This window comes from Flavobacterium sp. XN-5, assembly GCF_008033395.2.
GTDB classification, from domain to species: domain Bacteria; phylum Bacteroidota; class Bacteroidia; order Flavobacteriales; family Flavobacteriaceae; genus Flavobacterium; species Flavobacterium hiemivividum.
On record NZ_VOGZ02000007.1, the window covers coordinates 1 to 57,671 of the forward strand.

Consider the following 57,671-nt stretch of genomic DNA (forward strand, 5'->3'; position numbering starts at 1 on the left):
AAGCTTTATTTTGATTTATTTTAGAAATAATTCCTAAGCCTAAACCCCTTTATAACCTGTCAATATTCTTATGAACTTATTCGCTGTTGCGGGTGCAAAAGTAGTTCCTTTATAGCCTTAAACAATACTTTTTATTGACTATTTTTTTATGTTTTCTTAACGCATGACTTAACTCGCTGGAAATAGGAATCTTGAAGTGGAAAGTTTTTTTCCTCTCCCCAGCCCTCTCCCAAGGAGAGGGAGACTTTATGGACGTGGTTTGCCCTGTTTCGTTGTAAATACAGCATTTTTTATTGACTCCGTAGTAGTGTCAAATAGCATAACTAGCCTTGATTCCCGAATAATTTAGTGCTCTTGCTTTATATACTATTATATATAAGCGTTGTTTTTTGGAGATTTTATTACTAATATTTAAATCTCACTTCTAAAAGCGACTCACCTAGCCCCAATAGCAGTGGAAATCCTATCAAGCCAGTCCCTTCTCGTCTTTTCGCGCGAGAAGGGATGGCGAAGTAGATTGTAGCGCCCCAAAGTGTCGGGGGCGGGAAATAGCCTCTAAAGAAAAGTGGTTACTCCTTATATATAGGTATAGTCTATTTTTTATGTAATGGGGAACTCCCAGACACTATATTAATCAAACAGACATTATTCTGTTAGTTTATAAAACGTGAGTTCAGGTTTACCTTCTACACCGGCCTCTTTCATTAATTTCATCTTTTCTGCTGAAGCAATACTTGCTTTTGCCTTCTTCATGTCTGAAACTGCAAATAATAATGCAACGAAATTGGGGTCATCAATACTTCTTGCCATTCCCCTATCTATTAAGCCCTCTTCCATTCTTTTAGTCATTCCTTCATTGTCATACACTTTTAACCATGTATCAAAATCTTTTACACGGTGAATAACCATCAGCCTGTCTCGCAAATTAATTCTGGCATCATCATTTCGTATTACATCATAATAAGAAAACATAGCTGGACCTTTAACTCCTGCCTTTTTCATTTTTTCTTTTAAATCGGGAAGCATACTAAACTCCTTTGCTTTATTGACATCACTGATTTTATCAATAACAATTATCATATTATCATTATCCATTTCTCGACCAATAACAAAATGAGAAATTCCGTGTACCCGTCTAATGGAATCGTGAGCATCATATTCAGACCTCCACTTATTATAATCAGCTACTTCATGTTTAATAACAATTACTTTAAATGGCTCAAAAGCAACACTTACGGAATCGTTTTCCGTCATCGCCGGATCTTCTTTCTCAGCTTTATCGTTTTTACAAGATAAAAACACAACAGCAATAAATACTATTAAAACTGGTCTCAAAAAATGTTTACTATTTTTCATACCCTAATCATTTTAAGTTAATTAACAATGTAAATTTAACTCAAAAACATTGATTATCAACAGTTTAAATGTTTTTTTTTTTTATACTATGACAATACTATTTTAAAGTATTTAGTCATAAAGTTCCTGTTCCTAAATCAAAAAAAAGCCGTTTTGTTGAATTCAACAAAACGGCTTTTTAAAAATATTAAATTATATACTACAAGATATAATCAGTTGTTATAAAGTTAGACTCATCACTATTTAATAAACTTTGCAAGATTTGATTGTTGTAGTCATTATCTTTGGACGCAACAAAAGTTCTTATTGAGAAAGAACGCAAAGCATCATGGATACTTAATGTTCCAACCGCTGAATCTTTACGTCCAGTAAAAGGATAAATATCCGGTCCTCTTTGACAGGAACTGTTTAAGTTGACGCGACAAACTAGATTTACAAGCGTATCAATAAGCGGGGCAATTGTCTTTATGTCTTTGCCGAATAAACTTACTTGCTGCCCATAATTAGACTCGGCCATATCGTTTAGAGGTTCTTGAATATCTTTGAATGAAAGAATAGGCACAACTGGTCCAAATTGCTCTTCATTATATACCCTCATTTCCTTATTTATTGGATATAAAACCGCAGGGAAAATATAATTAGGACTGTGTTCTCCTCCTTTTTCATTAATAACTTTAGCTCCTTTACTTACTGCGTCATCAATTAATTCTTGAATGTAAGCTGGTTTTTCCTTCTCTGGTAATGGAGTAAGTGAAACTCCTTTTTCCCATGGGTTTCCAAAAACTAACTCATCTACTTTTGCTGCATATCTTTTATTAAATTCTTCAACTAAATCTTCGTGAACATATAAAATCTTCAATGCGGTACAGCGTTGACCATTAAAAGATAGTGTTCCTGAAATACATTCTTGGATTGCTAGATCTAAATCAGCATCAGCTAATATAATCGCAGGATTTTTAGCCTCAAGTCCTAGAATTAAACGCAGTCTGTTTTTGTTAGGGTGCTGATCTTGTAATGCGATCGCAGATTTACTATTTCCTATTAATGCAAGAACCGCCACTTTTCCAGATTTCATTATTGGCGAAGCCACTTCTCTACCTCTACCATAGACTATATTTATTACTCCAGCTGGGAAGCTATTTCTAAATGCTTCTAATAAAGGTGAAATTAAAAGAACTCCATGTTTAGCAGGTTTAAAAACTACGGTATTCCCCATAATTAGAGCAGGAATAAGCAAAGCAAAAGTTTCGTTCAATGGGTAATTGTATGGCCCTAGGCACAAAACCACTCCTAAAGGTCCTCTACGGACCATCGCATTTACTCCTTGGCTTTTTATAAATTTAGCGCTATCACGATCTAGCTTCTTGTAATCTTCAATGGTATCATAGATATACTCAACGGTTCTGTCAAATTCTTTTTGTGAATCACCGAGTGATTTCCCAATTTCCCACATTAGGTATTTAACAACCTCCTCTCTTGTAGTTTCCATTTGTCTAACAAAACTACTCATGCACTTGATACGATCTTTGACTCTCATTGTAGGCCAAAGCCCTTGACCGTTATTGTAAGCTAAATCAGCAGCTTCCACTGCTTCCAAGCCTTCTTTCTCACCCATAAATGGGATAGATCCTAATATTGTTGGCGCGTATTCTTCAGTAGATGAAATAGTTGAAAAAACGGCTGATGTTTGCCCTTCCCATTTTTTCAATTCACCGTTTACTAAATAAGTATCTTGGTTTAATAAATCTTTTATTTGAAATTCTTCTGGTATTCTAGTCATTGTGGTTGCTTTTGACATTCTGTTTTTTTTTAGGTATAGAAAATATTTATATTATCTTTTAATTATCAAGGAGATACGATCTCTCCATTCCATGCTAAAATCCCGCCTGTTAAATTAAAGGCGTTTTCAATACCTAATTCATTCATTACTTCGCATGCTTTGGCACTTCTAACTCCAGAACGACAATAAACATAGTAGTTTTTATTCTTGTCTAAGGCTTCAATTTCTGAAATAAAAAATTGTCCTTGATGGATATCGATATTTACCGCGTTCGGAATGATTCCGTCATTAAATTCGTCCTCCGTTCTCACATCCAGGATCACTGCATTGGTATCTGCTTCAAGATTAGAAGCCCAATCTTCTTGTGTTAAATTCATAATCGTGTTTTTTGTAAAATTACAATACTTTTCGATAACAATAAAACCGTGACTTTAGAATTAAATAATATATCGTAAAAAACGTTTTCGCGACCATTTAATAATCAGTTAATTATCTTTTTTACTACTAATTGCGAAATATAGTCCAGTAAATCGATAGACAAATTGAAGATACTGTAAAGTCCATCGCAAAAATAATAGCACGACCAAGTACGCATTCCGTTTCCTAAACTTATTCAATTTTTAATGTACTTTTACACTAACGCGCACTAAATTAAAATCAAATAAGAACTCAAAATGCAAGATTCTCTAAAAAAAACTTTCCCTACTTTTTCCAATGAATTGATCCAAGAAATTCAAGAGCATGCATCAATTCAATCTTTTAAAGCGGGTGATGTCATGATGCGAACTGGTCAATATATCAATAATACAATGTTAGTTACTAAAGGTCAGCTTAAGGTTTTTAGAGAAGGAGAAAATGGCGGTGAATTTCTAATGTATTTTTTGCAACCTGGACAAGCTTGTGCCGTTTCTATGATTTGTGCTACTAAAAGTCAAACTAGTCAAATCACAGCTGTTGCAGTTGATGATGTAGAGTTAATAATCGTTCCGCTTTCTTTAATGGAGAAATGGATGATGGAACACCGCAGTTGGAATGAATTTGTAATCTATACTTATCGTATTCGATTTGAGGAATTGCTAGAAGTAGTAGACAACATCGCCTTCAGGGCAATGGACGAACGCTTAGAGTTTTACTTAAAACGTCATTCAGATGCATGCGGATGTAAAGATGTAAAATTATCCCATCAAGAGATTGCAAGAGATTTAAATACCTCAAGAGAAGTCATTTCTCGATTACTCAAAAAAATGGAACAACGGGGTTTAGTGCAATTGCATCGCAATCACATTGAGCTTTTGAACTAAAAAAAAGGTCTATGTGACAATTGTTACTGTATGAGAAATAAATACGACCAACCTTTGTAAGAAAAATTTATAGATGGAATATTTTGGTTATTTAGCTTCAATTATAATAGGTCTTACTTTAGGTCTTATAGGTGGCGGAGGATCTATTCTTGCTGTTCCAATTTTAGTTTATCTTTTTAAAGTAAACCCAGAACAAGCGACAAGTTACTCTTTATTTATCGTTGGAATTACTTCCATGGTAGGATCTTACAGTCAATATGTGTTAGGAAATCTAAAAATAAAGTCGGCCATATATTTTGGCGTGCCTTCGATTATTTCTTTACTATTTATTCGAAAAATTTTATTACCTATAATTCCTGATTCCATTTTTTACATTAGGACATTTGAAATAACAAAGAATCTTCTCATCATGCTTGTTTTTGCTGTTCTAATGATCGCAACATCAGTTTCGATGGTAAGAAAATCAAAGCCACAACAAGAAGATATTCATGTAAATTTTGTGAAATTATCTTTTATAGGTCTAGTTGTGGGATTAGTAACTGGTTTTCTAGGTGCTGGAGGAGGTTTTCTAATTATCCCTGCGCTTTTATTTTTTGCTAATTTACCAATGAAAAAAGCAGTAGGAACTTCACTCTTCATCATTTTTGTAAATTCCATTATTGGATTTAGCGGCGATATTATTGGCGGAGTTAAACTTAATTACGAATTACTTTTAACCCTTTCATTCCTGGCGATAATTGGTTTATTTATTGGAACGCAATTATCAAGAAAAATTGACGGCGCAAAATTGAAACCTGCTTTTGGCTGGTTCGTATTAGTAATGGGATTGTATATTATCACTAAAGAAATCTTCTTTAAATAAATGTTAAGTAACAATAGTCACTGATAAATCGCTTTACAAGATTTATCTTTGTTTAGAATAAAAATAAAAAAACAGAATCATGCAAATAGAACAAATATATACAGGATGTTTAGCACAAGGTGCTTATTACATAACTTCAAATGGCGAAGCGGCAATTATAGATCCCCTTCGTGAAGTACAGCCTTACCTTGACCGATTAGAACGCGATAATGTAAGACTAAAATACATTTTTGAGACCCATTTCCATGCTGATTTTGTTTCGGGACATCTTGATTTAAGCAAAGCTACGGGAGCACCAATTGTGTACGGTAAAAATGCAAATCCTGAATTTGAAGCAATAATTGCAACTGATAGTCAAGAATTTGTTCTTGGAGATATCAAAATAAAAGCTTTGCATACTCCTGGACATACTATGGAAAGCACAACTTATTTATTGATTGATAAAGACGGTAAAGAGCATGCTATTTTCTCTGGGGACACCTTGTTTATTGGCGATGTCGGAAGACCTGATCTAGCACAAAAAGCAGCTGCTATGACTCAGGAACAATTAGCAGGAATATTATTTCATTCTTTAAGAGATAAAATAATGACGTTGCCAGATGATGTAATTGTATATCCAGCTCATGGTGCGGGAAGTGCTTGTGGAAAAAATATGAGTAAAGAAACAGTTTCGACTATTGGTAATCAAAAAGAAACTAACTATGCTTTGAGAGCAAATATGACCGAGGAGGAATTCATCAAAGAAGTAACGGAAGGCCTATTGCCTCCGCCAGCTTATTTTGGAATGAATGTCGCTATGAATAAAAAAGGATACGAAAGCTTTGAGACTGTTTTAAACAACGGTATGAGAGCAGTAAATCCAACTGATTTTGAAGCGGTAGTCGAAGATACTGGAGCTTTAATCTTGGACACCCGAAAAAATGGAGATTTTGCTAAAGGATTTATTCCACAATCTATAAACATCGGAATTGAAGGTGATTTTGCTCCTTGGGTAGGTGCATTAATTGCTGATGTAAAACAACCAATTATTCTCGTTACAGAAATTGGCCAGGAAGAAGAGTCAGTCACTCGTTTAAGTCGTGTAGGATTTGATAACTTAGTAGGACATCTTGAAGGCGGATTTCAAGGTTGGGAAAAAGCAGGTAAAGAAACGGATACAATTAATAGGATCACGGCCGAAGAGTTTGCAAAGACAGTGAAAATTGGAGAAAGTAAAGTGATCGATATCCGTAAAGACACGGAGTATGCTGCAGAACATGTGGAAGATGCTTATAGTAAACCTTTAGCAAGTATCAATAATTGGATCAAAGACATAAACCCTAAAGAGCCCTTTTTTCTTCATTGTGCCGGTGGATATCGCAGTATGATCGCTGCATCGATATTGCAAGCGCGAGGATTCAGAAACTTCTCAGAAGTTGAGGGAGGATTTAATGCTATCGCAAAAACTACGACACCAAAAACTGATTTTGTGTGTCAAAGTAAAGTTTTATAAAATACAGTTAAATGACAATAGGCTGTTAAAGGACTTGGTTATTAGCTATATATGCCGTACTTTCATAGGAACATATTAAGAATTTTAATTTTTATTAAAAATCAAAATTATGAAAAAGAACTTAGGTACAACTGACAAATTGATAAGAGCAACTATAGCAGCTATTATTGCCATAATGTATTTCGTAAACATCATAAGTGGCACAACGGCTATAGTTTTAGGTAGTATTGCCCTCATCTTGTTTATTACAAGTTTGATAGGCTACTGTCCCGCGTATAGTATATTTGGACATAGTAGTCGAAGAAACAAAACCAACATTTAATCTATGAAAGACACAGTCAATAAGGACTTGATCTTAAGAGAACAGCTCGCCTTGCAGCGAACCACATTAGCAAATCAAACCACAATTTTAGCTTTTGTACGCACAGCAATGTATTTTTTTGTAGCAGGTTTAAGCACTAGAAATCTATTGCAGATTGAAAACGGTCTTTTCATTGAAATTACGTTTTACACAATTGCATTTGTCATTCTAATTTTAGGCCTTTTTAATTATTTTAAACATAGAAAAATGATTACTAAAAATGAAAAACATATTGGAGATTATAAATTAGATTATTATGAATAACGAATCATGTTGTGTGGTATCCTGCGAAAAGCCATTAGACCAAGAATATTGGGATGCACAGTACAAAGCAAACGCCACTGGCTGGGATTTAGGCTTGGTCTCTCCCCCAATCAAAACTTATATAGATACTTTAAAAGATAAAGATATCGCTATTTTAATTCCAGGATGTGGCAACAGCTATGAAGCTGCATATCTACTGGATCAAGGATTTACAAATGTTACAGTAATAGATATTGCGCCTACATTAGTAAAAATTATTGCAGAAAAATTTATCACTAATACTCATATACAAGTATTATTAGGTGATTTTTTCAGTCATAAAGGGGAATACGATTTGATTATCGAACAAACATTTTTCTGTGCTTTGCCCCCGGTAATGCGTCAAAAGTACGTTTGGAAAATGCACGAGCTTTTAGCAAAATACGGAAAAATTTCTGGTTTGCTTTTTAATCGAATATTTGAGGTAAGCCCTCCTTTTGGTGGAAGCCAAGACGAATACGAACTTCTTTTTAAAGACGCATTTGACTTTATTACTTTAGAAAAAAGTGCTAATTCTATTGCACCCAGAAGTAATTCGGAATTGTTTTTCGAATTTAAAAAAAATAGTACTGCTGTGGTCAACCTTTATGAATTTGAAGGAATCACTTGCAGTGGGTGCATGGACACCGTTACTAAAAAGTTTGCGGCAATTAAGGAGGTACTCAATGTAAGTATGAGCAGCAATTTTGCCGAAATACTTATTGTGAGTACTATAGAAATTCCATTAGAAGAACTACAAAAAACAGTTTCTTATGATGAGAAGTACAAAATTAAGAAGATAACGTAATGAAACAATTACTAATAACAAACTGGCATAGCATGCGCTGGATTCGGCTTGTAATTGGACTGTTTTTAATACAACAAGCGGTACAATATCAAGAATGGTTATTTGGTTTCATGGCAGCATTTTTTCTATTCCAATCGATTTTTAATACTGGATGCAGCCTTAATGGATGCGCAGTACCACCTTTAAAGAAAAATAAAAATGAATAATAGTTTTGACAATCTTATAAATTCAGAAAAACCGATATTGATTGATTTTCATGCTACCTGGTGCGGACCATGTAAAGTTCTTGGTCCCATTTTAAAAGAAGTGAAAGATAATTTAGGTGATCGAATTTCGATTATAAAAATAGATATTGATAAAAATCAACCACTTGCTTCTAAATACCAAGTGCGTGGTGTACCTACGATGATTCTTTTCCAGAATGGAAAACAATTATGGCGTCAATCAGGAGTTATGGAAAAGAAAGCCATAATCGACGTCATACTAGAAAAAAGTAATAAATGATAAAAAACGTAATAGTGCTTTTGCGCAATTTAGGAATAGAGGTTGGAGTTATTGCAAGATATAAGCGCTAGTAAACAGTTTGTGTAAGTGGCGCTTTTAAAATCAAATAGGACCGTCCGTAACTTGTACCAAAGCTATAAAATTAGCCACAGATTAAATTGATTTTCACAGATTCCTTTAATAAATTGTATAAACACTGTGTGAATCCGTGAAATTCCTGGCGAGAAAAAAAGACTTAGTACAAGATGCGGACAGTCATGAATTCAAATTAAAAACGTTCATCTCTTATTTGTATCGAATGCAGATAGCCGGTTTGCTATTTAATATGTTTGTAAAAAAAGAAATAAAGTAACTCTAGTTGCTTTTTTTTCTACCTTTGTTAACCAAACGGTTAAACCGAAAAGTTAAACTCAATGAATACGGAAGAAAAAATATTTTATGCCGCTAGAACCGTGTTCCAAAAAAAGGGATTCGCGGGAGCACGCATGCAAGAAATTGCAGACGAAGCCGGTATAAACAAAGCCATGTTGCATTATTGTTTTAAAAACAAACAATTACTATTTGAAGCTGTGTTTATGAACGCCTTCAGCCAATTAGCTCCACAGATCAACGAAATTTTTAATTCGGAAGCTTCTATTTTTGAAAAAATAAAAAACTTCACACACAATTATATTTCATTCGTAATCGACAATCCCTATCTGCCACCATTTGTAATTCAGGAAATGAACAACAACCCTGAATTTGTCATGCAGTTTTTAAAGAATGAAAGCAGACCCAATCCCAGCCTCCTATTAGCACAAATCGACAAAGAAATCGAAGCTGGAATAATAAAACCAATAAATCCCAAACAACTTTTAATGGACATTTTCTCGCTGACCGTGTTTCCTTTTGCCGCACAAATGTTAGTGAAGGGGTTAATACAAATTTCTGAATCAGAATTTAACACGATGATGCAAGAACGAAAAACCAGTATCGCTACACAAATTATTAATTCGATAAAAACATGAGACAATTAAACATCCTATTGCTACTGCTCTCGCCTTTATTGTCTATCGGTCAGCAAACGCTGTCTTTGGAAGAATGCTATGTTTTATCGAATAAAAATTACCCTATTGCCAAACAAACTGTTTTACTGCAACAAAAATCAGCATTGGAAATTGAAGCTTTGAACCGCTCAAAACTTCCAAAAATTGACCTTAATGCACAAGCAACCTATCAGTCAGATGTAACACAACTACCAATAAGTCTACCAAATTTCACCGTCAATCCGCCCAACAAAGATCAATACCGCGCTACACTCGATATCAACCAATTAATTTATAACGGCGGATTAATTGATGCCAATGCGAAAATAAAACAAGCACAAACTAAAACGCTACAACAGCAAACTGAAGTCAACTTATACCAACTCAAATCCAGAATTAACCAGCTGTATTTCTCGACCTTTCTCTTGCAAGAACGTAATGCTATTTTGGTTTCGAAACAAGAGCAATTGAATTCTAAAATAAAAGAAATAAAATCGGCAATAAAATTTGGTGCTATCCTTCCTGCATCCGAAAAAGTTCTTGAGGCAGAAAACCTAAAAATAAAACAACAACTCATAGAAATTAAATTCGACCGGAAAAGAACATTAGAAAGCCTTTCGCTTCTAACGGCCTCTCCCATAAATGAGAATGTCACTTTGCTTAAACCTGTAATTGATGGGGAAATAAACACCGTAAATAAACGCCCAGAATTACAATTATTTGATTTACAAAAGGAACAAATTGAACTATCTAGAAACACGGTTTCAAAAAACAATTTACCAAGAGTAAATGCTTTTGGTCAGGCAGGTTACGGGAATCCCGGTCTTAATATGTTAGATAATTCATTTCAAACTTTTTACATGCTTGGCTTGAAAGCAAATTGGAATGTATTTGATTGGAATAAATCCAAAAAAGAAAAAGACGCTTTAGTCATTTCTGAGGCCATCGTGACTACCGACAAAGACGTCTTTTTACTAAATAATAATCTTCAGTTGCAGGAAATGCAAAATGAAGTCTATAAATTGCAAGAAGTCCTCAGCACAGATCTAGCGATTATTTCCTTAAGGGAATATGTCGTAAAATCAGCCGATGCACAGTTGCGCAATGGAGTAATCACTTCTTCTGACTATTTGGTCGAATTGACAAATTTGTACGAAGCCAAAACGAATCAGAAATTACATGAAATTCAATTGCTTTTGGCGAAAGCCAATTACCACGTTATAAATGGAAATTAGAGAAATAGTTCGACTTACAAAGCGGACAACAATAAACAAACAAGTATGAAAAATATAATTATTGCTCTAATGATAGTAAGTCTTAGCTCTTGCGGCAAAAATAGCGACCTTGCAGATGGATATGGTAACTTTGAAGCTACTGAAATTACTATTTCGGCAGAAGCCAATGGTAAAATAGAATTTTTAAATTTAGAGGAAGGAGCCGTTCTTGAGGCTAATGCTTCGATTGGATTAATAGACACCACTCAATTGTACTTAAATAAACAACAGTTACTCGCTTCTAAAACTACCATTTTTTCGAAATCAAAAAATGTCGTTTCCCAAGCTAATGTCTTGCAAGCCCAACTCAAAGCAACGATTATTGAGCAAAAACGAACACAGAATATGTATGCTGAAAATGCGGCTACGAAACGCCAAGTTGACGAAATCGAAGGCAAAGTGAATGTATTGAAAGAACAAATCAATAGCGTGGGAACTCAAGATGAGCCTATTTTAAATGAAGCCAAATCTATTGATGTTCAAATAGAAAAAATCAACGATCAAATCGATAAAAGTAAAATTATCAATCCCGTAAAAGGAACGGTTTTATCGAAATATGCAGAACCAAATGAAATTACATCTTTCGGAAAACCATTATACAAAATTGCCGATTTATCTGAAATGACTTTACGCGTATATTTTAGCGAAACACAATTGCCTAATATAAAAATTGGACAAGAAGTTACCGTTTCAATTGATAATGACAATGGTACAAAATCTTATAAAGGAAAAATTTCCTGGATAGCATCGGCGGCAGAATTTACGCCTAAAATTATCCAAACAAAAGAGGAAAGAGTCAATTTAGTTTATGCTGTAAAAGTAACCGTTAAAAACGATGGCAGTTTAAAAATAGGAATGCCAGCCGAAGTAAAACTATAACCACAACAACAATTTAAAACCTTTAATACTCATCTAAAATGAATTTAAAAGACTTACATCCCGACAATAAAACCGTTCAAACTAGCATATTATTCGACCCAACAGAAAAAGTGATTTCTTTGCAAATTGCAAAAGGCAAACAGCTAAAAGAACATCTCACAAAAACACCAGCCTTATTAGTTTGTGTTTCAGGAAAATCAATTTTTAACGACGAAAACGAGCAGAAAATCAATTTACAATCAGGTGATTATGTAAAAATAGAACCTAATATGAAACATTGGGTAGATGCTATTGAAGATACTAACTTTCTATTAATTAAGTAATCAGCTGGTAAAAAAAATTGAAATTGATAATGCAATTTAAATTTAAAATATGAGTATTTCAGTCCAGAACATATCCAAATCCTACAAAAACATCAAAGCTATTGATGCGGCGTCCTTTGAAGTAAATTCGGGAGAATTATTTGGATTAATAGGACCCGATGGCGCTGGGAAGACAACTATTTTTAGAATTTTGACGACACTCTTACTAGCAGATGAAGGTAAAGCGACGGTAGCCGGTTTTGACGTAATTACGGATTATAAAGCGATCAGAAATTCCGTTGGTTATATGCCTGGAAAGTTTTCGTTATACCAAGATTTGACGGTGGAAGAAAACTTGAGTTTTTTTGCCACGATTTTCGGAACTACGATTGAAGAAAACTATGAATTAATTGAAGATATATACGTTCAAATCGAACCATTTAAAAAACGTAGAGCCGGAGCATTATCTGGTGGAATGAAACAAAAATTAGCATTGTGTTGTGCCTTAATCCACGCTCCAAAAGTTTTGTTTCTAGACGAGCCAACAACTGGAGTTGACCCAGTCTCTCGAAAAGAATTTTGGCAAATGCTAAAACGTATACAGCAAAAGGGAATCACGATTTTAGTATCGACACCCTATATGGATGAAGCTTCCTTATGTGATAGAATTGCTTTAATACAAAAAGGAAAAGTATTAAAAATCGATTCACCACAAGCAATTACCGCCAAGTATGAAAAAGTAATTTACGATGTTCAATCTACAAATACTCATGGTTTAATTCAGGATTTAAAAAATTACCCCAGTCAATATAGTGTTTATGCTTTTGGCGAATTCATTCACTATATTGATAAAGACCCAAATTTTAATCCAAATGAAATAAAAATCTATTTAGAAAATAAAAATCATTCTGACATCATTATAAAAAAAGCAGCACCAACGATCGAAGACGTTTTTATGGACCTTTAAATAATTATGAGATGAAGTATGAGCTAGAAACTGAATCATTCTGTAGAATCAAAAGCAATTAAATTCAGTGAAAATTAAAATTAGTGAAATAAATTAAAGCCCTACAATTCCAGCTAATTCGTGTAAAAAAAATGAAGCATCAAGAAAATCCATTACTATCAAGACTTAGCTCTCCTCCTTCGGAGGGGTTGGGGGAGGATAAAATCATACAAGTCACAAACCTCTCCAAAAAATTTGGCAGCTTCATAGCGGTCAAAGGCATTACGTTTGACGTTTACAAAGGCGAGATTTTCGGATTTTTAGGAGCAAATGGAGCTGGGAAAACTACGGCTATAAAAATGCTCATTGGAATTTCAAAACCAACTTGTGGAAGCGCCATCATAGCCGGTTTTGATGTCGCCACACAAGCCGATATAGTTAAGAAAAACATTGGTTACATGAGCCAGAAGTTCTCTTTGTATGATGATTTGACGATTAAAGAAAACATTACTTTTTTTGGCGGAATTTATGGTTTGTCGCGCAAGAAAATCAAAGAAAAAACAGCGCAACTTATCCTAGAATTAGAAATGCAACACGTAGCTGATCATTTAGTGAGTTCCTTGCCATTAGGTTGGAAGCAGAAATTATCGTTTTCAGTTGCCCTATTACACGAACCAAAAATAGTTTTTCTAGACGAACCAACAGGAGGCGTAGATCCAATTACAAGAAGACAATTTTGGGAAATGATTTACGCCCAAGCCCACAAAGGCACCACCCTATTTGTAACTACACATTACATGGATGAAGCCGAATATTGCGATCGAGTTTCCATTATGGTTGATGGAGTTATTGAAGCACTAGACACCCCAAAAAAACTCAAAAAACAGTTCAATGTAGATTCAATGAATGATGTGTTTTTAAAATTGGCGAGAAATATAGAATAGAAAATAGAATAAAGAGGAAAGAGAAAAGACAAAAAAATATTTCTTAAAACTCTCGAAACTGTGTTCCAAAAAATATTTGCGCACATTGCGGATAAATAAAACAAAAAATGAAAAGATTTATGGGTTTTGTAAAGAAAGAGTTTTATCACATTTTTCGTGACAGACGCTCTATGTTTATCCTTTTCGGAATGCCTATTGCTCAAATTATGTTATTCGGTTTTGCCATTACAAATGAAATCAATAATGTCAACATTGGTATTCTAGATAAATCAAAAGACAGTGAAACCCAAAAAATAATTAATAAAATCGATGTATCAAAGTATTTTCACATCGAACAGAAACTAACAAATGAATCCCAAATTGAATCCCTATTCAAGAAAGGAAAAGTAAAAGCTGTATTAGTTTTCGAAGATTATTTTATAAAAAATCTGCAAACCCAAAAACAAGCCAAAGTACAAGTTATTACGGATGCGACGGATCCAAATATTGCCAACACAGTGACAAATTTCATCAATGCTATTCTGCAAAATCACACCAAAGAAATCAACAACACTAGCCAAAATTCGTATCAGGTTCAGACACAAACTCAATTGTATTACAATCCAGAACTCAAAAGCGTATTTACTTTTGTTCCAGGAGTGATGACGGTTATTTTAATGCTGGTTTCAGCAATGATGACCTCGATTTCTATCACTCGAGAAAAGGAATTAGGTACTATGGAAGTGCTTTTAGTTTCTCCATTAAAACCGTTTCAAGTTATCATTGGCAAAGTTTTTCCGTACATCTTTTTGTCTGTAATAAACGCTACTATTATTGTTCTTTTAGGTTATTTTGTTTTCGAAATGCCCATCGAAGGAAGTCTATTTCTATTAGCCATAGAAAGTATTTTGTTTATAGTATGTGCATTAGCATTAGGAATATTAATTTCCACCTTGTCAGATACACAACAAACAGCGATGATGATTTCACTTTTCGGTCTCATGTTACCCGTAATTTTGCTGTCAGGATTTATTTTCCCTATTTCGAGTATGCCACTTCCATTGCAAGTCATCAGTACTATTATTCCCGCCAAATGGTTCATCATTATCATCAAAGCCATCATGCTCAAAGGCGCTATTTTTTCATTAATTTGGAAAGAAACTTTAATTTTAATTGGAATGACATTGTTCTTCATAGTGTTAAGTATCAAAAAATATAAAATACGATTAGAGTAATCAATGGCAATTGTAATTGTAATTGTAATTGTAATTTATGATAGAAAAACTATGGCAGTTGTGTTTTAATAAAAAAATTTATGTCTTCGTGACAAAAAACGAAAAATGAAAACAATCTTATTCATAATCCAAAAAGAGTTCAAGCAAATTTTTAGAAATAAAAGTATGCTACCTATTATATTTATTTTGCCTTTATTACAACTTGTTATTCTTTCTAACGCCGCTAGTTTTGAAGTTAAAAACATTAAATTTTCCTTTATCGATCATGATCATTCGACAGCTTCACGTGAATTGATCAGAAAATTTCAAGCATCTGACTATTTCAATATAATTTCGGAATTTTCATCTAAAAAACAAGCTAATCTACAAATGCAAAAAGGCGAAGTAGATGTTATTCTCGAAATCCCCATTTACTTTGAACGTGATTTAATAAAACAACAAAACACTAATCTTTCGGTTAGTATAAATGCAATAGATGGCGCTGCGGCTGGAATTACTAATGTTTACATAACCCAAATTATTTTGGGCTTCAATCAAGCCATACAAACGAAACTACAAACTTATAGTCCAGGAAACGTCGAGCAACTACAAAATATTGTCACAATTCCATCCTTCTGGTACAACAAAACTCTAAATTATAAAACGTTTATGGTTCCCGGCATTTTAGTTTTATTGGTTACCATGCTATCCTTATTCTTATCTTCAATGAATATTGTAAGAGAAAAAGAAGTGGGTACCTTAGAGCAAATTAATGTGACACCTATTAAAAAACACCAATTCATCATCGGGAAATTATTTCCATTTTGGGTTTTAGGATTGGTGATTTTATCCGTTGGCTTAATTATCTCAAAAGTTATTTTTAACGTGCCTATTTTAGGAAATATTTTCTTGATTTATGGTTTTACATCTATTTATCTCATTCTAATTTTAGGTATTGGACTTTTTATATCCAATCATACCGAAACCCAACAACAAGCCATGTTTATTGCTTGGTTTTTTACTGTGATATTTATCTTAATGAGCGGGCTTTTTACACCAATTGAAAGTATGCCCACTTGGGCGCAAAACCTAACTTATTTCAACCCAATTCGTTATTTTGTAGAAGTTATTAGAATGGTAATGCTAAAAGGTGCAGGCTTTAATGACATAAAAATCCAAATAGGTATAATTGCATTTTATGCTTTTGTAATCAATGGCTTTGCCGTTTGGAGTTATAAAAAAACGAATTAATAATACGAATCAAGAATTAAAATTAGATTTTAAACCCTTGTTCGTATTAGTAAAAAACTTAAGAAATAGAACTCATACTGATCGCTACTTATCAGCATAAATCTTTGCAAAAATTCACCTTATTTATGAAGCCATTTCAGTAACATTTGTTCTAAATCACCTTCAATAATTGGTTTTGACAAATAATCATCTAAACCTGACTCCAGACATTTTTCTTTATCACCAGTCATTATACCAGCGGTTATCGCGATGATTGGAGTGTTTAAACCTCCTTCTAAAAGTCGTATTTCGTAAGTCGCCTCGTATCCATTTTTATTTGGCATTTGAATATCCATTAGAATAATATCCGGTCTTTCTTTTTCATATTGTTCCACAGCTTCATTTCCATCCCTAGCTTCGTAGATTCTGCAATTAGAAATTAATTTTTTAACCAATGTTTTTGCTAAAAGCATGTTGATTCTATTATCCTCAACAATTAAAACCTTTTTATCACTAAAGCTTTCAATTACTAATTTTTCAGGTGTAGTACTGTTTTCAGGAGCTCGTTTCTTTCTGGCTTTGGGTTTTTCGAATTTAATTTCGAAGAAAAAATCACTTCCGTCTCCATACTTACTCACCAGCTGTAATTTACTGTCCATTAAGTCCAATAGTTGATTTGAAATAGCCAATCCTAGACCGGTTCCTCCAAACTTTCGATTAGTAGAATTATCCTCTTGTACAAAGGAGCTAAATATTTTTTCCTTGTTGTCTTCCTTAATTCCAATACCGGTATCTTTTACAGAAAATTGTAAAGTTGTAATTTTGCCATTTACAACTTCGATTTCAGAAACATCAAGACGTATTTCTCCAAAACTTGTGAATTTTACTGCATTACTCAATAAATTCACCAAAACTTGTTTTAATCTAACAGAGTCCGCTAGTACATATTTTGGCACATTCCCATTGAGATTTAATACTAAATCAATATTCTTTTGGGTTGCCTGATAGCTGAATAAGTCAATAACCTGACGCGTCAATTCATACAAATTTACTTCTTCAATATGCAATTCTAATTTCCCGGATTCAATTTTAGAAAAATCCAGAACATCGTTTACAATTTGCATTAAAGAAGTCGCAGAATCATTGATGGTGGACATGTATTCTGACTGATTTTTTTCCAGTCCTGACTTCATTAGCAAATGGGTAAACCCAATGATTCCATTCAAGGGAGTTCTAATTTCATGACTCATATTAGCCAGAAAATCAGTTTTGGCTTTGTTCGCTGCTTCAGATTGTTCTTTTGACTGCAACAATTCAATTTCCATTAATTTTCGCTGCGTAATATCAATAAAACTAATTACAATTTCAGTAATTTCATCTTTAGTGTCTAAAACTGGAAAGCCATTTACTAAAACCCATACTATCTTTTCAGTATTAGGATGATTAATTCCTAATGTAAAATTTTTGACCGCTTCTTTTGTTGTAAGAATAAGGCTTATTGGGTGTTTTTCAATATCTATAATCGAATTATCTTCATTTAAATATTTCCAAATTGGATCTATCGCCTTTTTGCCTAAAATTTGTTCGGTGATTAAACCCAATAATTCCGAAGCTTTGTTATTGCTCATAATGACGGAAGTATCTGCTGCATGAACGACGATACCTGCATCCAAATTATCTAACAATCCGCGATACCTTTCTTCACTTTTCGCAAGTGATTCATCAACAAGTTTGACTTTTGTAATATCACGCGAAAGGCATATAAAATGAATTTCATGTTCTTCCGTTTCCTTCATTGGTGCGATCGACAACTCATACCAACGTATTTCATTTTTCTTTTCCAAGGTGTATTGTCTCCCGGTCGAAAACCCATTTTCAGCAGCTTCACGAATGGCCGAAAAAGCTAAATTAGCGGCCTCAGCAGGCAATATTTCTGATATTTTCTTGCCAATAAATCGATCTGCAGATTCCGTAAATAAATCTTTACGATGGGAATGATAGTTGTAGATAGTTCCATCTAAACCTACTTCTATCATTAGATCTGGGATGGCATCGATGATTGCCTCCATCTTTTTATTTGCCTTCTTGAATTCTTCTTCCGCTTTTTTAAGGTCTGTAACATCTAACATCGATCCTATAAAACGAGTGGGCTTGCCTTGATCATCTCTTATAATTAAAGCACGTTCATAAAAGTTCCCATAAGTACCATCTGCTCTTAAAAAACGAAAATCCTCTGCCCAAGAGTTTGAGGTTCCAGCGTAACATGCTTCAATTTTTTTAATAATTCGATCTCTATCGTCAGGATGTAGGTTAGATCTCCACAATAATTTATTCTCCTCGGTTGATAAATTTTCATCATACGAATTTAAATTATTGTACGATACTTTATTATGCCAGCTTTTGCCGGTACTAAAATCCAATTCAAATACAGCATCATTTGTTGTTGACGAAATTAATTCGAAGCGTTCATTAGCGCTTTTAATTATTTCTTCTGCTTTTTTTCTCTCCGTTAAGTCTAATGCCATCGCTAGAAGGCATCTTTTTCCTTCATATTCTATAGCTGTTCCACTAATATAATAGGGTACTCTATTATTTGTTTTTGAATAAATATCAACTTCAATACTAGCGTATCCTTCTTCTAATACGGTCATGATTTTTGAATTGACCTCTTCATGCTCCTCTTCATGAAAAAAATCCAAAGGAGTCATTTGACTAATTTCAGAACCACTGTATTCTGTAACATGTTCAAAATTTTTGTTCCATTTTAAAGATTTGCCAAATTGATCACAGAGATAAAACAAACCGGGTAGATCATTTATTATCGTCTCGGAAAGTAGTTTTTCTTTAAAAATTATATCTTCAGCGATTTTACGTTTTGTAATATCAGTAACGGTACCAATGTAGCCCACAATCTCGTTTTCTATATTTCGATCAGGAATAGCTTGCCCCATCACCCACACAATTGTACCATCAGCTCTTTCAAAACGATACTCAGATATTGATTCTTGATTTGTTACGGTGGCATCATTCCATCCTTTAATAATTACTTTTCGATCGTCCTTATGAACAGCACTAAGCCAACCATCACCCAAAGCTTCTTGAACTGACAGTCCTGACATCGTACACCAACTTGGATTAACATAAGTAGTAGACCCAGCTACATCAGTACGGAATATCCCCACTGGAGAAGCTTCTGTAAGTGCATGGTACCTTTTTTCACTTTGAAAAACAGCTTCTTCCGCTTTTTTATTTTGAATTTCTTTTTCAAAAACATCAAGTGCAAAAGATACATCATCAGTCGCCTTATCTAATAATGCAATTTCTTCTGCATCAAAAAAGTTTTTTTCAGTAGAATAGAGACATAGAACTCCAATAATTTTTCGACTTTTTTTAATAGGTAATACCATTACAGAATTATACCCTCGACTTAGCGCTTCTTCTTTCCAAGGCGTCATTAGAGTACAGTTTTCTATGTCATTACAAATAACATACTTTTCATTCCTTATTGCTGTGCCTGCAGGCCCTATTCCTTCTAGTATTTCATTAATAGAAATTGCCTTAATTGCGCAGAGATACCCTCTATCTTCTCCTATAACCACTGCAGGTACTAATTCATTGTTAACTTCATCTATTAACCCAATCCAGGCCATTTTAAATTTACCCGTTTCAACAGCAATAGTACAGGTCTCTCTAAAGAGTGTTTCTTCATCAGCAGTACGAACAATCATTTGATTAATTTGACTGATAAAATGATACAATCTATTGGCTTTTATAATTTTTTGCTCCGCTTCTATTCTTTCAGTGATATCTGTAATAATACCATGACAAATTACGGTTCCTGCGGGCTCTACAACAGGCAATGAATTCACTTCATGCCAAACTAATCCCTTTGTAGGATGTAAATAGCGATAGGTCCCTTTTAATGGAACTAATTCTGTTTTAGTTTTGTTGATTTTCTCAATAACCATCGCTAAATCATCTGGATGGATTCGTTTAAAAATACTATTGGAATCTTTTTCGACCTCCTCAAATTCAAGTCCGTAAATATCCTTTATCGCATGACTTGCATAAGGATAACTCAATGAGCCGTCTTTGTTTTTACGCATCGAATAAATCAAGCCCGGAGCTGTCGTTGCTATTTTAAAGAATTTATCTCTTTCATTTTCTAATAACTCGATTGCTTCTTTTCTTTCAGTGACATCATTTAAGTTAGCTATAACTCCTAAAACACCTTTTTGATTAATCAAATTTGTCAGAATCCCTTCTAGCCATATATACCTCCCGTTTTTATGTTTAACCTTAAACAAAACTGGATTTGGAGTATCTGGATAATCCAAAGTTTTTTGGATTTGCAGTTTCATATACTCTAAATAATCGGGGTGAAAATAGTCTTTGTCAGCCAATTCCTTAAATTCTTGACTGCTGTAGCCTGTAATACGAGTGGAAGAAGGGCTGCGAAATATTGTCTTTAAGTTTTTGTCTAATACAGCAATAATACTTTCATTATTTTCGACCAAGGCACGAAAATATCTTTCGTTTTCTATGACTTTTAACTCCGATTTTTTTTGCTCCGTAATATCTCTAAAATTTGTAATAATCCCATTTATACTAGGATCAGCAAGCTTATTATTCAACACTCCTTCTAACCATATGTACCTCCCGTCTCTATGTTTAACCTGAAACAAAAGAGCAATAGGAATATTAGGATTCTCAATAGACTCCTTAATCTTAGTGTGTACATACTCTAAATAATCCGGATGGTAATAGACTTCATCTGTAATTGCATCAAATTCTTCATTTGTGTATCCAGTAACACGGGCCGATGAAATACTCCTATAAACAACTTTTAATTCTTCATCAATAACAGTAATTATTCCTTGATTATTTTCTACTAAAGCTCTAAAGCGGTCTTCGTTTTTTCTAATAATTTCATCAGCCCTTTTCTTTTCAGATATATCTCTAAAAAAAATAGAGAGACCATCAGCCGAAGGGTAAATATGGTTTTCAAACCACAAACCTGAGTAACAATCAAACTCTTCAACAAAAATATATTTTTGGTCCGCTAACGATTCCTGGCACGCTTTAAAAAAAGATTGATTTATAGCTTTAGGATATTCTGTCCAAATGCTCTTACCAATCAAATCCTCACGATTTCGATTATAAATCTCCCCCGCTTTTTTATTCAAATAGGTATAACGCCAATTATTATCTAGAGCCACGAAAGCATCACTGATCCGTTCGAATGTATTATTCAGTAGCTCAGCTGCGGCTTTACTTTGGGTGATATCTTTTACAAACGCAAGAAATGAATTTGCCGAGAGTTTAACGGCATCAACTAACACAGTAACGACTGCTCCATTTTTGTGAGTAATTGTAAGCTCTCCTTTCAATCTACCAGTTACCAGTAAATCTTTGAATTGCTTCCTGGAGTTATCAACAGTCTCTGGAGACGATAACTCGCCAAATTTCATAGCTAGTAGCTCTTCTTTTGAGAATCCAGTTATTGAAGATGCAGCTGCGTTAACTTCTAAATAATTTCCTTTATTATCAACTACAAAAACGCCATCAGGGGCGTTATCTATATAATTTCTGAATTTAGCGTTACTTTTCTCTTTAATTAACTTAGCAATAAGAGCAATTTCATTTTGCTCCTTGACTTTTAAGGTTTCTTCTAATTCTTTTTTCGAAGAAATATCTTGTGTATTCCCTCTAAGTGCAATTACATCTCCATTTTTATCTGTTACTGGAACGACAACTACATTAAGCCATTTTATTCTATTATTAGAAAAATGCGCCGCCGCCTCTATTTCAAAAGGTTCCTTGTCAATCATACATTGATTGATTTTATCTTGAAATAATATACGATTTTCTTTTGAAAAGCACTTTAAGTAGGACTGAAACAACTCCTCATTCGGTTTCTTTTCGGCTTCATAAATGGAATACAATTCTTCCGACCAAATCATTTTATTAGTGATCATATCGAATTCCCAACTTCCAATCTTAGCTATTTTTTGGGCGTAATTTAAGAGTCGCTCGCTGGTAATTAAATTCTGTTGGGCTTCTCTTATTTGGGTTAAATCCCTTCCTATTCCGTAAATAAGTTTTCTTCCGTAATCGACATTAGTTGTCCAATGAATATATACAACGGCACCGTTTTTTTTAATATATCTATTTTCGAAACTAATAGAAGTATGATCAATCGACAATCTTTGTATTTCACGATTTGTTCTTTCAACATCTTCTGGGTGAATAAACGAAGTGAAACTAGTACTTATCAAATCCTTTTCAGTATATCCTAACTTTTTTAAGAAAGATGGATTAACCTCTTTAAAGCCCCCATCCATTCCTGCAATGCACAATAGATCCAGATCCTCGGATTCTTTAATATTTAATTCAAAATTGCCTAACTCTAACGGTTCTTTCCTAAGTTTCTTTATTACTTCCTCTTGATTTATTATAACCTTGAGTAAATCTTCATAGCTTGGCTTGGCTTCATTCATACTCATAAACGCAGATAATTATCAATTACTCTTTCACTTGTAAAGGCTAAATATAGCAATATATGATTAGATACAAGATAAGAGTCCCCTATTTAAAAAAGAAATTAACAATTGTTGTATTGCGACACTTCTTCTGCTACAAGTGTACAATCGTTTCAATTTTTCCTTCTAATCTAAGAAAGAAAATTAAAGCGAACCTATCGAAATCAGAACTTATAATTCGTAAAACAGAAAGACAAAACAGGATCAATAAGTAAAAAAAGTTACAGCAGAATTATTTAATTTTTCAAATGAGATTAGTTCTGCAGCTGTTGAAAAAAAAAAAAACAGAATATATCCTAATTACTCCTACCTCCAGCAAACACAGATTGCAACTGATTTGCAATGAACAGCAAAGTATAAGGTTGCAACATTCAAATAATCATCTCGCGATTACACAAATACAAAATATTCGTTAAATAGACTATCGAAAAGTTAATAATACTTACATTTGCATCGTACGCGATATTAATGACTGCGATATAAATTAAATAGATGACACAAAAGCTAGAAACAACATTGACACAAGATATTTTCAGAATACTATTAGCCCTATTCATGATTTATGCTGGATTTAGTCACTTGACTTTTAATAGAGCTGACTTTCAGGCACAAGTACCAGATTGGGTTCCGCTAAATAAAGATCTAGTAGTACTATTATCAGGCATAGTAGAAATGGCGCTAGGTTTAGGATTAGCGATTTGGAAAAAGGAAAAAGCGAGGTTCGGTTGGGCACTTGCCTTATTTTTCGTTTTAATTTTCCCTGGAAATATCGCTCAATATTTAGGCGGCAAAGATGCTTTTGGAGTTTTAAATTCAGATAAAGCGCGTTTTATACGTCTGTTCTTTCAACCTGTACTTATAGTTTGGGCTTTGTGGTCAGCTGGATCTTTTAAGGCTTGGAAAAACAATAAAAAAGAAAACTAATGGAAGACGTTCAATTAAAATTAAGCAGCCAAGTATGCTTCCCAATCTATTCTGCTTCTCGTCTTATCACTAAAGCATATCGCCCTTATCTAGAGGAAATGGGGATTACTTATCCGCAGTATTTGGTACTAATGGTACTGTGGGAAAACGATGGCCTTACGGTAAATCAAATTACTGAAAAACTACTTCTTAACACTAATACGCTATCGCCTTTACTCAAACGCATGGAGAAAATGGAGCTATTGCAGCGCAATCGTTCCTCTGAAGATGAAAGAAGTGTTATTGTACACTTGACAGAAAAAGGAAAAAATCTAAAAGCCCAAGCTAGACCTATACCCGAAAACCTCATCAAAATATTACTTACTGAAAACATTAATTTATCTGATGTCATTCAGTTAAAAGACATGTTAAATGAGTGGATCAGAATGCTAACAGAGAATGACAAAAATTTAAAATAAATACAATTAATAAATATAGACAAAATGGAATTATTAGATAAATTAAATTGGAGATACGCTGCAAAAGCAATGAATGGTGATAAAGTATCACAAGAAAAAATAGACCGTATAATCGAAGCTGTATCTCTTGCACCAACCTCAAGTGGACTTCAACCGTTTGAACTAATTGTAATTACAAATCAAGAAATAAAAGAGAAAATTAGACCTATTTCTTGGAATCAATCTGTAGTCACAGATTGTTCTCACTTGCTTGTATTTGCAGCTTGGGATACTTACACAGCTGACCGTATCAACAAAATGTTTGATTTGACAAACACCGTTCGTGGATTTAAAAATGAAGGCTGGGAAAATTACCGTCAAATGCTTTTAAATAGCTACCCACAAAAGGACGCCGAAGAAAACTTTAACCATGCCGCTAAGCAAGCCTACATTGCTTTTTCTCAAGCCATTGCTGCTGCTGCATTTGAAGGAGTTGACAGTACGCCTTTAGAAGGTTTTGATGCTAATGCACTAGACGAAATATTAGGATTAAGAGCCAAAGGACTTAGAAGTTGCGTTATGCTACCTTTGGGTTACAGAGATACTGAAAATGACTGGTTAGTTAATCTTACTAAAGTGAGAAAACGCAAAGAAGATTTAGTTACATTAATTGATTAATAACTAATATTATACATGTTAAAAGCGGTTTGGGCCATAACTCAAACCGCTTTTTTTGTCCTGTATTCTCGACAATCTAACTAAAACACGGCAGAAAAACTTTCAAGCGTAAACCTACATCTAGCTCAGGTTTCTCTTTCGTCGAAAGCAAAAGTTTTTAGATAGATAAAATACTGTTGCCAAAAATCAATATTTTAATTATACCCGTTTATTTCATAAATTCGTTCCACACAAAACGCAATAATATGAATTTCAAATCTTTTCCGGAAATAAAATCAGAACGTCTAATACTAAGAAAAATTGAAGAATCTGATGCTGCCGTTATCCTCTATTTACGCTCTGACGAAACAATCAATCAATTTATAGAAAGACCAGAACACCGAAAAACAAAGACTGTCGCTCAGGCGATCCAATTTATTAGTGAAATAACAGAAAACTTCCGAAACAGTAAATCTCTGACTTGGGGTATCCTGTATAAAAACGAACCGCAACTGATTGGTTCGATTTGTTTATGGAATTTTTCTGAGAACAATACAATTGCCGAAGTGGGTTACGACCTAAATCCCGCATTCCAAAACAAAGGGATTATGACTGAAGCGCTAAAATGCGTTGTTAAATTTGGATTCAACGAATTAGAACTAGACAAGATAGAGGCGTTCACACATCATAAAAATGAGAGTTCTAAAAAATTATTAGAAAAAAATGGCTTTCACTTTATGGAAAACCGAAAAGATCAAAACAATGATTCTAATTCTATCTATGAACTTGTAAATAGTCAGCGCTAACTTATTGCAAGATTCTCCACTAAAAAAAGGGCATTATGACGAATAACACCAAAAAAGAGTTGACGCCCCAACAAAATAAAGAACTATTTGGCATACTAAAAACCCGTTTTGAGAAAAACAAAAACCGCCATGAAAATCTGGATTGGACAACGATCCAAGCAAAGCTGGAAGCCAATCCTGAAAAACTGTGGTCACTCTATAAGATGGAAAGTACGGGTGGCGAACCAGATATTGTAGCTTATGATACAAAAAAGGACTAATTTCTGTTTTATGATTGTGCTGCCGAAAGTCCACTAGGTCGAAGAAGTTATTGTTATGACCGAGAAGCATTAGAATAAAGAAAAAAATTCAAACCAGAAAACAATGCTCTTGATGTGGCAACTGCTATGGGAATTTCCCTTTTAACAGAAGAAGAATATCGCGAATTACAGCAACTTGGAAATTTCGATACCAAAACATCAAGTTGGATACAAACACCAGCAGAAATTAGAACTTTAGGAGGTGCACTATTTTGTGATTTTAGATACAATACCGTATTTGTGTATCACAATGGTGCCGATTCCTATTATGCAACCAGAGGATTCCGTGGTGTACTGCGAGTTTAAATTGTATGGGTACTATCTTGCAAATAAAATTTGGATAGAAAAGAAAAAACTGAATTATAAAGCCAATAGTTACTATCATAATCAGCTATAAACAAAAGCTAGTCTTATTTAAAACAATATAATACTGCTATAAGTAATCAGAAAAAACAATACAACACACTGATTTTAAATTAATTAAAAGCACAAACACCTAACTATTTCGAACTAACTAATTTAATTTTAACAAAAAAATAATATTATACTTGTATATACAAATATAAAAAGTGTTACATTTGTACCAACAAACAAACGAACGCTGGTATGAAAATTGAAGACATTATAAAAACTACTGCTGTTTTGAGTAATTCAAATCGAATTATACTAAATATAATGTATGCTCAAAATGTAGTCAATGAGAAGTTCAATGAAGTTTTGAAACCATATGACTTGTCAGGAGAACAATATAATGTGTTGCGCATATTAAGAGGTCAAAAAGGAAATCCCGCTAATATGAGTGTAATTCAAGAGCGCATGATTGCCAAAACGAGTAACACAACCAGATTAGTAGACAAGTTATTATTAAAAGAATTAGTTACCCGAAAGGTTTGTCCAGAAAACAGAAGAAAAATCGAAGTCTTGATTACTCAAAAAGGATTGGATGTTTTACACGAATTAGATCCTAAAGTAATTGAACATGGAAATTATTTTTCGAAGAATTTAAATGAGGAAGAATTAGAGCAATTAAACACATTATTAGAAAAATACAGAAATCAATATATATAAGTTATGAGTACTTTCTTAGAACATCAGAATTGGAGATACGCAACAAAGAAATTTGATGCTAGCAAAATAATAAATACAGAAGATTTAAATACTTTAAAAGAGGCGATTCGTTTAAGTTCTTCTTCTTATGGATTACAGCCATACAAAGTTATTATTGTTGAAAATCCAGAATTAAGAGCTAAAATTCAGCCTGCCGCATGGGGGCAATCACAAATAGTTGAAGCTTCACATCTTATCATTTTTGCAAATGAAACTAAAATAGAAGAGCAATCTATTGATAATTTTGTAGAAAACATAAGTGCAACTAGGAACATCCCTCTCGATTCATTAAGCGGATACTCCGACTTCATGAAGTCAAAAATAGTAACCCTTGACAATGACTCAAAAAATATTTGGTCGTCAAAACAAACTTATTTAGCAATGGGTAACTTATTGAATGCAGCTGCTGAACTAAAAATTGACGTTACTCCTATGGAAGGTTTTGTACCTGAGCTAGTAAACGAAATATTAGGCTTAGAGAAACTAGGGCTTAACGCTTCTTTAATAGCAACTTTGGGATACAGACATGATGAAGATGCTACTCAATATTACAAAAAAGTTAGAAAATCAAACGAGGATTTATTTATTACACTATAATTATTATTTCAAATCAAATTAAACAAATTAAACAAATTAAGCACATGAAAAATTTAAAAGCAATTGCATTAGCATTAACAGTAGTATTTTCTACACTATCAGTATCTGCACAAACGAAAAAAGTAGATGTTTCAAAAAGTACAATCAACTGGGTTGGGAAAAAAGTAACAGGACAGCATAGTGGTACTGTAAACATAAAAGCGGGAACTTTAATCTTCAAAGGAGATAAATTAGCTGGTGGAACTTTCACTGTTGATATGACTTCATTAAATGCAACTGATATTTCTGGTGAATCCCAAGGAAAATTAAACGGTCACTTGAAATCAGAAGATTTTTTTGGAACTGAAAAATTCCCAACTGCTACTTTAGTTTTCAAAACTGTTGCAGCTAAGGCTAAAAATGTATATGCTATAACTGCAGACTTAACTATCAAAGGCACAAAAAATTTAGTAGCATTTGATATTACTGTAAAAGGAAATACTGCTACAACAACTTTCAATGTTGACAGAACTAAATATGACATTAAATATGGCTCAGGAAGTTTCTTTGACAACTTAGGAGACAAAGCGATCTCAGATGAATTTGAATTGGCTGTAGCCTTAAAATTCTAATATTTTTCAAATAAGCATATCAGCCCCATCAAGCAATTGTTGGGGTTTTTTGTTGCCTTCTGTAAAGTAATCTAACAAAAAAGACTGAAATTTTAGTTTTTTTTTATTCCTTTCCAATTGAATAACCAAATTACATTTATATATTTGTAATATGAAAATAACAATGAACAATACTTGGTGGTGGAACAATTTACGTCAAACGTCGTGAACTAAGCTCCTATGGTATTATTTACTATAAATATAAAAGGCTTGTCATCACGACAAGCCTTTTTTTTTGTGCTAATTTATTTTTAACATCACTTAAGACTTTAAACCTTAAAAAAACTTACAAATTGAGACCATTTATATTTAATACAAATTACAAACAAATACTCGCTGACACCATTACTCCCGTTAGTGTGTACCTAAAAATACGCGATAAATTCCCAAACAGTCTACTTCTAGAGAGTAGTGATTATCACGGGAGTGACAACAGTTTTTCATACATCTGTTGCAATCCAATCGCTTCTATCAAAATAGAAAACGAAGCGATTTTTAAAACCTTTCCCGATGGCACTTCCGAAAAGATAATTATTGATGCTAATACGAATATTCCTGAACTAATTCAAGAATTCTCGGGACAATTTAAGTCAGAGAAAAACGACTTTAAATTCATCAATAATGGTTTGTTTGGATACATTTCCTATGATGCCGTTCGTTATTTTGAAAAAGTAAGCATTGCCAAAAAAGACAATAGTATTTCAATTCCAGATGTATATTATGCGGTGTACCAAAACATCATCGCAATCAATCATTTTAAAAATGAAGCATATATCTTTTGCCATAGTGTAGACGGAAAAAACAACATCTCTGAAATCGAACAATTGTTGCAATCTAGAAATATTGCTTCCTATAAATTTTCGAAAGAAGGTAACGGTTTTTCAAATTTGACTGACGAAGAGTTCAAACATAATGTGGCTTTGGCCAAAAAACATTGTTTCCGCGGTGACGTATTCCAGTTAGTATTATCTCGAAGGTTTACCCAAGGTTTTAAAGGAGACGAGTTTAATGTTTACAGAGCATTGAGAAGCATTAATCCTTCCCCCTATCTGTTCTTTTTTGATTATGGCGATTTTAAAATATTTGGTTCTTCACCCGAAGCCCAAATTATTGTCAAAGATCGAAAGGCTGAAATTCATCCAATCGCTGGTACTTTTAAGCGAACAGGTGATGATGAAAAAGACGCGATATTAGCGAAACAATTATCAGAAGATAAAAAAGAAAACAGCGAACACGTGATGCTTGTAGATTTGGCTCGAAATGATTTAAGTCGCAACGGTCATAACGTGAATGTAGAAAAATACAGAGAAGTACAGTTTTTCTCGCATGTGATCCATTTGGTATCTAAAGTGACTGGCCATTTACATGAAAAAGCGACCACTATGCAAGTAGTCGCCGATACTTTTCCAGCAGGAACTTTAAGCGGAGCGCCAAAACACAGAGCGATGCAACTCATCGAAGAGTACGAAAAAACAAATCGTAATTTTTACGGTGGTGCAATAGGTTTTATGGATTTTGAAGGAAACTTCAATCATGCTATTATGATTAGAACGTTTCTGAGTAAAAATCATCAGTTACATTCCCAGGCGGGAGCAGGAATCGTTGCCAGTTCAGATGAAGAAAGCGAAATGCAAGAAGTCTACAACAAACTCCTTGCACTAAATAAAGCATTGGATCTAGCAGAAACTATTTAAAATACGAATTTAAAGATTTAATAATATAAGAATTTAAAGGTTGTCAAAACGCATAATTTTTCAATCTTTTAATCATTCAATTTTTCAATAATGAAAACAAAAAAAGTATTAGTTATAGATAATTACGATAGTTTCACTTACAATCTAGTCCATTATCTGGAAGATTTAGAATGCGAAGTGACAGTGTATAGAAACGACGAATTTGAAATCGACGAGATTGCAGAATTCGATAAAATTCTACTTTCACCTGGTCCAGGAGTTCCTGATGAAGCTGGATTGTTGAAAGAAGTAATTCGGAAATATGGTTCTACCAAAAGTATTCTTGGCGTTTGCCTAGGACAGCAAGCAATCGGTGAAGTATTTGGAGGAACACTTTCAAATTTAGATAAAGTGTATCACGGGGTTGCCACAATTGTAACGCAATCTGTAAATGACGAACATTTATTTGATGGTTTAGAAGAAGAATTTGAAGTGGGACGCTACCACTCTTGGGTTGTAGATACTACCTTACCCGAAGCGCTGGAAGCTACTTCCTTTGATGAAAATGGGCAAGTTATGTCCTTACGTCATAGAACATTTGATGTTCGCGGCGTACAATTTCACCCAGAAAGCGTCTTGACTCCAAATGGGAAAAAGATATTAGAAAACTGGATAAATAGTTAAACCCTCCTCCCGCCCCCTCCGAAGGAGGGAGAGCCAAAATGGATATAGATAATTGATAAATATTTACTGTCATCGTTTACAGAAAAAAAATGCACACAAAATTTACAGACAAAATTTAATCACCCGGTCACCCCCTCCTTCAGAGGGGGCCGGGGGGAGGAAAAAACACAATAACTTATAAAAATGAAAAATATATTAAACAGATTGATTAATCACGAAATGCTTACCGCAGCGGAAGCAAAAGAGGTCTTGGTCAATATATCCAACGGCAGTTATAATCCGAGTCAGATTTCTTCTTTTTTAACGGTCTATATGATGCGTAGCATTAGTATTGAGGAACTTTCTGGTTTTAGAGAAGCTTTACTGGATTTGTGTATCCGTGTGGATTTATCAGATTATAACACCATCGATTTATGTGGAACTGGTGGCGACGGAAAAGACACTTTTAATATTTCTACGCTAGCCTCTTTTATAGCTGCAGGAGCAGGAATAAAAGTCGCTAAACACGGTAACTACGGCGTTTCGTCTATTTCTGGCTCCAGTAATGTGATGGAAAAACTTGGAATCAAATTCAGTAATGATGCTGACTTCCTAGAACGAAGTATTGACAAAGCGGGTATTTCTGTTTTACACGCCCCTTTATTTCACCCTGCGATGAAAAACGTAGGGCCTATTCGAAAAGAACTGGCGGTAAAAACCTTTTTTAATATGTTAGGGCCGATAGTTAATCCATCTTTTCCAAAGAATCAATTAGTTGGGGTTTTTAATCTAGAACTGGCCAGAATTTATTCTTATTTGTATCAAAATACAGATGTGAATGTTACCATTCTACATTCATTAGATGGCTATGATGAAGTTTCATTGACTGGACCAACTAAGATTATTACCAGTTCGATGGAAGGAGTTTTAAACCCAGAAGATTTTGGCGTTAGTCTCTTAGCACAAAGTGATATCGAAGGTGGAAAAACAATTGAAGAATCAGCTCAAATGTTTACTGATATCATTTCAGGAAAAGGAACCGAAGCGCAAAACAATGTGGTTTGTGCCAATGCTGGAATGGCCATCGCAACAGTAACAAAATGCACACCGCTTGAAGGATTTCAACTAGCTAAAGAAAGTTTATTATCCGGAAAAGGATTGAAAGCTTTGAATACATTACAAGAATTGAGTAGATAAAAATGTTTAATGTTTAATGTTTAATGTTTAAAGTAGTTTGCTATTTGCTCAACTTTAAGCCTTAAACAAAGAAAACTCTAAATTAAAACAAATGAATATCCTAGATAAAATTATAGTTGATAAAAGAAGAGAAGTCATTCTCAAAAAATCAATCATTCCGTTTTCCCAATTAGAGGCTTCTGTTTTTTTCGATAAAAAGACTATTTCATTAAGTGAAAGCTTAAGAAATAGCGCTACAGGAATTATTGCCGAGCACAAGCGACGTTCACCTTCAAGATCAGTAATCAATCACAGTTTTACGGTGGAAGAAGTGGTGAAAGGATATGAACATGCAGGAGCCTGCGGAATTTCGGTACTAACGGATGGGAAATATTTTGGTGGCTCATTAGACGATTTACTTTTGGCAAGAGCCTCTGTAAATGTTCCTTTACTTCGAAAAGAATTTATTGTAGACGAATACCAAATCCTCGAAGCCAAAGCCTATGGAGCTGATTTAATTTTGCTAATCGCGGCAGTTTTAACACGAGAGGAGATAAAATTATTATCGGAATTTGCCAAAGGATTAGGGCTGGAAGTATTATTGGAAGTACACAATCAAGAAGAACTGGAAAAATCAATTATGCCTACTTTGGATATGATTGGAGTGAACAATAGAAACCTAAAAACTTTTGAAGTAAGTTTAGATTTCAGTAAGCAATTAGCTTCACAAATACCGGATGAATTTGTAAAAGTTTCAGAGAGCGGAATCTCATCAATCGAAGCGATAACCGAATTAAAGCCCTTTGGCTATAAAGGTTTTCTTATAGGCGAAAACTTCATGAAAACGGATGATGCTGGGAAAGCGGCAACCGAATTTATTAGGAAACTAACCCACTAGATCCCGAAGAGAGAACTATCCTTTTATGGGAAAGATGACAAGAGTAAAGAAAAAAGCAACGATTAATTAAAGCGTTCCAATTTTGGCCAGAAAATCAGAACGCTAAATCTAAATACAATGAAAAACCCAATCAAAGATAACACAAGGTCTCCCTCCCCTTCGGGGAGGGCTGGGGTGGGGATCAAAATCTGCGGCATGAAATACCCCGATAATATTCTCGAAGTAACTGCACTGCTACCTGATTATATGGGTTTTATCTTTTGGAAAAAATCAGCTAGATATTTTGACGGTGTGATTCCAAAGTTACCAAAATCCATAAAAAAAGTTGGCGTTTTTGTCAATGAAACAGCAGCGATTATTGCCGAGAAAGTTTTGAAACACGATTTACAGGCTGTTCAATTACATGGCCAGGAATCAGTTGCTTATTGTGAAGCATTGCGCAACCAGCTGTCACAAGACATCGAGATCATTAAGGTGTTTTCAATGCAAGATGAATTTGACTTCAAAGTTCTAGATCCGTATGAATCTATATGTGATTATTTCCTTTTTGATACTAAAGGAAAATTACCCGGTGGAAACGGAACTACTTTCGACTGGAAAGTATTAGAAAATTATCCGTCTAAAAAGCCCTTTTTTCTAAGTGGCGGCATTGGACTCGAAGAATTAGAAGCGGTTAAAGAAATAATAAAAACGGAGTTAGCTGTTTATGCTATTGATGTAAATAGTAAATTTGAAACAGCGCCTGGATTAAAAAATATAAAATTAGTGAGAGAGTTTCAACAAAACTTGAAGCCTTAAATCTTAAACAAAACAATAATGTCATACCACGTAAACGAAAAAGGCTATTACGGTGAATTTGGAGGAGCCTACATTCCTGAAATGTTATATCCAAATGTTGAAGAATTACGTCAGCAATATCTTAAAATAACTGCTGAACCTAGCTTTCAAGCTGAGTTTGATGCGCTTTTAAAAGATTATGTAGGTCGTCCTACTCCTCTTTATTTTGCAGAAAGATTATCTAAACAATACAATACTAAAATCTACTTGAAAAGAGAAGATTTATGTCATACCGGAGCGCACAAGGTCAACAACACTATTGGCCAAATTTTATTAGCCAAACGTTTAGGTAAAAACCGCATTATTGCTGAAACCGGAGCCGGTCAACACGGTGTGGCTACAGCCACTGTATGTGCCTTGATGGGATTGCAATGTATCGTCTATATGGGCGAAATTGACATCGAGCGTCAGGCGCCAAATGTGGCACGAATGAAAATGCTAGGTGCCGAAGTTCGTCCTGCACTTTCAGGTTCTAGAACTTTAAAGGATGCTACAAACGAAGCCATACGCGACTGGATTAACAATCCCGTGGATACCTATTACATTATTGGTTCAGTGGTAGGACCTCATCCTTATCCTGATATGGTGGCACGTTTTCAAAGTGTCATTTCCAAAGAAATTAAAGCACAATTATTGGAAAAAGAAGGAAAGGAAAACCCTGATTATGTGATTGCTTGCGTAGGTGGTGGAAGCAACGCTGCCGGAGCCTACTACCATTTTCTGGATGATAAAGAAGTAAATATAATTGCAGTGGAAGCAGCAGGTCACGGAGTGGATTCTGGGGAAAGCGCCGCGACTTCTGTACTAGGGAAAGTAGGTGTAATTCATGGTAGCAAGACTTTGTTGATGCAATCTAATGATGGCCAGATTACCGAACCGTATTCCATATCGGCAGGATTGGATTACCCTGGTGTTGGACCAATGCACGCGCATTTGTACGCATCAGGAAGAGCACAGTTTATCTCTATTACTGATGATCAGGCAATGCAATGGGGACTGAAACTTTCGAACATGGAAGGAATTATTCCTGCGATAGAAAGCGCTCATGCTTTTGCCGTTCTCGACGAAATGAAATTCAAACCTGAGGATGTTGTAGTGATAAATCTATCAGGACGAGGTGATAAGGATTTAAATACATATATTGAATATTTTAAATTGTAAATTGGGCTTACCCTGAATATATTTCAGGGTATTCGAAATTACTTTCTGGATCGAAAGAGTATATTTCAAGGTAAATGTTGAATTATTTTCAGCATTTTTACTAAATTTATTTCAGACCAAGATTGATCGCAACATTTCGACCATGCCACTTGCACAGCTAAAGCAATCGAAATCAATAAGATCTAAACCAAAATAAATTAAATACACAAAAAAATGGAAAATTTATTTGCTTACGGCTCCTTACGGGAAGAAGAAGTACAAAAAACTGTTTTTGGACGAATCCTTAAAGGCGTTCCAGAGAAATTATTGCGATATGCTGTAAGAGAAATACAAATAGAAGAAGAATTTGGAATAGAAAGCTACCCGATAATCACGCCTACCGACGATATCGCTGACTCTATTGATGGAATAGTATATGAAATAACGTATGAAGAACTCCAACTTTCTGACACCTATGAAGGAAATTCTTATACCCGTATTAAAGTTTCACTGCAATCCAATCAAACAGTATGGGCTTATAGCGCCAAAATATAAACTAACAATTAAAGACATGCAAAACAGATTGAGAATCTGATAAAATAATAAAAATGAACAGAATAAATCAAAAATTACAGGCAGACAAAAAGATATTTTCAATCTATTTCTCGGCTGGATATCCTAAGCTAAATGATACAGTACAAATCATTCAAGATTTAGAAAAAAACGGTGTCGATATGATCGAAATCGGATTACCATTTTCTGATCCATTAGCTGATGGACCTACCATACAAGCCAGCTCCACTCAAGCATTACATAACGGAATGACAACTCAAGTTTTGTTTGACCAACTAAAAGACATTCGGAAAACAGTTTCTATTCCACTTGTAATCATGGGCTACTTTAACCCGATGTTGCAATATGGAGTAGAGAACTTCTGTAAGAAATGTGCAGAAATAGGTATCGATGGCTTAATCATTCCTGATCTTCCCGTTGATGTTTATGCTGATGAATACAAAGCTATTTTCGAGAAATATGGCATAATCAACGTATTTCTAATCACACCACAAACTTCTGACAAACGCATTCGTTTTATCGACAGCGTTTCTAATGGATTTATTTACATGGTGAGCTCCGCAAGCGTTACGGGATCACAATCTGGTTTTGGAAGCGAGCAAGAAGCTTATTTCAAACGCATCGCCGACATGAACTTACAGAATCCACAAGTAATAGGTTTTGGAATCAACAATGCCGAAACTTTTAAGCAAGCTACACGTTTTGCCAAAGGAGCCATTATTGGTAGTGCTTTTGTTAGCCATCTAACCGAAAATGGAACAACTAAAATCAATGAGTTCGTAAAAGCTATTCTATAAAATATATATTTTTATCTAAAAATAAGCGGCGTTTAAATTTGATTTGAACGCCGCTTATTTTTTGATAATAACTATATTTGAACTAAGATTGTGTTTTAATATATGTTATACGGTAGCATTTTTATAAAAAAAACCGCACTATTTATAAAAATAATGCGGCTTTATTAAAGTTATTAAAATGTATTAATCAAACAATTCGTTTAACCAATGCTTTTTCTTATGTTCCTTGTAATAACCCTGTTGCGGCTGGCCTCCAAAAGGCTGTTGATTGCTCTGAAAATTTCCTTGTGGTTCATTTACTGACCTTTCAATTATCTTATCAAGCTCACCACGATCTAACCATATTCCGCGACATTGCGGACAATAATCAATTTCAATTCCTTGTCTATCTGACATTACAAGCGGAACTTTACAACTAGGACAATTCATATTATTTATTTTTAGTTATTTAATAATTCTTTATTTTTTGGAATGATAACAGAAAGTAAAACAGAGGTAATTAAGATACTTCCTATTACCATCAATGAATACACAATGGGTATTTTATATAAATCTACAATTGTCATTTTTACACCTACAAAAACTAATATTGCCGATAAACCATATTTTAAATAGTGAAAGTATTTTGTAATTCCGGCCAAAGCAAAATACAACGCTCGTAAACCTAATATTGCAAAAACATTAGAGCTAAAAATTATAAACGTATCATTTGTAATAGCCATAATTGCAGGTATCGAATCGACTGCGAAAATCAAGTCCGTAAATTCCACCATTAGAAGTACAACAAATAGTGGTGTTGCAACTGTTCTACCATTCAATTTCACGAAAAATTTATCTCCATGCTCCTCTTCAGTTACAGGAAAGAATTTTTTAAATAAGCGTACTAATGGATTCTTATCCGGTTCAATTTTCTCGTCTTGATGAAAAAGCATTTTAATACCTGTGAAAATCAGTAAGGCACCAAAAATATAGATAATCCAATGAAACTTATTAATAAGAGCAACGCCTGCAAAAATAAAAACAGCACGCATTAATAAAGCCCCTAAAATCCCCCAAAACAATACTTTGTGTTGGTACTTTGTATCAACATTAAAGTACGTAAACAGCATGATAAACACGAACAAATTATCAATACTTAATGACTTTTCTATAACATAGCCAGTTAAAAACTCAACTGCTTTCTGCTCACCCATAAAAATATAAATCCCATAATTAAAAATTAACGCAAGGGATATCCAAACACCACTCCAAATAAGGGCTTCTTTTATTTTTACTTCGTGTGATTTACGATGAAAAACACCTAAATCTAAAGCTAACATTACTAGGATAAATCCTAAAAAACAAAACCATACAAAACCATCTATGACCATATATATTTAAATTACATATTTAATTAAAACAAAACCACCAATCAATACAGCCGTAACTGTAATAGCCAAAAGATTAAAATATTTTTCTATGAACAACTTAATACTTGCTCCATACTTCCAAATTAACCAGGCAATAAGAAAAAAACGAGCCCCTCGACTTATAATAGAGGCTAAAGCAAACATCATTATATTAATATTAAAAGCACCTGCAGTAATGGTAAATACTTTGTAAGGAATTGGCGTGAAACCTGCAGTAAAAATCACCCAAAAATCCCATTCGACAAATAAACTTCTAATACTCTCATATAGTTCAACTGAAAAGCCAGGAACTGAATCAAAAAAGAAATTGGCGAAAGCTGAAAATTCTCCAGTGGCTGTAAGCCAGCTGTAATTCCCTATAGAATATCCAATAAAAGCTCCTGACACCGATCCTAAGGTGCAAAGAAGTGCGTACTTAAATGCATTGCTTGAGTGACCTAACGCCAAAGCAATTAATAAAATATCAGGTGGTATGGGGAAGAATATCGATTCTACAAAAGCTAGAATGAAAAGAACACTTGCGCCATATTTAGTTTGTGCCCAACTTAAAACCCAATCGTATAAATCTCGTAACCAATTCATTCTTTAAAATATTTGAAAAATTATAAATGCATAAATTACAAATCGCAAGTACCTGAATAATGCCACTAAAAGATACTGTTTGAAATTGTACTTTATGAGTCCGCATGCTAAACTAACTATGGAATGTGGTAAGGGTAACATGGCTCCAATAAAAACAAAAAAACCGCCCCACTTTCGCAGATTGACAATATGAATTGCTATTTTATTTTCGATGTGATTCTTGATTGCAGGTATTAAAAACAATCGGTTTCCTAAAAAGTACGCTATTATACCACCCAAATAAGACATTGTTGCCAAAACAAACAGAAACAACCATGGCGTTTCTGATTTTGAAGCCCAAGCAATAAATAGCTCTGGCGGCACTAAGCCCAACACCGTTTCTGAAAGTAGAAAGAATGAGAAAATTATAGGGGGAGAATAGGTCGCGACAAGCGTATTAAGCAGCTCGTTAAAGTCTAACAAAAAGTATTCTAAAGCCAATAGAATTGTCACAAATACTACAATCACAACACCTCCTTTGACAGCAGTATCCTTCAAAAAAGAATAAAACTGTGTCATTTTATAATACCGATTCAGTAATTGCAACCTTTTCATTCTCATCTGAAAGTCAATCAATTTATTATTATCTACCATACCCTCTTTTGCTTAAAAATTTGACATCTTCATCTACTACTCTTTACTCAACATTCTGCAAAATGAAATTAATTATTGCCTCAATCAACGGAAAAGCAAGTGCTATTATTCCAATAACCAAAGCGATCACAACAATTAAAATACCAACTAAAACATACTTGAGTTTCTTGTTTTTTAGTAAACTTTCAACAAGCATCATTGGATTAAAACTTGCATTGCTGCTAGAGTAAAATTTCTTCTTGTAACTATCTTTAGAGGAATAGCTTTGCATCATGTTTTTTTTATGATGCTTACTTTCCTTATTTATAAAATTTTCAAAATCCATAGTACTGTATTTTAGTTATATAACACAATTTTTTCAACACTACGATACTGTAATGCAGATATAGCGAATGAAAATTAATCAAGCACTAAAAAATAAATTAAAGTAAATTAACTAAGTTTTGGCGGTTGCCAAACAGGGAAATGAGGTCGAATTGACCTACTATTAAAATGAGAACGGGCAATATTGGTACTGTTTTCGACCACTGACCAAAATTCTATCGAGCAAATAATTGGGTCCTCTTCGTTTAATTCAAAATCAGCGTCAAAACAATCAGAAATTGAAACATCTTCGGAACTTAACTCTTTTAATGTAGAAGAATCACTTTGTTGAAAACAAATGTTATAGCATAGTAACATCCCTACTAGGATCACTATACTGTTAACAAAATTTTTTCGACTAGCTTTCATGGCGCAAACTTAATTAAAAACAAATATATTTCAATTCCAGACGTAAATTATTTAGAGTAATTTAACAACAATGAACTTTATTCTGGAAACAAATGATATAATAACTGGATAACACACTGTCTGGTTTTGCAATATAGCTAAAACCTCATCTAATTATAACCAACAAATTCGCAAATTACAATCCAATTTAGGAATTCATAATTTGCGAATTTGCAGTATTATTAAATCCGTTTCTTAGGAAACTGTTTCTTCTTCAATGGCAAATTCCATGGTGTCTTCTGCTTCTACCTCTACTTCTGGTTTAGATGCTTTCAATGCATTAAATTTTTCTATTTTCTCCAAATCCTCTTCCTCTCCAGAAAAATAAGGAAATACATCCATAATTGGAGATTCGGAAATTGCGGGTATAGTATATTCCCCCATAGTAGTTTTCATAATTCCAAGGGTATTATCAAAAGCTTCCCTTACATCGTTTGCCTGCACTAAGAAATACATACTGCTCTTACGTTCTTTTCCGCTTTCCTCATCATAAGCCAGCAAAGATATTTTTGACTTAAACCAGCGATCACAATTTTCAAAAGGATGAATTTCTGCGTAATTCGCCACTTTTATATTCGTGATTTTAAACTCTTCACTGATATAAGCCGACATTTCCTCAGTAATTCTACTTTCGGCTTCCGTGTACGACAAAGCATCTACTAAGTAAGGTTCTGTCGTAATCTTTTGTCCTCCAGTTTCATCTGTTTTTCTATATTTTATTTTGCATTCGTACCAAGTTGTGCTCATCTCTTTCTTTTTTAGGATGTCAAAGATAGATTTTAAAGGAAAAAAAATCGGCTATTCATAAAATAGATATTCACAATTTTTCGAGCTGCTTCTATTGTTTTTAATTCCAATGTATTATACAATTTCATCCTTATATGAAGTAAATTACAAAATCAAAATCGGTTCCTAAATAATAGTATAAAACATAAAATTTAACCTAAGTATAAAAATTTAGTATAATAGACAAGTTGATCTAAAACAACTGAATATGAACACCTAAGACACTCCACTCAGCATTTTTAATTATGTTAAATTTATGTTAAATTAAAATTAAACAACTGTTTAAGTTAAACAGTTGTTTAATTTTACAGTCTATTTAAATTCTATGTTTGCTACTGTCGACTTTAACGAAAAACAAATACAAATTCTACTGGTGGCAGAAACCTTATTTGCCGACAAAGGATTTGAAGGAACTTCCATTCGAACTATCGCAAAAGAAGCCAAGATTAATATCGCGATGGTTTCTTATTATTTTGGCTCAAAAGAACGTTTGCTGGAATCACTAATATTTTATAGAACCAAAGATTTAAAGATTGAAATAGAAAACTTGTTGGTTGAAGATCTAGAACCCATTGCCAAGATCAACAAGCTGATCGCCCTATACATCAATAGAATCAATTCTAACAAAGGGATTTTTAGAATTCTTCATTTTGAGATGGCCACCCAAAAAAAGGAACTAAATATTAAATCCTTTTACGACTTACGAAAAAGCAATTTAAAATCGCTTGAAGTCATCATTAATGAAGGTCAAAATAAAGGCGTATTTAGAAAAGACATTTCGATTCCGCTTTTAACGCCAACGATTTTGGGGACCTTTTTTCATTTCTACATGAACAAGGAGTATTTCATGGATATACTACAGCTCCCTACCGAAGATTCATACAACAATTATATCACCGTCGACCTGACAAAACACATTCAACAAACAATAAAAGCACTTCTGATTTATGAAAGTTAGTCAATTCATGCTCTTTGGGATATTCTTCATCGGAATGTCGCCAATAGAAGCGCAAGAAAAAACGAGTTTAACTCTCGATGAAGCCATTCATTTGGCTTGGGCCCAAAGCAACGAAGTTTCCTTGGCCAACACAAAAGTTGCCACTAAAAAATTCGAATTACAGCAGGTTAAAAACAAGCAGTATCCAGATTTGAAAATCTCAGGTCAATACCAGCGTTTAGCCCAAGCATCCTTTAATCTAAAATTAAACAAAAGTACAACTACTGAAGCACTTCCTGTAGTAGACCAGTTAATGATAGGTCAAGTAAATGCTAGTCTTCCCTTATTTGCCGGTTTTAAAATTAAAAATAGCATTAAAGCCTATGATAATTTATATCAGGCCGAAACAGCTAGTGCAATGCAAACAAAGGAAGAAGTTGCAATGATGGTGGTTAATTATTATGCCAGTTTGTATAAAGCACAAAAAACAGTCGAACTTTTAAAAGAAAATCAAAAAAGCGCACAACAACGCGTCACTGATTTTATAGAATTGGAAAAAAACGGAATCATTCCAAGAAATGATTTGCTAAAATCACAACTTCAAGTTTCGAAAATACAGCTGTCATTAGACCAATCCATAAGCAATTTAAACATTGTCAATTTTGAGCTCTTGAGTCTGTTAAAAATGGATCCAAAAACAAAATTAGAGGTCAAAGAAAGTGATTTTATTGACTTCCAAATGAGTAATATTCTAACGAATGATGCGCTGGCATTAGAAAACCGTAAAGATCTCGAGGCCATTCGTTTGCAAGAAAAAGCAAGTTTAGCTAACGTTCAAATGTCAAAAAGCGGCTACTACCCTGCTATTTCAATCATTGGTGGCTACACAGCATTAGATTTAAAAAATGTTATTACCGTAGAAAACGCTATGAATATAGGAGTTGGAGTATCTTATGATTTAAGTGGCATACTAAAAAACGGAACAAATGTAAAAATAGCAGAAAGCAAAGCACTTGAAATACAAAATCATCAAGCGATTTTAACTGATTACATAAAAACACAGGTGCAAAAAGCAATCGAAGATTACGATTTGGCACTTAAACAAGATCTCGTTTACAATGAAGCGGTGGAACAAGCATTAGAGAATTACAGAATTATAAAAGACAAATACGACAACGGTTTATCTGATACAAATGATCTTCTTGAAGCTGATGTGGAACAACTGGGTTCTACTATCAATAAAACGTTGGCACGAGCTAATGTTATTCAAAAATACTACGAATTGCTTTCAGTAAGCGGGCAACTAAACCAAACTTTCAATCTTTCAAAAATATAATCGGCACCTACAATGACTAAGAAAAAGACAAATACCAAGTTTATCACCATAATCACTTCCTTAGTATTACTAGGTGTTACTTATGGAACCTATAAATACGTTCATTCCCTTTCTCACGAAGGAACAGATGATGCACAGATTGAGAAAAACATGAATCCAATTATTCCAAGAGTATCCGGATATGTTAGCAAAGTGTTTATTAAAGACAACGATTTTGTAAAAAAGGGCGACACTTTGTTTACAATTGACAAGAAAGATTACCAATTGAAAATTGATGAAGCAACGGCAAACTTGGCTGTAGCCGAAGGAAACTTAGAGGTTACAAAAGCTGACATCGGTGGTCTTTTAGCTAGTATTTCTGTATCTGAAGCCAATGTAAAGTCGGCCGGCGGAAACATAGAAAGCGCAAAAATCAGATTAGATCGCGCTACTAGTGACTACAATAGGTATAATAATTTATATAAAAACCGTACAATTACTAAACAGCAATATGAGCAAGCTTTAGCAACAAAATTAGAAGCTGAAAATCAAGTTCGTATTTTGCAACAGCAAGAAAAAGCTAGTGCTTTTCAAAAATCGGTTATTGTGGCAAAATCTAAAGCCACTGACAAACAAACAGATGTGGCTGATGCCAATATCAAACGTGCGAAAGCACTGCTTAACTCTGCAATTTTAAATTCGAGCTATACCGCAGTCACAGCAGCAATTGACGGTCAGGTTTCTAAAATTGATATTCAACCGGGACAATTGGTGCAACCGGGACAATCTCTTTTTTACATAATTAACAACAATGAAGCCTGGGTTGTAGCTAATTTTAAAGAAACACAATTGAACAAAATGATGGTTGGTCAAAAGGTAACTCTAAAAGTAGATGCATATCCTGATTATGATTTTAAAGGAACTGTGGTCTCTTTTTCTCCTGCAACTGGAGCGCGCTTTTCAATTTTACCTCCTGATAATGCTACTGGAAATTTTGTGAAAACGATTCAGCGTTTACCAGTAAAAATTAGTATTGATGCTGATAACGATATTGAAAAAATAAAATTATTACGTCCAGGAATGAATGTGGATGTTGACGTACATATAAAATAAAAATGGTAACAGGACAAGGAGAAGACGATTTAGTCGAATACGGCTTTAGACGGGTTATTATTACAATTACGGCTGTACTCTGTGCGTTACTGGAAATTGTTGATACCACTATTGTCAATGTAGCGCTAACGAATATGAGAGGAAGCCTTGGTGCCACATTAACTGATGTGGCCTGGGTAATCACCGCTTATGCTATCGCAAATGTTATCATTATACCAATGACTAGCTGGCTATCACAGCAATTTGGAAGAAGGAATTACTTTGCTGTTTCCATAGTTATTTTTACTGTTGCTTCTTTTTTGTGTGGTAATGCGACTAATATTTGGGAGTTAGTAGCTTTCCGATTTATTCAAGGTCTAGGAGGAGGAGCCTTGCTAGTAACTGCACAAACCATTATTACTGAAAGTTATCCTATCGCAAAAAGAGGAATGGCACAAGCCATTTATGGAATGGGTGTCATTGTAGGACCCACTTTAGGGCCGCCATTAGGTGGCTACCTTGTGGATCATTTTTCATGGCCTTACATTTTTTACATCAATATTCCGTTAGGTATTATAGCCACACTTTTGACTTTAACATTTGTAAGAAGTCCAAAATACGGAGAAAAACTAAAGTCGCATCAAGTCGATTGGGCGGGAATCATGCTCTTAGCAGCCTTCATTGGTTCCTTACAATTTGTACTGGAACATGGACAACAAGACGACTGGTTTAACAACAAATTAATTGTTTTATTGAGTGTTATTTCCCTTTTTGGATTAATTCTATTTATCTGGAGACAATTAACTTATAAGTATCCTATAGTTAACTTAAGCGTTCTAAAAGACGGGAATTTGAGAATTGGTACTCTAATGGCATTCATTTTAGGTTTTGGTTTGTATGGTTCCACATTAATAATTCCCATATATACACAGTCCATTTTGGGATGGACCGCTACTGATGCTGGTTTATTGCTGATTCCTGGTTCGATAACTACAGCTTTCATGATGCCTATAATTGGTAAACTGATTCAAAAAGGAGTTCCTCAAGGATACATGATTGGTCTTGGCTTTTTAGTATTCTTTTTATTTACGTTAATGATGCACAATAACATGACACCAGATACTGGTGAAGAACACATGTTCTGGGCATTAATTTTAAGAGGCGTTGGTTTAGGCTTACTTTTCGTTCCTATCACTACTTTATCACTATCTACTTTATCAGGAAAAAATATTGGAGAAGGAGCTGCATTTACAGGTATGATGAGACAATTAGGTGGTTCTTTTGGTATTGCCATTATCACCACTTTTATCACCCGATTCAGTCAGGAACACCGCGTGAATTTAGTTGCCCATTTAGATGGAACTAAATTTGAAGTACAACAGCGACTACTGCTTTTACAAAAAGGGTTTATGTCTAAAGGTTTTACTGCCAATGAATCTATGAAAAAAGCATATCAGGCAATCGATTATTCAGTCTTAAAGCAAAGTACTGTTTTATCTTACATGGATATTTTTATGTATCTGGGTATACTATTTCTCTGTTGTATTCCAATTATTTTCTTCATCAAGAAAGGGAAGAACAAGATCAATCCAGCAGATGCCATGCATTAAAACACAAAAAACTCCGATTCGACGTCGGAGTTTTTTTATTGGTTAAACTAGGATTATCTGGTAAATACTAAATGATTCCCTTTTGAAAGCGTGGCGTCAAATTGATAGCCATCATAATTAAATCCTTTCAAATCGTCAACCGTTTTGGCTTCGGTATCGATGATGTAACGCACCATCATTCCTCTAGCTTTCTTAGCAAAAAAACTAATTATTTTAAGCTTTCCATCTTTATAATCCTTAAAATCAGGAGTGATTACTGGGACTTTCAAAGCTTTAGTATCTACGGCCGAAAAATATTCATTACTTGCTAGGTTAACAAACAACTCATCTTTTTTCAACTCTTTGTTTAGTGCTTTTGTAACCTTCGATTTCCAAAATTCGTATAAATTTTTATCGTCGCCAATAGGCAATTTTGTACCCATTTCTAATCGATAGGCCTGAATTAAATCCAAGGGTTTAAGTATACCATACAAACCTGATAATATTCGTAAGCTATTTTGTAAGCTTTCTAATTTTTCTGTGGGGATCGAATATGCGTCTAATCCAGTATATACATCTCCGTCAAATGCATAAACGGCAGGACGCGCATTCTCAGCGGTAAAAGGCGTTTTCCAGTCTTGATTGCGTTGCCAGTTCAAGTCGGCTAATTTTGTCGAAATATGCATTAGATCAGAAAGGTCTTTTGGAGATTGTTGTTTCAACACTTTCTGGATTTGTCTTGATTCTTTTAAGAATTCAGATTCCGTATAATTTGAAGTAGGTAATGCTGTTTCGAAGTTTAAAGATTTGGCTGGCGATATAACAATTTTCATAAATAATCCTGTTTCAGGTTCTTTTTTAATACAAAATCAAAAGTACTACTTGAAAAACAATAAACAGATAAATCCACATCAATTTGTTTAATACTGATATAGAAAATAGAAATGTGATCCATTAATTACTGTCTAAATCTCAATTTTTATAGCCATTTAATTTTCAGGGGGATAGTATTCGAAAAATAAATAATTTATTGACTTTTATTAGCATAACTTTTCGAAAAAAAAGCGCTGTATTTTTGTAAAAAAAGGGGCAATAAATAATAAAAACCGCAGTAAACCAGCGTGTAAATCAATCTTAAAAACTAATTAACGCTCCTTGTTTCAATAATAATATCAATTTCTAGGAGGAGATTAGTAACAATTTATCTATTTTTGTGAATCTTAAAATAATAACCAAAACGGGAATAATTCCTGTTATTCGATAAAAGAATACAGCATACAAAAATGAAAAAAACAATAAAACGCATTTACAATTCAGATTTATTCAATGAATTTTTTGAGAATGAAAAATCAACCGGACTTATACTTATCGCCTGTACCCTATTTTCGTTGGTTATGGCTAATTCAATCTTCGGTTCACAATACATTCATACCTGGCACATGGATCTGGGAGGACAGAGTGTAGAATACTGGATTAATGACGGTTTAATGACCATCTTCTTTTTACTAATTGGTTTAGAATTAGAAAGAGAAATCTATAAAGGGGAATTGTCAAACATAAAAGACGCTTTATTTCCAATATTTGCTGCCTTAGGAGGAATGTTAGTTCCTGCAGGACTGTATCTTTTACTAAACCACGGAACTATTGCACAAGCGGGGGCAGGTATCCCTATGGCCACCGACATTGCTTTTGCATTAGGAATCTTATCCTTATTAGGGAATCGAGTACCACTAAGTTTAAAAATATTCTTAACCGCGCTTGCTGTAATAGACGATTTAGGAGCTATCATGGTAATTGCGATCTTTTATACTAAAACCATTCTTTGGGCAAATCTATTTTACGCTTTAGGTACCATGCTAATTTTATTTGTACTTAACCGTATGAAAGTTAAAAGTCTTATTCCGTACCTTATTGGAGGAGCGATTATGTGGTGGTTTATGCTAAATTCAGGAATTCACGCTACCGTTACTGGAGTATTATTAGCATTTGTTATTCCTTTTGGAAATGGGGAGAAAAATTCTACCTCCTACATTTTACAACACTTTTTACACAAACCAGTTGGTTTTATAATACTTCCACTCTTTGCATTGGCAAATACAGCTATCGTAGTTAGTTCAGACATAGGAGCAACGATTGCTCAACATTACAGTATTGGTATTGCTTTAGGGCTAATAGTAGGAAAACCATTAGGTATTTTTCTGTTTTGTCTTCTAGCTGTTGGACTAGGAATTTGTAAACTTCCGAATGGCTTAACATGGAAAACGATTATAGGTGTAGGATTTTTAGGAGGTATCGGATTTACAATGTCTATTTTCATTACCTTGCTTGCTTTCGACGACCAAACTATTATTAGCAACGCAAAATTCATTATTTTACTTTCGTCTTTAGTTGCGGGCTTACTAGGCTTTATGTTTTTGAAAAACACATTAAAAGAAAGTATTGATGAAAACAGTATTAAATAGCATTTTCACCTATATTAACCTTAGTAAGGGCGAGGAAGAAAAAGCAAAAGTATTGGATTTTGTAAAATCTAGTATTTCCTTTAGAGGGGCAAATTTGTGGATTTTAGCCTGCGCCATTGTTGTGGCCTCTGTTGGGCTAAATGTAAATTCTACAGCAGTAATCATTGGTGCGATGTTAATATCTCCATTAATGGGTCCTATTATTGGAGCCGGTTTTGGACTAGGTATTTACGATTTCGATTTATTGAAAAAATCACTCAAAAATCTGTTGATTGCAACCATCGTAGGATTGGTAGTATCTACTATTTATTTTTATATTAGCCCATTTAAAGAAGCGCAGCCTGAATTACTATCCAGGACTTCTCCAAATATTTATGATATACTTATTGCCTTCTTCGGTGGTTTAGTTGGCGCTATTGCAATAACAAGAGTAGAAAAAGGAAACCCCATTCCGGGTGTGGCGATTGCAACAGCACTTATGCCACCACTTTGCACTGCAGGATATGGATTAGCAATGGGGAGTTATAAATTCTTTTTTGGCGCGATCTACTTGTATTCTATCAACTGTGTGTTTATTTGTATTTCGACTTTTTTCATTGTGAAATATCTAGATTATCCTACGAAAAAACAACTAGATGAGAAATTACAAAAACGAGTAAAATACACGATAACAGCTTTAATCATAGTATTAATACTTCCAAGTATCTATTTTGCTTATCAATTAATCGAAGAAAAAAAATACCAACAACAGATTGATCTCTTTATTCATAATGAATTTACCAATAAAGGCATTACGGTTGTTTATAAGAAAACCAAATTCATTGAGAAACCAAAAAAACTGGAACTCGGATTTCTTTCAAAAAGATACCAGCCAGACGAAATAAAGACGCTAAATCAAAGTCTTAAAGAGTACGAAATAAAAGACACTAAGCTTATTGTAATTCAGGACACAACCGACTTAAAGAGCGATATTCTGAACGAAATCAACTTTAACAAGTCAAAATTAAGTCAAAAGGATGTTTCGATTTTAAACCTGAAAAAACAACTGGCTGCAAATACTTATGACAACAAAGCCTTACTGGCTGAAATAAAAATATTATTTCCTGAGGTAGATAACATTTCAATGTCCAATCATACTTTTAATGAAAATTCAGACAGTACTGCTACGGTGCCTGTACTAATTTACACTAGTAAAGCACCACTAAAAGACGAATATACAAAGAAGATGACTTTATGGCTACAACAACGATTAGCCAAAAAAGATATTGAACTCTACAGAAGACCTCTTAAAGCCTTCAAAAAAATACAACCAAAAAAGGTAGTTCAAAAATAATTTTTCTAAAACATATGCATAAAAAAAATCTGCTTGAAAGCAGACTTTTTTTTATGCAATTATATTGACTTATATAGTATTTACAATCCATGCGCTTCGCTCAATCTTTTATTTGATTTTTTTTCATCTCTTTATAGCTGTATTCAAAACTGAATTTCAAGGTTATCTGTTATCGACTTCCTAAATTAAAAAATTACCAATCGAAGCAATTCTTGATTATACTTTTTATATGTGAGAATATATTTACTTAACTAAATCCATTAATTTAGCCCTTACTACGAATAACACTCTTTATCGTATTTATATGGTTTTCAACGATTAGTTAATTATTTTGGCTCTTTATTTTTTAAATTTAGATGGTATAATCCTCTAATAAAATAAAAAATGAGTAAACCTTTACTTTGGTATTTTAGAAGACATTCTTTATTATATAAGATACGATTCAAAATGGTTTCTCGAAAATCAACAATGAATCGTATTGAAAATTTTTGTTACAATACTATAAACCCAAAGTATGACATTCCGCCAATTTATTTTCAATTGAACAGTATAATTTTGCCGAAACCCAAGGCAGAACTGAGTGATATTAAAAAAGCAAAAAAGATAGCGAAATGGCTTCGAAACCATATTAAAGGAGGACCAGGACTTGGAAAATCATCAAATAACGCACTTCGTAAGATGTTAAGAGGAGAAGGTGGTGTCTGTAGTGACTTCTCACAGATCTATAATAATTTTTGCGTCATCAACGATTTAAAAGTTAAAGAGTGGGGCATTAAAGTGATAACCACTAACCAAGCGGTTCGCGGCGGACATTCGTTTAACGAAGTATACTCTAAGGAATTTCGCAAGTGGGTTCTAATCGACGTATCCAAATCAATATTTTTTTACCATACCAACTCTAAAATACCTTTATCTGTTCTTGAACTTCTTCAATTGAAAAAGGAAAACAAAGAAATTTATTATTATGAATTCAATAAAAAAATTGTTGTGGATAAACAATATATAGAAGACCTCTATCTAGTGCCTAACTCATTTCCTTTTCTGATTACCGATTATTGTAATAAAACCTATGATTACTTTTTAGACAAATTCAGTTTTCTGCCGGAATCAATAATACATGGACTGGTCTTCCTAACAGGTAAAAGTTATCATTTTGAGTTTCCTACCAAGGAATATAAGATCGTAGTCCCGTTTGTCCCACCGATACGTACAAAAATAATTGAAAGGTATACGGTGAACTCAATATAACAAAAAAGTCTGCTCGAGAGCAGACTTTTTCAATGGTATTATTTTGATTTATTTAGGATCTAAAATCAACGAAATTCTTTCAATGCAATCGGCATAATGGTATTTCATTTCTGTAGTAGCAGCACTATTTTTTGCTGTTGCTAATACTGATTTCAAAGCCGTTAATTCTCCTCTTACCAATGCTCTAACGTCAGATTGTGCTACATTATAAAACTCGCCAGAGCGGCCTGGCTTGATTTCGTCCTTCATCAAGTATTCCATTCTTTCAATATAAGCACGTTGTAAGTTTCGGCGATAAATAGTCACTGGAGTAGCAGTACTAGCTTCTTTCCAGATTCCTTTGCGTAGTTCACTTAATAAATTCAAAGCACTGTAGTTAGTAGCGCCTAGAATTTCAGCATCCATCAATCGACCGATACGTTCAAAACTCAATACACTATTCAAATGTCTAGCCTGTAAATTTCTAAAACGCTCTGTATAACCAGCGTAATCGATATTTTTAAGCGTTTTTAGATTCACTAACCAAGTAGGCGAAGCAAAAGCATTTGCCTGCAACCACTTCATCGCTTCTTGCTGTTGTGCTTTGGGTGTTACCGTATAAACAACTCCGATTTGATTTGGTTTTTTAGTGTCTTCATATACACCTCCTACATTGGTTACAACATGACCAACATAGCGACTCCACACACTTAAAAGTTCGTCATACAATTCACTTAAGTCTTCATAATTATTAGTCACATCACTAGTCCATTCTGATAAATGTGCCGCAACATATTCTAGATTTTTAAGTCCGTAGCTACTGGCTTTCATCGAATTATTTCCAATGTCTTCTGTTTGTGAACTTGGATCAAAACTACTACTTTGCTTCCCAAACTTATACATTGGGTCGCCCGCTTTTTCAAGAATCCATTTGTCTAATGTAGCAACTTCTGATTCTGGAGAAACCGAGTTTGGAATTACTCTATACCCCCAGTTTAATGCATAGTGATCATAAGGTCCCATTTGACGAATGAAACGAACTCCTTTATCGCCAGGCTGAGCGATATAATTAAAACGAGCATAATCCATTAAACTCGCTGCGATTCCGTTTTTTTGTGTAAAAGCACCATCTCGATAACTCTCTGTATCATAAGCGCAACTTGCGCCCATATTATGAGGAAAACCAAGCGCATGTCCTACTTCATGGGCAATAACCATACGCATCATTTCTCCCATTTCCTCATCACTGGTGTTTAAAGTTCTTGCAGAAGGATTTGCAGCGCCTGTTTCTAACAAATAGCGGTTGCGATACGAACGCAAGTGGTTGTGGTACCAGATAACATCACTCTCGATTATTTCTCCCGTTCGTGGATCAGAAACACTAGGACCAACTGCATTACGAGTCGTACTAGCAACATAACGAATTACCGAATAACGTATATCCTCTGGACTAAACTCAGGATCTTCTTCCTTTGTGGGAGCATCCTTTGCAATAATCGCATTTTTAAAACCTGCGGTCTCAAATGGTTTTTGCCATTCCTCAATTCCTTGTCTAATGTACTTACGCAACTTTTCTGGCGTAGCTGGATCTAGGTAATACACGATGGGTTTAATGGGTTCTACCAATTCGCCTTTGGCATAAGCCACAGGATCTTTCGGCTCTAATCTCCATCTGCGGATGTAGGTCTTTTGATCTGACTTTAATTCCTCACTACCATAATCGTACTGACTCATTGTAAACCAACCTACTCTTGGATCAGCAAGACGGGGCTGCATCAATTTTTCAGGTAGCAAAATCATCGATTGATTCATCTGCATACTTATCGTCTCTGTATCTTCCTGCACTGGCGGCTTACTCGCATTATAGGTAAAATCTTGAATTACCTCGATATTCATTGGAAAACTCTTCATCGCAGTGATAAAACTACGAGAATCATCCATCCCTTTTACCTTGTACGTCTCTCTCATACTAGCAGATAATCCACTGATAGCCTTAACATCAGTTCCGTAAAATTTAGTTACATCGATAACGGTATTGGCGGAGTCTTTGCTGAAAGCAGCAATATCAAATGCAAATAAGGTCGGTTCGTAATTATTGTTTTTTACCGAAATACTAATAGGTAAACTATCATTGGCAACTGCATTATAGGACTTTAATTTGATTAGAATTTTATCTTGAAAACGCTGCCAAACGATCAATTGCTCATTAGTTTCTGAACCTGCATTTACATAACCACCTCCAAGATTAGATGGCAGTTTAGATATCCTACTTACAAGAAGCATGTCTTTATCTAATAAGCGATTGGGAATCTCGAAATAATATTTTCTATCTACTTTATGTACTTTAAACAAACCATCATCAGTGATGGCGCCTTTAGTAATTACCTTATCATAGTCCTTAATGGTGGCTTCAGGTTTTTTTTCGGGCGGAGTAACTGCTTCCGTTTTTTTGTTTTTCTTACGCTTCGATTGCGCAAATTGAGTATTTGGAGCCAACATAAAGGCGGCCAAAGTGGTCAAAATGAATAATTTCTTCATTTATAGGTTATTTATTGATTAATCAAGCTCAAAAATAATTTTAACCCCATCCTTTCTCGTTTTTATGAAAAAATTTAACTTATAATTAACAATTGTTGCGAGTTTTTGGACGGGTCCCTATGGGACGGGTTTTCTGTTACAATCACTTTTATCACGTCTAGTACCAAAAACAAGATAATATAAGAGGGGATTTCACCCTACGCTTATGGATCAACCCCTCACGCAAGGCAAAGTCAACCAAAGCACACACGCTAAACAAAAGACAATAGCATATAAAATATCAGTAAATCCACCTCAATTAAAAATCGTTTTATTTTCACTTTAGCCAAAAACAATTCAAAACATTTTCCGACCTTGTCATTCCTTAAAATAGCATAGCAACTAATGGATTTATTCAGCACTGAAATTGGAGAAAATAAAAACCTGCTTCCCAAAGATGGAACCGTAAACTATTACGGGCATATTATGACTATGCAGAAAGCTAACTTCTACCTGAAGAATTTACTGGAAACCATCGCTTGGAAAAACGACGAAGCTATAATTTTTGGTAAACTCATTATTACAAAAAGAAAAGTCGCTTGGTACGGAGATACAAATTTTAACTACACCTATTCTAATACAACGAAGCACGCCTTAATCTGGACTGCGGAATTACTAGATTTAAAAGCCTTGGTGGAAGAAAAAACCGGCGAAACTTACAATTCCTGCCTGCTTAATTTATACCATAACGGCAGCGAAGGCATGGCTTGGCACAGTGACGGCGAAAAAGATTTAAAGAAAAACGGTGCGATTGCCTCGCTAAGCTTTGGTGCTGAACGAAAATTTGCCTTTAAACACAAAGAAACTAAAGAAACCGTATCGCAAATCTTAGCCCACGGAAGCCTACTGGTTATGAAAGAAGAAACCCAAACCCACTGGCTGCACCGCCTCCCTCCCACTACACGTGTTACTAGTCCTAGAGTGAATCTTACTTTTAGAACAATTGATTTGAAATAATCTCCTATAATTTGAAAAAGTTTTGCGATATCACTAAAAGTAGGTATTGTCTTATTCGGATTTAAAGTGTTTCTTTACTACAATCTATATACCCTAAAAAGCAATGGCTTTTTAATGTTCCATAATAGATTTTATTACTATAGAACAAGATTAAACCTAAACAACCAAATAAAACTAACTATGAAAAGTGAATGGACCACAAACTACGAAGGATCTGAAATAAAAGTAACCAATAGCTGGTTTTCTGGTGAAAAACTATATGTAAATAATGAGTTGCAAGACGAACAATTAAACTTCATTACACCAAGCCAAATGACTGGAAAACTAATCGCTAAAAATGGAGAACAAATGGATATTAAAACCAATCTCTCTGGTTTCTTTCGCGTGAGTTGCAGGATGTTCATTAATAACAAAAAAGTCGAATTGCAACAAATTAAGTAAAGTGCTTTTATTTAAAAGCTCAATGTCTTGTCCTGAAATAGGTTTACACAAAGGTGTAACAAAATGGAAAGATTTTCTAAAAAATCATCATCAAAATGGCACGATGGATATAGTGAAGAATTTAAAAGATTTGTTTATGAAAAATTTTTAAGAAGTTTTGCAACAAAACAAGAAATTGAAATTGAATATAGTATTGGAAAACCCAATAGCGGGGAAATTCTTTCCGTGCCCGCAATAAAAGAAATATTAAATCAGACCGACCAGCTAAATTAATCACGCAACGCAATCAAATGACAACTTTTCCCGTACTAGCTTCCACATTATCAGAAAAAGATTTAGGCAAATTTATAATAGAAAAATACAACTTAAATAGCAGTTTTGAATGTAAATTATATAGAACTGGAGTAAATCACACTTATTTTATTTCAGACTCAGACAAAAAATATGTTGTTAGAGTTTACTGCTATAATTGGAGAAGCAAAACAGAAATAATAGAAGAATTGCAACTTTTAACAATACTTAAAAACAATAATCTTTCGATTTCATATCCAATTTCTGATGAAAATGATGAATTAATCCAGGAAATTAATGCTCCCGAAGGAGTTCGTTATGTTGTGCTTTTTTCATTTGCAAAAGGCGAAAAGACACGATTTATGACAAATGAAAATTGTTTTAAAGTTGGTTCGATTATGGCAAAGATTCACAATCTAACAGAAAACAAAAAAATCAACAGAATAAATTATACTTCCGAAATACTTTTAGAAAAATCTTATAATTATTTGAAAACCTTTTTTTCTGAAGATTTAAATGAAATGCGTTTTTTGAAAGAAACAGGAATAGAAATCGCAAAAACCTTTGGAGAAACTAATTTAGTCGAAAATCAAAAAGGAATAGTTCATCTTGACATTTGGTATGATAATTTTAGCATAACTGTAGAAAATGAAATCACACTATTTGACTTTGATAATTGTGGTAATGGAAATCTTATTTTAGACATTGGCTATTTCTGCAAACAATTATTTTTTATCGAACAAGACAAAAAGCAATATGAATCTAAAGCCAAAAGCTTTATTGATGGCTACAAAAAATTTAGAGAATTATCAGATACAGAGATTAGTTTAATTCCAGAAGCTGGAGCATCGATTTTCATTTTCTATCTTGGTGTACAAGCCCAACGATTTGATTGGTCTAATATCTTTTTAACAGAAAACTATCTAAAAATGTTTGTTGGAAGAATAAAAAATTGGATTGATTATCATGAAAACAAAAAATTAACGGCGACTAACAGCTAAGAACCCGATAGCACGGAAATCTGGGCCCACATAAAAGAAATACTGAATCTCATCTATCTAATAAGTTACAACACTAGAGCAGGCATAAAATAAGTTAGATCCAAAACATTGGTATTCAACTTCACAAATAAGCCCTCTCGATTGCTATCAAGAGGGCTTATTTGTTGTAAATTAGACTATTTAATTAAGGCGGTTATTCTCCTTCTTCGGTTAAATTCGTTTTAGAATATCCTCTCCATTTCTCAATACAATCCTGGAAATCCTGAGGTAATTCAGTATCAAAACGCATCATCTCGCCCGTTGTAGGATGAACAAATCCAAGGGTTTTAGCATGTAAAGCTTGTCTTGGTAATATTTTGAAACAATTATCAATAAACTGTTTGTATTTAGTAAACGTAGTTCCTTTCAAAATCAAATGACCGCCATAACGCTCGTCATTAAATAAAGTATGACCTATGTGCTTTAAATGAACGCGTATTTGATGCGTTCTTCCTGTTTCCAGTTGGCACGAAATCAAAGTCACATAACCAAAACGTTCCAAAACCTTGTAATGCGTTACCGCTGGCTTCCCTATTTCAGGATCGGCAAAAACAGCCATTTGCATGCGGTCTTTTACGTGACGTGCCACATTTCCTTCAATTGTACCTTCATCAGCCACCACATTTCCCCAAACCAAAGCTACATACTCTCTTTCAGAAGATTTGGCTTCAAATTGTTTGGCTAGATGCGACATCGCCGCATCGGTTTTGGCAATCACTAATAATCCTGAAGTGTCTTTGTCAATTCGGTGTACTAATCCTGGTCTTTCGCTGCTGTTCATTGGCAAATTATCAAAATGATAAGCCAAGGCATGCACTAAAGTTCCAGTATAATTGCCGTGTCCGGGATGAACTACCATTCCTGGCTGTTTGTTAATCAACAACAAGGTATCGTCTTCATAAACAATATCCAAAGGGATATTCTCCGGTATAATATGATTTTCATAAGGTGGATGCGTCAACATCACACGCACCACATCAAAAGCTTTTACTTTATAATTCGACTTTACAATAGCGTCATTTACAAAAATATTCCCTTCACTAGCTGCAGTTTGAATTTTGTTTCTGGTGGCATTTTGAATCAAACTCATCAAATATTTGTCAATTCGCAAAGGCGCTTGTCCTTTTGGAACTTCAAATTTAAAGTGTTCGTATAATTCTTCTTCTAAGTCAATCGACTCTACATTATTGTTCATTTGGCATTTCTTCTATTGGACTAGCAATACTATCCGTTACTATATCTTCTTCATAACTCGCTTTTCCATCGCCTAAAACCAAATCGATTTTAGAAGATTTCAAGACTTTATCCCCCGCTTGTATGTTTCTTCCTTTAAAACGCATTTCTAGCACCATGTCTTTTCCAAGATTTGGTATGTACGTTATTGTTCCCTCCTCTAGTCCTAAAGCTCTTAAGGTAGGTACCGCTTCGCGATACGTTCTATTTACTAAATCCGGAACTTTCACTGATGAAAAACCGGAACTATTAATTTTAATATAGACTTTTCTACCCACTTTTACTTTCTCGCCTGGCAATGGATCCTGCTGTACGACAGAGAACTTAGGATAATCACTTCTATAATTTACACTATCCAGTAATATATATTGAAGATCTAACGCATCCAGTTTCTCCTCGACTTGCTCCTCTGTTAATCGGCTTAAATTAGGAACTGTAATTTCATTTCCGTGATCAGTTGTAAAAGTCAACCAATGCATAAAGAGATATCCCAGAACGGCAATAATCAAAACGGCTAGAAATACTTGAACAAGAAAAACACGGCTGGTAAGATACTTACGTAAACTCATAAATTTATTTTTATAATACGGCAAAGATATAGCATATTCGTTTCAAAAAAAATGATAATTTTGTTTAATAGTATTTAACGTCGGACTTTAGAGAAAGTGCGAAAACATTTCT

The 57,671-nt window shown here is 34.1% G+C and carries 57 protein-coding genes and 1 pseudogene; 43 read left to right on the forward strand and 15 right to left on the reverse strand.

Going from position 1 to position 57,671, the window contains the following annotated elements; translation table 11 throughout:
• Positions 1-645 precede the first annotated feature (645 nt).
• The 3 genes from FQU23_RS12015 to FQU23_RS12025 all read right to left on the reverse strand — a co-directional run bounded on the left by FQU23_RS12015 (position 646) and on the right by FQU23_RS12025 (position 3,513).
• Complete coding sequence (locus tag FQU23_RS12015; RefSeq protein ID WP_147674042.1) at positions 646-1,356, reverse strand: hypothetical protein; 711 nt, start codon at positions 1,354-1,356, stop codon at positions 646-648.
• A gap of 199 nt (positions 1,357-1,555) precedes the next feature.
• A complete protein-coding gene (locus FQU23_RS12020) occupies positions 1,556-3,136 on the reverse strand; it encodes an NADP-dependent glyceraldehyde-3-phosphate dehydrogenase (protein ID WP_147674192.1) in 1,581 nt (526 codons plus the stop codon).
• 65 nt (positions 3,137-3,201) lie between these two features.
• Positions 3,202-3,513 carry a rhodanese-like domain-containing protein gene (locus FQU23_RS12025; RefSeq protein ID WP_132112313.1) on the reverse strand — a complete coding sequence of 104 codons (312 nt, stop codon included), beginning with the start codon at positions 3,511-3,513 and terminating at the stop codon, positions 3,202-3,204.
• 297 nt (positions 3,514-3,810) lie between these two features.
• On the opposite strand from FQU23_RS12025, the gene FQU23_RS12030 reads away from it, so the two are divergent.
• The 16 genes from FQU23_RS12030 (at position 3,811) to FQU23_RS12105 (ending at position 16,560) form a co-directional block, all read left to right on the forward strand.
• Complete coding sequence (locus FQU23_RS12030) at positions 3,811-4,437, forward strand: Crp/Fnr family transcriptional regulator (RefSeq protein ID WP_132112315.1); 627 nt, start codon at positions 3,811-3,813, stop codon at positions 4,435-4,437.
• 73 nt (positions 4,438-4,510) lie between these two features.
• Positions 4,511-5,299 carry a sulfite exporter TauE/SafE family protein gene (locus FQU23_RS12035; protein ID WP_147674043.1) on the forward strand — a complete coding sequence of 263 codons (789 nt, stop codon included), beginning with the start codon at positions 4,511-4,513 and terminating at the stop codon, positions 5,297-5,299.
• A gap of 79 nt (positions 5,300-5,378) precedes the next feature.
• Positions 5,379-6,791, forward strand: a complete 1,413-nt coding sequence (locus FQU23_RS12040) for an MBL fold metallo-hydrolase (protein WP_147674044.1) — start codon at positions 5,379-5,381, stop codon at positions 6,789-6,791.
• 109 nt (positions 6,792-6,900) lie between these two features.
• Positions 6,901-7,113 (forward strand): DUF2892 domain-containing protein, encoded by a 213-nt coding sequence (locus FQU23_RS12045; RefSeq protein WP_132112320.1) that lies wholly within the window; start codon positions 6,901-6,903, stop codon positions 7,111-7,113.
• Positions 7,114-7,116: 3 nt separating this feature from the next.
• Positions 7,117-7,416 (forward strand): DUF202 domain-containing protein, encoded by a 300-nt coding sequence (locus tag FQU23_RS12050; RefSeq protein WP_132112322.1) that lies wholly within the window; start codon positions 7,117-7,119, stop codon positions 7,414-7,416.
• Positions 7,409-8,242, forward strand: coding sequence for a methyltransferase domain-containing protein (locus FQU23_RS12055; RefSeq protein WP_147674045.1), 834 nt, complete (start codon positions 7,409-7,411; stop codon positions 8,240-8,242). Before FQU23_RS12050 ends, FQU23_RS12055 begins: the two co-directional genes overlap by 8 nt.
• Positions 8,242-8,448, forward strand: a complete 207-nt coding sequence (locus FQU23_RS12060; RefSeq protein WP_147674046.1) for a hypothetical protein — start codon at positions 8,242-8,244, stop codon at positions 8,446-8,448. The genes FQU23_RS12055 and FQU23_RS12060 overlap by 1 nt, the downstream gene beginning before the upstream one ends.
• The gene (trxA, locus tag FQU23_RS12065; RefSeq protein WP_147674047.1) at positions 8,441-8,746 is read left to right on the forward strand and encodes a thioredoxin; all 306 of its coding nucleotides are present in this window, start codon (positions 8,441-8,443) and stop codon (positions 8,744-8,746) included. The genes FQU23_RS12060 and trxA overlap by 8 nt, the downstream gene beginning before the upstream one ends.
• A gap of 413 nt (positions 8,747-9,159) precedes the next feature.
• Positions 9,160-9,753: a TetR/AcrR family transcriptional regulator gene (locus FQU23_RS12070; RefSeq protein ID WP_147674048.1), complete on the forward strand. Its 594-nt coding sequence runs from the start codon at positions 9,160-9,162 to the stop codon at positions 9,751-9,753.
• The gene (locus FQU23_RS12075) at positions 9,750-11,006 is read left to right on the forward strand and encodes a TolC family protein (RefSeq protein ID WP_147674049.1); all 1,257 of its coding nucleotides are present in this window, start codon (positions 9,750-9,752) and stop codon (positions 11,004-11,006) included. Before FQU23_RS12070 ends, FQU23_RS12075 begins: the two co-directional genes overlap by 4 nt.
• 45 nt (positions 11,007-11,051) lie before the next feature.
• Positions 11,052-11,924, forward strand: a complete 873-nt coding sequence (locus tag FQU23_RS12080; RefSeq protein WP_147674050.1) for an HlyD family secretion protein — start codon at positions 11,052-11,054, stop codon at positions 11,922-11,924.
• Between the two features lie 38 nt (positions 11,925-11,962).
• On the forward strand, positions 11,963-12,247 hold the full coding sequence (locus FQU23_RS12085; protein ID WP_147674051.1) for a hypothetical protein: 285 nt from the start codon (positions 11,963-11,965) through the stop codon (positions 12,245-12,247).
• Positions 12,248-12,296: 49 nt separating this feature from the next.
• The gene (locus FQU23_RS12090; RefSeq protein WP_147674052.1) at positions 12,297-13,193 is read left to right on the forward strand and encodes an ABC transporter ATP-binding protein; all 897 of its coding nucleotides are present in this window, start codon (positions 12,297-12,299) and stop codon (positions 13,191-13,193) included.
• A gap of 188 nt (positions 13,194-13,381) precedes the next feature.
• The gene (locus FQU23_RS12095) at positions 13,382-14,116 is read left to right on the forward strand and encodes an ABC transporter ATP-binding protein (protein WP_147674193.1); all 735 of its coding nucleotides are present in this window, start codon (positions 13,382-13,384) and stop codon (positions 14,114-14,116) included.
• 107 nt (positions 14,117-14,223) lie between these two features.
• Positions 14,224-15,330, forward strand: coding sequence for an ABC transporter permease (locus FQU23_RS12100; RefSeq protein ID WP_147674053.1), 1,107 nt, complete (start codon positions 14,224-14,226; stop codon positions 15,328-15,330).
• Positions 15,331-15,435: 105 nt separating this feature from the next.
• Entirely contained in the window at positions 15,436-16,560 is a 1,125-nt protein-coding gene (locus FQU23_RS12105; RefSeq protein WP_147674054.1) for an ABC transporter permease, read from the forward strand.
• 119 nt (positions 16,561-16,679) lie between these two features.
• On the opposite strand, the gene FQU23_RS12110 is transcribed toward FQU23_RS12105, so the two are convergent.
• On the reverse strand, positions 16,680-23,045 hold the full coding sequence (locus tag FQU23_RS12110; RefSeq protein WP_147674055.1) for a PAS domain S-box protein: 6,366 nt from the start codon (positions 23,043-23,045) through the stop codon (positions 16,680-16,682).
• Positions 23,046-23,573: 528 nt separating this feature from the next.
• Here FQU23_RS12110 and FQU23_RS12115 point away from each other — a divergent pair.
• The 16 genes and pseudogenes from FQU23_RS12115 to trpA all read left to right on the forward strand — a co-directional run bounded on the left by FQU23_RS12115 (position 23,574) and on the right by trpA (position 36,315).
• Positions 23,574-24,005, forward strand: a complete 432-nt coding sequence (locus tag FQU23_RS12115) for a DoxX family membrane protein (RefSeq protein WP_147674056.1) — start codon at positions 23,574-23,576, stop codon at positions 24,003-24,005.
• Positions 24,005-24,463 carry a MarR family winged helix-turn-helix transcriptional regulator gene (locus FQU23_RS12120; protein WP_147674057.1) on the forward strand — a complete coding sequence of 153 codons (459 nt, stop codon included), beginning with the start codon at positions 24,005-24,007 and terminating at the stop codon, positions 24,461-24,463. The genes FQU23_RS12115 and FQU23_RS12120 overlap by 1 nt, the downstream gene beginning before the upstream one ends.
• Positions 24,464-24,487: 24 nt before the next feature.
• Positions 24,488-25,120, forward strand: coding sequence for a nitroreductase family protein (locus FQU23_RS12125; RefSeq protein WP_147674058.1), 633 nt, complete (start codon positions 24,488-24,490; stop codon positions 25,118-25,120).
• A 245-nt stretch (positions 25,121-25,365) separates the two neighbouring features.
• Positions 25,366-25,905 carry a GNAT family N-acetyltransferase gene (locus FQU23_RS12130; protein ID WP_147674059.1) on the forward strand — a complete coding sequence of 180 codons (540 nt, stop codon included), beginning with the start codon at positions 25,366-25,368 and terminating at the stop codon, positions 25,903-25,905.
• 35 nt (positions 25,906-25,940) lie between these two features.
• Positions 25,941-26,510 (forward strand): annotated as a pseudogene (locus FQU23_RS12135) (DUF4256 domain-containing protein).
• A gap of 300 nt (positions 26,511-26,810) precedes the next feature.
• A complete protein-coding gene (locus FQU23_RS12140) occupies positions 26,811-27,272 on the forward strand; it encodes a MarR family winged helix-turn-helix transcriptional regulator (protein WP_147674060.1) in 462 nt (153 codons plus the stop codon).
• Positions 27,273-27,275: 3 nt separating this feature from the next.
• A complete protein-coding gene (locus FQU23_RS12145) occupies positions 27,276-27,908 on the forward strand; it encodes an NAD(P)H-dependent oxidoreductase (RefSeq protein ID WP_147674061.1) in 633 nt (210 codons plus the stop codon).
• A gap of 44 nt (positions 27,909-27,952) precedes the next feature.
• The gene (locus FQU23_RS12150) at positions 27,953-28,519 is read left to right on the forward strand and encodes a YceI family protein (protein WP_147674062.1); all 567 of its coding nucleotides are present in this window, start codon (positions 27,953-27,955) and stop codon (positions 28,517-28,519) included.
• Between the two features lie 332 nt (positions 28,520-28,851).
• Complete coding sequence (locus tag FQU23_RS12155; RefSeq protein WP_147674063.1) at positions 28,852-30,252, forward strand: anthranilate synthase component I family protein; 1,401 nt, start codon at positions 28,852-28,854, stop codon at positions 30,250-30,252.
• 90 nt (positions 30,253-30,342) lie between these two features.
• A complete protein-coding gene (locus tag FQU23_RS12160; RefSeq protein WP_147674064.1) occupies positions 30,343-30,915 on the forward strand; it encodes an anthranilate synthase component II in 573 nt (190 codons plus the stop codon).
• 183 nt (positions 30,916-31,098) lie between these two features.
• Positions 31,099-32,091 (forward strand): anthranilate phosphoribosyltransferase, encoded by a 993-nt coding sequence (gene trpD / locus FQU23_RS12165; RefSeq protein WP_147674065.1) that lies wholly within the window; start codon positions 31,099-31,101, stop codon positions 32,089-32,091.
• 91 nt (positions 32,092-32,182) lie between these two features.
• Positions 32,183-32,968, forward strand: a complete 786-nt coding sequence (trpC, locus tag FQU23_RS12170) for an indole-3-glycerol phosphate synthase TrpC (protein WP_147674066.1) — start codon at positions 32,183-32,185, stop codon at positions 32,966-32,968.
• A gap of 195 nt (positions 32,969-33,163) precedes the next feature.
• Complete coding sequence (locus FQU23_RS12175) at positions 33,164-33,766, forward strand: phosphoribosylanthranilate isomerase (protein WP_147674194.1); 603 nt, start codon at positions 33,164-33,166, stop codon at positions 33,764-33,766.
• Positions 33,767-33,784: 18 nt separating this feature from the next.
• Positions 33,785-34,966, forward strand: a complete 1,182-nt coding sequence (gene trpB / locus FQU23_RS12180) for a tryptophan synthase subunit beta (RefSeq protein WP_147674067.1) — start codon at positions 33,785-33,787, stop codon at positions 34,964-34,966.
• A gap of 213 nt (positions 34,967-35,179) precedes the next feature.
• Positions 35,180-35,500 (forward strand): gamma-glutamylcyclotransferase family protein, encoded by a 321-nt coding sequence (locus FQU23_RS12185; protein ID WP_147674068.1) that lies wholly within the window; start codon positions 35,180-35,182, stop codon positions 35,498-35,500.
• Between the two features lie 53 nt (positions 35,501-35,553).
• A complete protein-coding gene (trpA, locus tag FQU23_RS12190; protein ID WP_147674069.1) occupies positions 35,554-36,315 on the forward strand; it encodes a tryptophan synthase subunit alpha in 762 nt (253 codons plus the stop codon).
• Between the two features lie 183 nt (positions 36,316-36,498).
• Here trpA and FQU23_RS12195 read toward each other — a convergent pair whose 3' ends face one another.
• The 7 genes from FQU23_RS12195 to FQU23_RS12225 all read right to left on the reverse strand — a co-directional run bounded on the left by FQU23_RS12195 (position 36,499) and on the right by FQU23_RS12225 (position 40,457).
• The gene (locus FQU23_RS12195; protein WP_147674070.1) at positions 36,499-36,744 is read right to left on the reverse strand and encodes a zf-TFIIB domain-containing protein; all 246 of its coding nucleotides are present in this window, start codon (positions 36,742-36,744) and stop codon (positions 36,499-36,501) included.
• Between the two features lie 11 nt (positions 36,745-36,755).
• Positions 36,756-37,685, reverse strand: coding sequence for a TerC family protein (locus tag FQU23_RS12200; protein ID WP_147674071.1), 930 nt, complete (start codon positions 37,683-37,685; stop codon positions 36,756-36,758).
• Positions 37,686-37,691: 6 nt separating this feature from the next.
• Positions 37,692-38,306, reverse strand: a complete 615-nt coding sequence (locus tag FQU23_RS12205) for a YqaA family protein (RefSeq protein ID WP_147674072.1) — start codon at positions 38,304-38,306, stop codon at positions 37,692-37,694.
• A gap of 3 nt (positions 38,307-38,309) precedes the next feature.
• Positions 38,310-38,939 (reverse strand): YqaA family protein, encoded by a 630-nt coding sequence (locus tag FQU23_RS12210; RefSeq protein ID WP_209282350.1) that lies wholly within the window; start codon positions 38,937-38,939, stop codon positions 38,310-38,312.
• Positions 38,940-38,982: 43 nt separating this feature from the next.
• A complete protein-coding gene (locus FQU23_RS12215; RefSeq protein ID WP_147674073.1) occupies positions 38,983-39,264 on the reverse strand; it encodes a hypothetical protein in 282 nt (93 codons plus the stop codon).
• Between the two features lie 107 nt (positions 39,265-39,371).
• Positions 39,372-39,671 (reverse strand): hypothetical protein, encoded by a 300-nt coding sequence (locus FQU23_RS12220; protein ID WP_147674074.1) that lies wholly within the window; start codon positions 39,669-39,671, stop codon positions 39,372-39,374.
• A gap of 234 nt (positions 39,672-39,905) precedes the next feature.
• Entirely contained in the window at positions 39,906-40,457 is a 552-nt protein-coding gene (locus FQU23_RS12225; RefSeq protein ID WP_147674075.1) for a DUF4494 domain-containing protein, read from the reverse strand.
• Positions 40,458-40,821: 364 nt separating this feature from the next.
• Here FQU23_RS12225 and FQU23_RS12230 point away from each other — a divergent pair, with 364 nt between their 5' ends.
• Genes FQU23_RS12230 through FQU23_RS12245 form a run of 4 tightly spaced genes read left to right on the forward strand, consistent with a single transcriptional unit; the run spans position 40,822 to position 45,450 of the window.
• Positions 40,822-41,454 carry a TetR family transcriptional regulator gene (locus FQU23_RS12230; protein WP_147674076.1) on the forward strand — a complete coding sequence of 211 codons (633 nt, stop codon included), beginning with the start codon at positions 40,822-40,824 and terminating at the stop codon, positions 41,452-41,454.
• Positions 41,444-42,769: a TolC family protein gene (locus FQU23_RS12235; protein WP_147674077.1), complete on the forward strand. Its 1,326-nt coding sequence runs from the start codon at positions 41,444-41,446 to the stop codon at positions 42,767-42,769. Before FQU23_RS12230 ends, FQU23_RS12235 begins: the two co-directional genes overlap by 11 nt.
• Before the next feature lie 12 nt (positions 42,770-42,781).
• Positions 42,782-43,861 (forward strand): HlyD family secretion protein, encoded by a 1,080-nt coding sequence (locus FQU23_RS12240; protein WP_147674078.1) that lies wholly within the window; start codon positions 42,782-42,784, stop codon positions 43,859-43,861.
• 2 nt (positions 43,862-43,863) lie between these two features.
• The gene (locus FQU23_RS12245) at positions 43,864-45,450 is read left to right on the forward strand and encodes an MDR family MFS transporter (protein WP_147674079.1); all 1,587 of its coding nucleotides are present in this window, start codon (positions 43,864-43,866) and stop codon (positions 45,448-45,450) included.
• A gap of 53 nt (positions 45,451-45,503) precedes the next feature.
• Here FQU23_RS12245 and yaaA read toward each other — a convergent pair whose 3' ends face one another.
• Positions 45,504-46,262 carry a peroxide stress protein YaaA gene (gene yaaA / locus FQU23_RS12250; protein WP_147674080.1) on the reverse strand — a complete coding sequence of 253 codons (759 nt, stop codon included), beginning with the start codon at positions 46,260-46,262 and terminating at the stop codon, positions 45,504-45,506.
• Between the two features lie 450 nt (positions 46,263-46,712).
• Between yaaA and nhaA the strand changes: the two genes are divergently transcribed.
• From nhaA to FQU23_RS12265, 3 genes are all read left to right on the forward strand, one after another.
• Positions 46,713-47,891, forward strand: a complete 1,179-nt coding sequence (nhaA, locus tag FQU23_RS12255; protein WP_209282351.1) for a Na+/H+ antiporter NhaA — start codon at positions 46,713-46,715, stop codon at positions 47,889-47,891.
• Positions 47,872-49,224: a TIGR00341 family protein gene (locus tag FQU23_RS12260; RefSeq protein WP_147674081.1), complete on the forward strand. Its 1,353-nt coding sequence runs from the start codon at positions 47,872-47,874 to the stop codon at positions 49,222-49,224. Before nhaA ends, FQU23_RS12260 begins: the two co-directional genes overlap by 20 nt.
• A 384-nt stretch (positions 49,225-49,608) precedes the next feature.
• Positions 49,609-50,472 (forward strand): transglutaminase domain-containing protein, encoded by an 864-nt coding sequence (locus FQU23_RS12265; RefSeq protein WP_245181116.1) that lies wholly within the window; start codon positions 49,609-49,611, stop codon positions 50,470-50,472.
• 48 nt (positions 50,473-50,520) lie between these two features.
• Here FQU23_RS12265 and FQU23_RS12270 read toward each other — a convergent pair whose 3' ends face one another.
• Positions 50,521-52,989 carry a zinc-dependent metalloprotease gene (locus FQU23_RS12270; RefSeq protein WP_147674082.1) on the reverse strand — a complete coding sequence of 823 codons (2,469 nt, stop codon included), beginning with the start codon at positions 52,987-52,989 and terminating at the stop codon, positions 50,521-50,523.
• A 384-nt stretch (positions 52,990-53,373) separates the two neighbouring features.
• Between FQU23_RS12270 and FQU23_RS12275 the strand changes: the two genes are divergently transcribed.
• The 4 genes from FQU23_RS12275 to FQU23_RS12290 all read left to right on the forward strand — a co-directional run bounded on the left by FQU23_RS12275 (position 53,374) and on the right by FQU23_RS12290 (position 55,718).
• A complete protein-coding gene (locus tag FQU23_RS12275; protein ID WP_147674083.1) occupies positions 53,374-53,985 on the forward strand; it encodes an alpha-ketoglutarate-dependent dioxygenase AlkB family protein in 612 nt (203 codons plus the stop codon).
• Between the two features lie 180 nt (positions 53,986-54,165).
• Positions 54,166-54,426 carry a hypothetical protein gene (locus FQU23_RS12280; RefSeq protein ID WP_147674084.1) on the forward strand — a complete coding sequence of 87 codons (261 nt, stop codon included), beginning with the start codon at positions 54,166-54,168 and terminating at the stop codon, positions 54,424-54,426.
• Positions 54,427-54,489: 63 nt separating this feature from the next.
• Complete coding sequence (locus FQU23_RS12285) at positions 54,490-54,699, forward strand: hypothetical protein (RefSeq protein ID WP_147674085.1); 210 nt, start codon at positions 54,490-54,492, stop codon at positions 54,697-54,699.
• Positions 54,700-54,716: 17 nt separating this feature from the next.
• Positions 54,717-55,718, forward strand: coding sequence for a phosphotransferase (locus FQU23_RS12290; RefSeq protein WP_147674086.1), 1,002 nt, complete (start codon positions 54,717-54,719; stop codon positions 55,716-55,718).
• Positions 55,719-55,911: 193 nt separating this feature from the next.
• On the opposite strand, the gene FQU23_RS12295 is transcribed toward FQU23_RS12290, so the two are convergent.
• Entirely contained in the window at positions 55,912-56,952 is a 1,041-nt protein-coding gene (locus FQU23_RS12295; RefSeq protein WP_147674087.1) for an RluA family pseudouridine synthase, read from the reverse strand.
• Positions 56,942-57,559, reverse strand: a complete 618-nt coding sequence (locus FQU23_RS12300) for a PASTA domain-containing protein (RefSeq protein ID WP_147674088.1) — start codon at positions 57,557-57,559, stop codon at positions 56,942-56,944. The genes FQU23_RS12295 and FQU23_RS12300 overlap by 11 nt, the downstream gene beginning before the upstream one ends.
• Positions 57,560-57,671 lie beyond the last annotated feature (112 nt).

Bases quoted from the DNA above. Each gene is read 5' to 3' on its own strand.
- FQU23_RS12055 (WP_147674045.1), top strand. From the start codon at position 7,409: ATGAATAACGAATCATGTTGTGTGGTATCCTGCGAAAAGCCATTAGAC.
- FQU23_RS12075 (WP_147674049.1), top strand. From the start codon at position 9,750: ATGAGACAATTAAACATCCTATTGCTACTGCTCTCGCCTTTATTGTCT.
- FQU23_RS12035 (WP_147674043.1), top strand. From the start codon at position 4,511: ATGGAATATTTTGGTTATTTAGCTTCAATTATAATAGGTCTTACTTTA.
- FQU23_RS12210 (WP_209282350.1), bottom strand. From the start codon at position 38,939: ATGGTAGATAATAATAAATTGATTGACTTTCAGATGAGAATGAAAAGG.
- FQU23_RS12040 (WP_147674044.1), top strand. From the start codon at position 5,379: ATGCAAATAGAACAAATATATACAGGATGTTTAGCACAAGGTGCTTAT.
- trpD (WP_147674065.1), top strand. From the start codon at position 31,099: ATGAAAAATATATTAAACAGATTGATTAATCACGAAATGCTTACCGCA.
- FQU23_RS12185 (WP_147674068.1), top strand. From the start codon at position 35,180: ATGGAAAATTTATTTGCTTACGGCTCCTTACGGGAAGAAGAAGTACAA.
- FQU23_RS12195 (WP_147674070.1), bottom strand. From the start codon at position 36,744: ATGAATTGTCCTAGTTGTAAAGTTCCGCTTGTAATGTCAGATAGACAA.
- FQU23_RS12205 (WP_147674072.1), bottom strand. From the start codon at position 38,306: ATGAATTGGTTACGAGATTTATACGATTGGGTTTTAAGTTGGGCACAA.
- FQU23_RS12235 (WP_147674077.1), top strand. From the start codon at position 41,444: ATGAAAGTTAGTCAATTCATGCTCTTTGGGATATTCTTCATCGGAATG.
- FQU23_RS12160 (WP_147674064.1), top strand. From the start codon at position 30,343: ATGAAAACAAAAAAAGTATTAGTTATAGATAATTACGATAGTTTCACT.
- FQU23_RS12090 (WP_147674052.1), top strand. From the start codon at position 12,297: ATGAGTATTTCAGTCCAGAACATATCCAAATCCTACAAAAACATCAAA.
- yaaA (WP_147674080.1), bottom strand. From the start codon at position 46,262: ATGAAAATTGTTATATCGCCAGCCAAATCTTTAAACTTCGAAACAGCA.
- FQU23_RS12145 (WP_147674061.1), top strand. From the start codon at position 27,276: ATGAGTACTTTCTTAGAACATCAGAATTGGAGATACGCAACAAAGAAA.
- FQU23_RS12100 (WP_147674053.1), top strand. From the start codon at position 14,224: ATGAAAAGATTTATGGGTTTTGTAAAGAAAGAGTTTTATCACATTTTT.
- FQU23_RS12295 (WP_147674087.1), bottom strand. From the start codon at position 56,952: ATGAACAATAATGTAGAGTCGATTGACTTAGAAGAAGAATTATACGAA.
- FQU23_RS12240 (WP_147674078.1), top strand. From the start codon at position 42,782: ATGACTAAGAAAAAGACAAATACCAAGTTTATCACCATAATCACTTCC.
- FQU23_RS12050 (WP_132112322.1), top strand. From the start codon at position 7,117: ATGAAAGACACAGTCAATAAGGACTTGATCTTAAGAGAACAGCTCGCC.
- trpB (WP_147674067.1), top strand. From the start codon at position 33,785: ATGTCATACCACGTAAACGAAAAAGGCTATTACGGTGAATTTGGAGGA.
- FQU23_RS12245 (WP_147674079.1), top strand. From the start codon at position 43,864: ATGGTAACAGGACAAGGAGAAGACGATTTAGTCGAATACGGCTTTAGA.
- FQU23_RS12290 (WP_147674086.1), top strand. From the start codon at position 54,717: ATGACAACTTTTCCCGTACTAGCTTCCACATTATCAGAAAAAGATTTA.
- FQU23_RS12225 (WP_147674075.1), bottom strand. From the start codon at position 40,457: ATGAGCACAACTTGGTACGAATGCAAAATAAAATATAGAAAAACAGAT.
- FQU23_RS12280 (WP_147674084.1), top strand. From the start codon at position 54,166: ATGAAAAGTGAATGGACCACAAACTACGAAGGATCTGAAATAAAAGTA.
- FQU23_RS12125 (WP_147674058.1), top strand. From the start codon at position 24,488: ATGGAATTATTAGATAAATTAAATTGGAGATACGCTGCAAAAGCAATG.
- FQU23_RS12260 (WP_147674081.1), top strand. From the start codon at position 47,872: ATGAAAACAGTATTAAATAGCATTTTCACCTATATTAACCTTAGTAAG.
- FQU23_RS12140 (WP_147674060.1), top strand. From the start codon at position 26,811: ATGAAAATTGAAGACATTATAAAAACTACTGCTGTTTTGAGTAATTCA.
- trpA (WP_147674069.1), top strand. From the start codon at position 35,554: ATGAACAGAATAAATCAAAAATTACAGGCAGACAAAAAGATATTTTCA.
- FQU23_RS12230 (WP_147674076.1), top strand. From the start codon at position 40,822: ATGTTTGCTACTGTCGACTTTAACGAAAAACAAATACAAATTCTACTG.
- FQU23_RS12120 (WP_147674057.1), top strand. From the start codon at position 24,005: ATGGAAGACGTTCAATTAAAATTAAGCAGCCAAGTATGCTTCCCAATC.
- trpC (WP_147674066.1), top strand. From the start codon at position 32,183: ATGAATATCCTAGATAAAATTATAGTTGATAAAAGAAGAGAAGTCATT.
- FQU23_RS12030 (WP_132112315.1), top strand. From the start codon at position 3,811: ATGCAAGATTCTCTAAAAAAAACTTTCCCTACTTTTTCCAATGAATTG.
- FQU23_RS12220 (WP_147674074.1), bottom strand. From the start codon at position 39,671: ATGAAAGCTAGTCGAAAAAATTTTGTTAACAGTATAGTGATCCTAGTA.
- FQU23_RS12200 (WP_147674071.1), bottom strand. From the start codon at position 37,685: ATGGTCATAGATGGTTTTGTATGGTTTTGTTTTTTAGGATTTATCCTA.
- FQU23_RS12070 (WP_147674048.1), top strand. From the start codon at position 9,160: ATGAATACGGAAGAAAAAATATTTTATGCCGCTAGAACCGTGTTCCAA.
- FQU23_RS12275 (WP_147674083.1), top strand. From the start codon at position 53,374: ATGGATTTATTCAGCACTGAAATTGGAGAAAATAAAAACCTGCTTCCC.
- FQU23_RS12025 (WP_132112313.1), bottom strand. From the start codon at position 3,513: ATGAATTTAACACAAGAAGATTGGGCTTCTAATCTTGAAGCAGATACC.
- trxA (WP_147674047.1), top strand. From the start codon at position 8,441: ATGAATAATAGTTTTGACAATCTTATAAATTCAGAAAAACCGATATTG.
- FQU23_RS12150 (WP_147674062.1), top strand. From the start codon at position 27,953: ATGAAAAATTTAAAAGCAATTGCATTAGCATTAACAGTAGTATTTTCT.
- FQU23_RS12085 (WP_147674051.1), top strand. From the start codon at position 11,963: ATGAATTTAAAAGACTTACATCCCGACAATAAAACCGTTCAAACTAGC.
- FQU23_RS12045 (WP_132112320.1), top strand. From the start codon at position 6,901: ATGAAAAAGAACTTAGGTACAACTGACAAATTGATAAGAGCAACTATA.
- FQU23_RS12060 (WP_147674046.1), top strand. From the start codon at position 8,242: ATGAAACAATTACTAATAACAAACTGGCATAGCATGCGCTGGATTCGG.
- nhaA (WP_209282351.1), top strand. From the start codon at position 46,713: ATGAAAAAAACAATAAAACGCATTTACAATTCAGATTTATTCAATGAA.
- FQU23_RS12105 (WP_147674054.1), top strand. From the start codon at position 15,436: ATGAAAACAATCTTATTCATAATCCAAAAAGAGTTCAAGCAAATTTTT.
- FQU23_RS12265 (WP_245181116.1), top strand. From the start codon at position 49,609: ATGAGTAAACCTTTACTTTGGTATTTTAGAAGACATTCTTTATTATAT.
- FQU23_RS12020 (WP_147674192.1), bottom strand. From the start codon at position 3,136: ATGACTAGAATACCAGAAGAATTTCAAATAAAAGATTTATTAAACCAA.
- FQU23_RS12080 (WP_147674050.1), top strand. From the start codon at position 11,052: ATGAAAAATATAATTATTGCTCTAATGATAGTAAGTCTTAGCTCTTGC.
- FQU23_RS12285 (WP_147674085.1), top strand. From the start codon at position 54,490: ATGGAAAGATTTTCTAAAAAATCATCATCAAAATGGCACGATGGATAT.
- FQU23_RS12215 (WP_147674073.1), bottom strand. From the start codon at position 39,264: ATGGATTTTGAAAATTTTATAAATAAGGAAAGTAAGCATCATAAAAAA.
- FQU23_RS12300 (WP_147674088.1), bottom strand. From the start codon at position 57,559: ATGAGTTTACGTAAGTATCTTACCAGCCGTGTTTTTCTTGTTCAAGTA.
- FQU23_RS12115 (WP_147674056.1), top strand. From the start codon at position 23,574: ATGACACAAAAGCTAGAAACAACATTGACACAAGATATTTTCAGAATA.
- FQU23_RS12110 (WP_147674055.1), bottom strand. From the start codon at position 23,045: ATGAGTATGAATGAAGCCAAGCCAAGCTATGAAGATTTACTCAAGGTT.
- FQU23_RS12175 (WP_147674194.1), top strand. From the start codon at position 33,164: ATGAAATACCCCGATAATATTCTCGAAGTAACTGCACTGCTACCTGAT.
- FQU23_RS12130 (WP_147674059.1), top strand. From the start codon at position 25,366: ATGAATTTCAAATCTTTTCCGGAAATAAAATCAGAACGTCTAATACTA.
- FQU23_RS12270 (WP_147674082.1), bottom strand. From the start codon at position 52,989: ATGAAGAAATTATTCATTTTGACCACTTTGGCCGCCTTTATGTTGGCT.
- FQU23_RS12015 (WP_147674042.1), bottom strand. From the start codon at position 1,356: ATGAAAAATAGTAAACATTTTTTGAGACCAGTTTTAATAGTATTTATT.